General features: G+C 61.7%; 56 protein-coding genes, 4 tRNA genes and 1 pseudogene (1 of these 61 cut by a window edge). 34 read left to right on the top strand and 27 right to left on the bottom strand.

Annotated features, from left to right (window positions below; genetic code table 11):
* On the bottom strand, positions 1-217 hold the 5' portion of the coding sequence (locus tag ACODS1_RS20635) for an oxidoreductase (protein WP_489087132.1). The gene continues 1,817 nt to the left of window position 1, outside the view; the window shows 217 of its 2,034 coding nt (coding positions 1-217); the start codon lies at positions 215-217; its stop codon lies off the left edge, out of view.
* A gap of 201 nt (positions 218-418) precedes the next feature.
* On the opposite strand from ACODS1_RS20635, the gene ACODS1_RS20630 reads away from it, so the two are divergent.
* The gene (locus ACODS1_RS20630; RefSeq protein WP_489087131.1) at positions 419-1,447 is read left to right on the top strand and encodes a carbon-nitrogen hydrolase family protein; all 1,029 of its coding nucleotides are present in this window, start codon (positions 419-421) and stop codon (positions 1,445-1,447) included.
* Complete coding sequence (locus tag ACODS1_RS20625) at positions 1,444-2,526, top strand: AraC family transcriptional regulator (RefSeq protein ID WP_489087130.1); 1,083 nt, start codon at positions 1,444-1,446, stop codon at positions 2,524-2,526. The genes ACODS1_RS20630 and ACODS1_RS20625 overlap by 4 nt, the downstream gene beginning before the upstream one ends.
* Positions 2,527-2,693: 167 nt before the next feature.
* On the opposite strand, the gene ACODS1_RS20620 is transcribed toward ACODS1_RS20625, so the two are convergent.
* The 5 genes from ACODS1_RS20620 to ACODS1_RS20600 all read right to left on the bottom strand — a co-directional run bounded on the left by ACODS1_RS20620 (position 2,694) and on the right by ACODS1_RS20600 (position 3,943).
* Positions 2,694-2,770: transfer RNA gene (locus tag ACODS1_RS20620), tRNA-Asp, on the bottom strand.
* A 108-nt stretch (positions 2,771-2,878) separates the two neighbouring features.
* Positions 2,879-2,955 (bottom strand) — tRNA-Asp (locus ACODS1_RS20615).
* 108 nt (positions 2,956-3,063) lie between these two features.
* Positions 3,064-3,140 (bottom strand) — tRNA-Asp (locus ACODS1_RS20610).
* A 15-nt stretch (positions 3,141-3,155) separates the two neighbouring features.
* Positions 3,156-3,231: transfer RNA gene (locus ACODS1_RS20605), tRNA-Val, on the bottom strand.
* A gap of 238 nt (positions 3,232-3,469) precedes the next feature.
* A complete protein-coding gene (locus ACODS1_RS20600; protein WP_322979247.1) occupies positions 3,470-3,943 on the bottom strand; it encodes a MarR family winged helix-turn-helix transcriptional regulator in 474 nt (157 codons plus the stop codon).
* Between the two features lie 108 nt (positions 3,944-4,051).
* Here ACODS1_RS20600 and ACODS1_RS20595 point away from each other — a divergent pair, with 108 nt between their 5' ends.
* The 5 genes from ACODS1_RS20595 to ACODS1_RS20575 all read left to right on the top strand — a co-directional run bounded on the left by ACODS1_RS20595 (position 4,052) and on the right by ACODS1_RS20575 (position 12,166).
* Complete coding sequence (locus ACODS1_RS20595) at positions 4,052-5,821, top strand: N-acetylglutaminylglutamine amidotransferase (protein ID WP_489087129.1); 1,770 nt, start codon at positions 4,052-4,054, stop codon at positions 5,819-5,821.
* Between the two features lie 135 nt (positions 5,822-5,956).
* Positions 5,957-7,696: an N-acetylglutaminylglutamine synthetase gene (gene ngg, locus ACODS1_RS20590; protein ID WP_489087128.1), complete on the top strand. Its 1,740-nt coding sequence runs from the start codon at positions 5,957-5,959 to the stop codon at positions 7,694-7,696.
* Positions 7,697-7,765: 69 nt separating this feature from the next.
* On the top strand, positions 7,766-8,965 hold the full coding sequence (locus ACODS1_RS20585) for an osmoprotectant NAGGN system M42 family peptidase (RefSeq protein ID WP_322979250.1): 1,200 nt from the start codon (positions 7,766-7,768) through the stop codon (positions 8,963-8,965).
* Positions 8,966-9,130: 165 nt separating this feature from the next.
* Entirely contained in the window at positions 9,131-11,878 is a 2,748-nt protein-coding gene (locus tag ACODS1_RS20580) for a hybrid sensor histidine kinase/response regulator (protein WP_489087127.1), read from the top strand.
* Between the two features lie 42 nt (positions 11,879-11,920).
* A complete protein-coding gene (locus ACODS1_RS20575; protein WP_322979252.1) occupies positions 11,921-12,166 on the top strand; it encodes a YheU family protein in 246 nt (81 codons plus the stop codon).
* A 141-nt stretch (positions 12,167-12,307) separates the two neighbouring features.
* On the opposite strand, the gene ACODS1_RS20570 is transcribed toward ACODS1_RS20575, so the two are convergent.
* From ACODS1_RS20570 to ACODS1_RS20555, 4 genes are read right to left on the bottom strand one after another with little or no spacing between them, the layout of a single operon-like run.
* On the bottom strand, positions 12,308-12,904 hold the full coding sequence (locus ACODS1_RS20570; RefSeq protein ID WP_489087126.1) for an HvfX family Cu-binding RiPP maturation protein: 597 nt from the start codon (positions 12,902-12,904) through the stop codon (positions 12,308-12,310).
* 5 nt (positions 12,905-12,909) lie between these two features.
* Positions 12,910-13,620: an HvfC family RiPP maturation protein gene (locus tag ACODS1_RS20565; protein WP_489087125.1), complete on the bottom strand. Its 711-nt coding sequence runs from the start codon at positions 13,618-13,620 to the stop codon at positions 12,910-12,912.
* On the bottom strand, positions 13,617-14,459 hold the full coding sequence (locus ACODS1_RS20560; RefSeq protein ID WP_489087124.1) for an HvfB family MNIO-type RiPP peptide maturase: 843 nt from the start codon (positions 14,457-14,459) through the stop codon (positions 13,617-13,619). The genes ACODS1_RS20565 and ACODS1_RS20560 overlap by 4 nt, the downstream gene beginning before the upstream one ends.
* Before the next feature lie 21 nt (positions 14,460-14,480).
* Positions 14,481-14,756: an HvfA family oxazolone/thioamide-modified RiPP metallophore gene (locus ACODS1_RS20555; RefSeq protein ID WP_489087123.1), complete on the bottom strand. Its 276-nt coding sequence runs from the start codon at positions 14,754-14,756 to the stop codon at positions 14,481-14,483.
* A 543-nt stretch (positions 14,757-15,299) separates the two neighbouring features.
* Here ACODS1_RS20555 and ACODS1_RS20550 point away from each other — a divergent pair.
* From ACODS1_RS20550 to ACODS1_RS20535, 4 genes are all read left to right on the top strand, one after another.
* Positions 15,300-15,548 (top strand): hypothetical protein, encoded by a 249-nt coding sequence (locus ACODS1_RS20550; protein ID WP_489087122.1) that lies wholly within the window; start codon positions 15,300-15,302, stop codon positions 15,546-15,548.
* 106 nt (positions 15,549-15,654) lie between these two features.
* A complete protein-coding gene (locus ACODS1_RS20545) occupies positions 15,655-16,737 on the top strand; it encodes a hypothetical protein (RefSeq protein WP_489087121.1) in 1,083 nt (360 codons plus the stop codon).
* Between the two features lie 85 nt (positions 16,738-16,822).
* Positions 16,823-18,784, top strand: coding sequence for an AAA family ATPase (locus ACODS1_RS20540; protein WP_489087120.1), 1,962 nt, complete (start codon positions 16,823-16,825; stop codon positions 18,782-18,784).
* Between the two features lie 162 nt (positions 18,785-18,946).
* Positions 18,947-20,050, top strand: a complete 1,104-nt coding sequence (locus ACODS1_RS20535; protein ID WP_489087119.1) for a PIN domain-containing protein — start codon at positions 18,947-18,949, stop codon at positions 20,048-20,050.
* A 262-nt stretch (positions 20,051-20,312) separates the two neighbouring features.
* Here ACODS1_RS20535 and ACODS1_RS20530 read toward each other — a convergent pair whose 3' ends face one another.
* From ACODS1_RS20530 to ACODS1_RS20520, 3 genes are all read right to left on the bottom strand, one after another.
* Entirely contained in the window at positions 20,313-20,546 is a 234-nt protein-coding gene (locus ACODS1_RS20530; RefSeq protein ID WP_041977963.1) for an anti-sigma factor family protein, read from the bottom strand.
* On the bottom strand, positions 20,540-21,142 hold the full coding sequence (locus ACODS1_RS20525; protein ID WP_275859862.1) for an RNA polymerase sigma factor: 603 nt from the start codon (positions 21,140-21,142) through the stop codon (positions 20,540-20,542). The genes ACODS1_RS20530 and ACODS1_RS20525 overlap by 7 nt, the downstream gene beginning before the upstream one ends.
* 72 nt (positions 21,143-21,214) lie before the next feature.
* Entirely contained in the window at positions 21,215-22,336 is a 1,122-nt protein-coding gene (locus ACODS1_RS20520; RefSeq protein ID WP_489087118.1) for a beta-ketoacyl-ACP synthase III, read from the bottom strand.
* A 239-nt stretch (positions 22,337-22,575) separates the two neighbouring features.
* Between ACODS1_RS20520 and ACODS1_RS20515 the strand changes: the two genes are divergently transcribed.
* Together ACODS1_RS20515 and ACODS1_RS20510 are read left to right on the top strand one after the other, a co-directional pair.
* Positions 22,576-24,186 carry an FMN-binding glutamate synthase family protein gene (locus tag ACODS1_RS20515; RefSeq protein WP_489087117.1) on the top strand — a complete coding sequence of 537 codons (1,611 nt, stop codon included), beginning with the start codon at positions 22,576-22,578 and terminating at the stop codon, positions 24,184-24,186.
* 152 nt (positions 24,187-24,338) lie between these two features.
* Positions 24,339-25,076, top strand: coding sequence for a substrate-binding periplasmic protein (locus ACODS1_RS20510; protein ID WP_489087116.1), 738 nt, complete (start codon positions 24,339-24,341; stop codon positions 25,074-25,076).
* Here the strand turns inward: ACODS1_RS20510 and aguA are convergent.
* The 4 genes from aguA to pnuC all read right to left on the bottom strand — a co-directional run bounded on the left by aguA (position 25,073) and on the right by pnuC (position 28,843).
* On the bottom strand, positions 25,073-26,182 hold the full coding sequence (gene aguA, locus ACODS1_RS20505; protein ID WP_489087115.1) for an agmatine deiminase: 1,110 nt from the start codon (positions 26,180-26,182) through the stop codon (positions 25,073-25,075). The genes ACODS1_RS20510 and aguA overlap by 4 nt on opposite strands.
* A gap of 97 nt (positions 26,183-26,279) precedes the next feature.
* Entirely contained in the window at positions 26,280-27,167 is an 888-nt protein-coding gene (locus tag ACODS1_RS20500; protein WP_489087134.1) for a LysR substrate-binding domain-containing protein, read from the bottom strand.
* Positions 27,168-27,243: 76 nt separating this feature from the next.
* Positions 27,244-28,275, bottom strand: a complete 1,032-nt coding sequence (locus ACODS1_RS20495) for an AAA family ATPase (RefSeq protein WP_489087114.1) — start codon at positions 28,273-28,275, stop codon at positions 27,244-27,246.
* Between the two features lies 1 nt (position 28,276).
* Positions 28,277-28,843 carry a nicotinamide riboside transporter PnuC gene (gene pnuC, locus ACODS1_RS20490; protein WP_489087113.1) on the bottom strand — a complete coding sequence of 189 codons (567 nt, stop codon included), beginning with the start codon at positions 28,841-28,843 and terminating at the stop codon, positions 28,277-28,279.
* Between the two features lie 141 nt (positions 28,844-28,984).
* Between pnuC and ACODS1_RS20485 the strand changes: the two genes are divergently transcribed.
* The 5 genes from ACODS1_RS20485 to ACODS1_RS20465 all read left to right on the top strand — a co-directional run bounded on the left by ACODS1_RS20485 (position 28,985) and on the right by ACODS1_RS20465 (position 32,683).
* The gene (locus tag ACODS1_RS20485; RefSeq protein ID WP_489087112.1) at positions 28,985-29,737 is read left to right on the top strand and encodes a tetratricopeptide repeat protein; all 753 of its coding nucleotides are present in this window, start codon (positions 28,985-28,987) and stop codon (positions 29,735-29,737) included.
* Positions 29,738-29,882: 145 nt separating this feature from the next.
* Complete coding sequence (locus ACODS1_RS20480) at positions 29,883-31,277, top strand: hypothetical protein (protein ID WP_489087111.1); 1,395 nt, start codon at positions 29,883-29,885, stop codon at positions 31,275-31,277.
* A 2-nt stretch (positions 31,278-31,279) separates the two neighbouring features.
* Complete coding sequence (locus ACODS1_RS20475; RefSeq protein WP_489087110.1) at positions 31,280-31,756, top strand: DUF2247 family protein; 477 nt, start codon at positions 31,280-31,282, stop codon at positions 31,754-31,756.
* Between the two features lie 56 nt (positions 31,757-31,812).
* Positions 31,813-32,265, top strand: a complete 453-nt coding sequence (locus ACODS1_RS20470; protein WP_489087109.1) for a hypothetical protein — start codon at positions 31,813-31,815, stop codon at positions 32,263-32,265.
* 13 nt (positions 32,266-32,278) lie between these two features.
* The gene (locus ACODS1_RS20465; protein WP_489087108.1) at positions 32,279-32,683 is read left to right on the top strand and encodes a hypothetical protein; all 405 of its coding nucleotides are present in this window, start codon (positions 32,279-32,281) and stop codon (positions 32,681-32,683) included.
* Between the two features lie 7 nt (positions 32,684-32,690).
* Here ACODS1_RS20465 and ACODS1_RS20460 read toward each other — a convergent pair whose 3' ends face one another.
* Entirely contained in the window at positions 32,691-33,983 is a 1,293-nt protein-coding gene (locus tag ACODS1_RS20460) for an FAD-dependent oxidoreductase (RefSeq protein WP_489087107.1), read from the bottom strand.
* Between the two features lie 62 nt (positions 33,984-34,045).
* Entirely contained in the window at positions 34,046-34,480 is a 435-nt protein-coding gene (locus tag ACODS1_RS20455) for a 3-isopropylmalate dehydratase (RefSeq protein WP_489087106.1), read from the bottom strand.
* Between the two features lie 191 nt (positions 34,481-34,671).
* Here ACODS1_RS20455 and ACODS1_RS20450 point away from each other — a divergent pair, with 191 nt between their 5' ends.
* Complete coding sequence (locus ACODS1_RS20450; protein WP_322979297.1) at positions 34,672-34,938, top strand: DUF2790 domain-containing protein; 267 nt, start codon at positions 34,672-34,674, stop codon at positions 34,936-34,938.
* Positions 34,939-34,977: 39 nt separating this feature from the next.
* On the opposite strand, the gene ACODS1_RS20445 is transcribed toward ACODS1_RS20450, so the two are convergent.
* The gene (locus ACODS1_RS20445; protein WP_489087105.1) at positions 34,978-35,415 is read right to left on the bottom strand and encodes an HIT family protein; all 438 of its coding nucleotides are present in this window, start codon (positions 35,413-35,415) and stop codon (positions 34,978-34,980) included.
* Between the two features lie 116 nt (positions 35,416-35,531).
* On the opposite strand from ACODS1_RS20445, the gene ACODS1_RS20440 reads away from it, so the two are divergent.
* From ACODS1_RS20440 to ACODS1_RS20425, 4 genes are all read left to right on the top strand, one after another.
* Positions 35,532-36,233: a glutathione S-transferase N-terminal domain-containing protein gene (locus ACODS1_RS20440; protein ID WP_489087104.1), complete on the top strand. Its 702-nt coding sequence runs from the start codon at positions 35,532-35,534 to the stop codon at positions 36,231-36,233.
* Positions 36,234-36,380: 147 nt separating this feature from the next.
* Positions 36,381-37,580, top strand: a complete 1,200-nt coding sequence (locus tag ACODS1_RS20435) for an MFS transporter (RefSeq protein ID WP_322979300.1) — start codon at positions 36,381-36,383, stop codon at positions 37,578-37,580.
* Positions 37,581-37,645: 65 nt separating this feature from the next.
* Entirely contained in the window at positions 37,646-38,203 is a 558-nt protein-coding gene (locus ACODS1_RS20430; protein ID WP_489087103.1) for a COG3904 family protein, read from the top strand.
* Positions 38,204-38,426: 223 nt separating this feature from the next.
* A complete protein-coding gene (locus ACODS1_RS20425; RefSeq protein WP_322979302.1) occupies positions 38,427-38,885 on the top strand; it encodes a DUF2846 domain-containing protein in 459 nt (152 codons plus the stop codon).
* Positions 38,886-38,937: 52 nt separating this feature from the next.
* Here the strand turns inward: ACODS1_RS20425 and ACODS1_RS20420 are convergent, their stop codons facing one another.
* Both ACODS1_RS20420 and ACODS1_RS20415 read right to left on the bottom strand, forming a co-directional pair.
* On the bottom strand, positions 38,938-40,239 hold the full coding sequence (locus ACODS1_RS20420) for an SLC13 family permease (protein WP_489087102.1): 1,302 nt from the start codon (positions 40,237-40,239) through the stop codon (positions 38,938-38,940).
* Between the two features lie 46 nt (positions 40,240-40,285).
* Entirely contained in the window at positions 40,286-41,110 is an 825-nt protein-coding gene (locus ACODS1_RS20415; protein WP_489087101.1) for an amidohydrolase family protein, read from the bottom strand.
* A gap of 171 nt (positions 41,111-41,281) precedes the next feature.
* On the opposite strand from ACODS1_RS20415, the gene ACODS1_RS20410 reads away from it, so the two are divergent.
* On the top strand, positions 41,282-42,019 hold the full coding sequence (locus ACODS1_RS20410) for a GntR family transcriptional regulator (RefSeq protein ID WP_489087100.1): 738 nt from the start codon (positions 41,282-41,284) through the stop codon (positions 42,017-42,019).
* Between the two features lie 252 nt (positions 42,020-42,271).
* On the opposite strand, the gene ACODS1_RS20405 is transcribed toward ACODS1_RS20410, so the two are convergent.
* Positions 42,272-43,582, bottom strand: a complete 1,311-nt coding sequence (locus ACODS1_RS20405) for a CitMHS family transporter (protein ID WP_322979306.1) — start codon at positions 43,580-43,582, stop codon at positions 42,272-42,274.
* A gap of 257 nt (positions 43,583-43,839) precedes the next feature.
* On the opposite strand from ACODS1_RS20405, the gene ACODS1_RS20400 reads away from it, so the two are divergent.
* On the top strand, positions 43,840-44,601 hold the full coding sequence (locus ACODS1_RS20400; protein WP_489087099.1) for a carbon-nitrogen hydrolase family protein: 762 nt from the start codon (positions 43,840-43,842) through the stop codon (positions 44,599-44,601).
* Here ACODS1_RS20400 and ACODS1_RS20395 read toward each other — a convergent pair whose 3' ends face one another.
* Positions 44,602-45,132 (bottom strand): DUF3087 domain-containing protein, encoded by a 531-nt coding sequence (locus ACODS1_RS20395; protein ID WP_489087098.1) that lies wholly within the window; start codon positions 45,130-45,132, stop codon positions 44,602-44,604.
* Positions 45,133-45,241: 109 nt separating this feature from the next.
* On the bottom strand, positions 45,242-46,069 hold the full coding sequence (locus ACODS1_RS20390) for an AraC family transcriptional regulator (protein WP_489087097.1): 828 nt from the start codon (positions 46,067-46,069) through the stop codon (positions 45,242-45,244).
* A 122-nt stretch (positions 46,070-46,191) separates the two neighbouring features.
* Here ACODS1_RS20390 and ACODS1_RS20385 point away from each other — a divergent pair, with 122 nt between their 5' ends.
* The 4 genes and pseudogenes from ACODS1_RS20385 (at position 46,192) to ACODS1_RS20370 (ending at position 48,889) form a co-directional block, all read left to right on the top strand.
* On the top strand, positions 46,192-46,710 hold the full coding sequence (locus ACODS1_RS20385) for a carboxymuconolactone decarboxylase family protein (RefSeq protein ID WP_489087096.1): 519 nt from the start codon (positions 46,192-46,194) through the stop codon (positions 46,708-46,710).
* A gap of 18 nt (positions 46,711-46,728) precedes the next feature.
* Positions 46,729-46,983 (top strand): glutaredoxin 3, encoded by a 255-nt coding sequence (gene grxC, locus ACODS1_RS20380; RefSeq protein ID WP_322979319.1) that lies wholly within the window; start codon positions 46,729-46,731, stop codon positions 46,981-46,983.
* A 235-nt stretch (positions 46,984-47,218) separates the two neighbouring features.
* Positions 47,219-48,031, top strand: a pseudogene (locus ACODS1_RS20375) (MCP four helix bundle domain-containing protein); the annotation flags it as partial.
* A gap of 18 nt (positions 48,032-48,049) precedes the next feature.
* Positions 48,050-48,889, top strand: a complete 840-nt coding sequence (locus ACODS1_RS20370; protein ID WP_489087133.1) for a methyl-accepting chemotaxis protein — start codon at positions 48,050-48,052, stop codon at positions 48,887-48,889.
* Between the two features lie 3 nt (positions 48,890-48,892).
* Here the strand turns inward: ACODS1_RS20370 and ACODS1_RS20365 are convergent, their stop codons facing one another.
* A complete protein-coding gene (locus ACODS1_RS20365; protein WP_489087095.1) occupies positions 48,893-50,341 on the bottom strand; it encodes an alpha/beta hydrolase in 1,449 nt (482 codons plus the stop codon).
* 297 nt (positions 50,342-50,638) lie between these two features.
* Between ACODS1_RS20365 and ACODS1_RS20360 the strand changes: the two genes are divergently transcribed.
* The 4 genes from ACODS1_RS20360 to arsH are packed head-to-tail and all read left to right on the top strand — an operon-like array spanning position 50,639 to position 53,473.
* Positions 50,639-50,995 carry a metalloregulator ArsR/SmtB family transcription factor gene (locus ACODS1_RS20360; protein ID WP_489087094.1) on the top strand — a complete coding sequence of 119 codons (357 nt, stop codon included), beginning with the start codon at positions 50,639-50,641 and terminating at the stop codon, positions 50,993-50,995.
* Positions 50,996-51,004: 9 nt separating this feature from the next.
* The gene (locus ACODS1_RS20355) at positions 51,005-52,288 is read left to right on the top strand and encodes an arsenic transporter (RefSeq protein WP_489087093.1); all 1,284 of its coding nucleotides are present in this window, start codon (positions 51,005-51,007) and stop codon (positions 52,286-52,288) included.
* 14 nt (positions 52,289-52,302) lie between these two features.
* Positions 52,303-52,773, top strand: coding sequence for an arsenate reductase ArsC (locus ACODS1_RS20350; RefSeq protein ID WP_489087092.1), 471 nt, complete (start codon positions 52,303-52,305; stop codon positions 52,771-52,773).
* A 10-nt stretch (positions 52,774-52,783) separates the two neighbouring features.
* Entirely contained in the window at positions 52,784-53,473 is a 690-nt protein-coding gene (gene arsH / locus ACODS1_RS20345) for an arsenical resistance protein ArsH (RefSeq protein ID WP_489087091.1), read from the top strand.
* A 12-nt stretch (positions 53,474-53,485) separates the two neighbouring features.
* Here arsH and ACODS1_RS20340 read toward each other — a convergent pair whose 3' ends face one another.
* Positions 53,486-54,739, bottom strand: a complete 1,254-nt coding sequence (locus ACODS1_RS20340; protein WP_489087090.1) for an oxygenase MpaB family protein — start codon at positions 54,737-54,739, stop codon at positions 53,486-53,488.
* Between the two features lie 88 nt (positions 54,740-54,827).
* Here ACODS1_RS20340 and ACODS1_RS20335 point away from each other — a divergent pair, with 88 nt between their 5' ends.
* The gene (locus tag ACODS1_RS20335) at positions 54,828-55,469 is read left to right on the top strand and encodes a TetR/AcrR family transcriptional regulator (RefSeq protein WP_489087089.1); all 642 of its coding nucleotides are present in this window, start codon (positions 54,828-54,830) and stop codon (positions 55,467-55,469) included.
* Positions 55,470-55,519: the final 50 nt, after the last annotated feature.

Genomic DNA, 55,519 nt, shown 5'->3' with positions numbered 1-55,519 from the left:
CGGAATACACGCCACCCTCTTCGTTCGGGCCGATGCCGCCGGTGACCATCAGGCCAACGCCGCCACGGGCACGCTCGGCAAAATAGGCCGCCATGCGCTCGAAGCCGCCCGGCTTCTCTTCCAGACCGGTATGCATGGAGCCCATCAGGGTGCGGTTCTTCAGCGTGGTGAAGCCCAGATCGAGCGGGGCCAGCAGGTGCGGGTAACGAGCAGTCATGGAATTCTCCACATCGCGGTGCAGTTCACGGATTGCCGCGGTCTCATGGGCACGCGGTCGGTTATGAGGCCAGACGATAAAGAGGCCAAACGACAGGCTCAATGATCGAATCTGACAAGATAATGATCAAAAGCAACATCAAGGCTTGGCACGCGGCCCGACCCGACCTAACCTGAACCGCCTGTTTCAAGAACAACCCTCATGCAACGACTGATCATTTACCTCAGCATCGCCCTCCTGCTCGGCAGCCTGGGCGGCTACGCCTACTGGTGCGAGCAACGCGAACCGGTGCGCTACCTGTCCGATCTGCGCAGCCATGTCGCCCTGGATCAGGGGCGCCCCAGCGCACGCGGCAATCTGCTGGGCATCCAGCCCGAGCTGGTCACCAGCGACTACCAGAGCGTCGAGCGCCTGCGCCTGAAGCTGGCGGCCTACCTCGATCACGCTCGCGATCTGAACCTGCTCAATGCACGCACCCTGGTGGTGTTGCCCGAACATATCGGCACCTGGCTGCTGGCCGTCGGCGAAAAGGACGAGCTGTATCAGGCCCGCGACCAGCAGCAGGCGCTGCACTGGCTGGCCGCCAGCAATCCGCTGTCCTTCACCTGGGCGCTGCTGACCGCCAAGGGCGAGGCACAGTTGCAGGACGCCATGATCCGCACCAAGGCACAAGCCATGGCGCGCGACTACCAGCAACTGTTCGGAGGCCTGGCGCGCGACTACGGCGTGACCCTGGTGGCCGGCTCCATCGTGCTGCCGGAGCCCCGAGTCGAGCTGGGCCAACTGAAAGTGGCCAACGGGCCGCTGTACAACGTCAGCCTGGTCTTCGACAGCGCCGGTAATCCCATCGGCCAGCCACAACGCCAGACGCAAGGTGATCAGATCATCGCAGGCGCCCCGCCCTCGCAGCTGCATGTACTCGATACACCCGCCGGACGGTTGGGCATTCTGCTCGGAAAGGACGCCCAGGACAGCGAGCGCCATCGCCTGCTGGCCGCACAACAGGCCGAGCTGCTGGCCCTGCCAAGCAGCAGGCAAGCGAGCCCGGAACAGGCAACCCGCCTCGCGCAGCAGATGCAACAGCACGGCCTGCGCGCGGCCATCGCCGTGCAACTGCGCGGTCGTCTATGGGCTAAAGCGGCGCAGCCACGCAGCCTGGTGGTAGAACCTGGCCAGCCCCTGTTCGGCGACGCGCGCAGTGGCGCCCAACTGGTCAATCTGTGGTTATGAAAGCCTCACGCATTCGCCTCGGCGACCTCTCTGTCGGCTTCACCCAGGCACTGGCAGCCGCACTCGCCGAGTGCGGGCATGACCCCCAGCCGCTGCTGCAACAGTTTGGCCTGAATGCCGAACGCCTGGCCGAACCGCGTGCGCGCCTGTCGATTCCGCGCTATATGCGCCTGGGCCACAGCGCCATTGCCCTGAGCGGCGAGCCGGCGCTCGGCCTGAGCATGGGCAGGCTGAGCCGTCTGGCGCACATTGGCCTGGCCGGCATCTGCGCCGCACAGGCACCCGATCTGCGTGAGGCGGCGCGCACCCTGAGCCGTTTCGAGCCGCTCTACGCCGCCAACTACCGCGGCCATTCCAGCTTCAGCGAAGACAGCCGCGGTGCGTGGCTGCACTTCTACTCCATCAGCCCGTACAACGCCTACAACCGCTTCGTGGTGGATTCGGTGCTGGCTGGCTGGCAGAGCAACCTGAGCCAGGTGGTGGCCCGTCCGATCACCGCGGAGAAAGTCGAGATCGAATTTCCCGCACCCGAGTATGGCGAGCGCTATGCCAGCACCTTCGGCTGCCCGGTGGACTTTGCAGCCGGCGCCAATCGTCTGCGCCTGAGCAGCGAAACCCTAGCCCTGCGTAACCCGGAACATTGCCCGGGCACCTGGCGGCATCTGCTGGAATTGTGCGAGCGAGAGCTGGATCAGCTGACCCGCACACGCAGCCTGCGTGAACGGGTGATCCAGTTGCTCGGCCCGCTGCTGCATGGACACGAGCCGGACCTGCAGGAGGTCGCCCGCAGTCTGCAGTTGCCGAGCTGGACGCTCAGGCGCAAGCTCGCCGAGGAAGGCACGCAGTTTCGCACCATCCTCAACGACACCCGCCGCGACCTGGCCACGGCCTATATCCGCGACACTGAACTGGCCTTCGGCGAAATCGCCTACCTGCTCGGTTTCGCCTCAGCCGAAGCGTTCCAGCGCGCCTTCAAACGCTGGCTCGGGCAAACGCCCGGCGACTACCGCCGTGCCCAACGCCGGGGCGATAGCGCTGCTCAAAGTTCAGTAGCGTCATCCGCTTCAGTCACGTCCTGATCGAAGGCATCACGCTCGAGCAATTCTTCCTGGTAATCGTCCATCTGCTGCTCTCCTGTCATTTCAGCTGATCGATAGCAAGCTACGTTCGCGAAATGAAGACAAGATGACGAAAAGTCACAGGCAATAAAAAACCCGCTGATCTCGCGATCAGCGGGTTTCGTATATGGCGCAGCGGACGGGACTCGAACCCGCGACCCCCGGCGTGACAGGCCGGTATTCTAACCGACTGAACTACCGCTGCGTGTCGGTTGGACTTTCGTCCAGAGAACTCTTTAATACGTCTTGCATCGGATGGCGCCCTTGCGGGCTTTGCCATCTCAAACCGACTAACCGTCGATCTGGGAAATAATGGCGCAGCGGACGGGACTCGAACCCGCGACCCCCGGCGTGACAGGCCGGTATTCTAACCGACTGAACTACCGCTGCGTGTCGGTTGGACTTTCGTCCAGAGAACTCTTTAATACGTCTTGCATCGGATGGCGCCCTTGCGGGCTTTGCCATCTCAAACCGACTAACCGTCGATCTGGGAAATAATGGCGCAGCGGACGGGACTCGAACCCGCGACCCCCGGCGTGACAGGCCGGTATTCTAACCGACTGAACTACCGCTGCGCGTAACTGCGAGATTGGTGGGTGATGACGGGATCGAACCGCCGACCCTCTGCTTGTAAGGCAGATGCTCTCCCGGCTGAGCTAATCACCCATGTGCCTTAGCGAGGCGCGCACTTTATGCAGGCAGCGACGCTAAGTCAACACCCTGCTTGAATTTTTTCTGAAAAAGACGGGTCACCGCCTAATGCCATTCAGTTAAACGTCGCCACTGCGAATTGGGTAGGAGCGGCGCCCCGCCGCGAACCGGGGCAATGCGCAATTGAAAAGCTTCGCCCCGGGGCGGGGCTCCTACGAAGGGACGGCTTGGCAACCTAGGGTCACCACCCAGCTCAGTCCATCTCGCCACACAGCTCGGCGGCCCGCAGAAGAGCCGCAGCCAAGCTGTGGCGCTCCCACTCGGCCAGCGCGGCGAAACGCTGGTTGAATTCCGGCGGCATCAGTGAAGGCGCCTGCTGAATCAGCTCACGTCCGGCCTCGCTGATCAGCAGCCATTGGCGGCGGCGATCCTGATCATCGCGCTGGCGCTGCAACAGGCCACGCTCTTCGAGGCGGTCGAGCAGGCCGGACAGCGTCGCGGCGGTCAGGCTGACACGGCTGCTGAGTACGCTGGCGGTCAGGCGCGTCTCGCTGGCCAACACCTGCAGGATCATCAACTGCATCGGCGTCAGTCCACCGAAGCGGGCCAGGCGCTTGGCATGCACCTCCCCTGCCTGCTGCAGGCGGCGCAAGGCCTGGAACAGGGGCATTTCGAAGGCCATGACAGATGACAAATCTATTTCAACAGGAACTTTTTTATCACTCATAAGCACCAATTCATAACAACCAAAACTTTGACATGAAAGCATTATTTTGTTTTGGTGTAAAAGGCTCGACCTCGAGTCACTCCCCAACGGCAACACCGGTAAGGAACTATGTGCGGAATAGCTGGAGAACTTCGTTTTGATCGACGCCCCGCGGATCTGGCGGCAGTCGAACGCATCACCCACCACCTGGCCCCTCGCGGCCCCGACGCCCACGGCTTCCATAGCCAAGGCCCCATCGCCCTTGGCCATCGCCGCCTGAAGATCATGGATCTGGCCGAAGCCTCGGGCCAGCCGATGATCGACAGCGATCTCGGTCTGTCGATGGTGTTCAACGGCGCCATCTACAACTACCCCGAATTGCGCGCCGAGCTGGAAACGCTGGGTTATCGCTTCTTCTCCGGCGGCGACACCGAGGTGCTGCTCAAGGGCTACCACGCCTGGGGCGAAAAGCTGCTGCCCAAGCTCAACGGCATGTTCGCCTTTGCCGTCTGGGAGCGCGACACGCAAAGCCTGCTCATCGCCCGTGACCGCCTCGGCATCAAGCCGCTGTACCTGTCGCGCACTGGCGAGCGCCTGCGTTTCGCCTCCTCGCTGCCGGCCCTGCTGCAAGGTGGCGATATCGCCAAGACGCTGGATGCCGTCGCCCTCAACCACTATTTGAATTTCCACGCCGTGGTACCGGCGCCGCGCACCATCCTGGCGGGTGTCGAGAAGCTGCCGCCGGCGACCTGGATGCGCATCGACGCCGACGGCAAGGTCGAGCAACAGACCTGGTGGACGCTGCAGTTCGGCCCGCAAGGCGAGGAAGTGAATTACGGTTTCGAAGAATGGCGCGACCGCACGCTGCAAGCCATGCGTGAGGCGGTGGAGATTCGTCAGCGTGCCGCCGTGGACGTCGGCGTGCTGCTCTCCGGCGGCGTCGATTCGAGCCTGCTGGTCGGCCTGCTGCGTGAAGCCGGGGTGGAAAACCTGCTGACCTTCTCCATCGGTTTTCAGGATGCCGGCGGCGAGCGCGGTGATGAATTCCAGTATTCGGATCTGATCGCACAGCGCTTTGGCACCCAGCATCATCAGCTGCGCATCGGCGAGCACGAGATCCTCGAGCAACTGCCGCAGGCGTTCCGCGCCATGAGCGAGCCGATGGTCAGCCACGACTGCATCGCCTTCTACCTGCTCTCGCGTGAAGTGGCCAAGCACTGCAAGGTGGTGCAGAGCGGCCAGGGCGCCGACGAACTGTTCGCCGGCTACCACTGGTACCCGCAGGTCGATGGCGCCAAGGATGCCTTCGCTGCCTACCGCGCCGCCTTCTTCGACCGCGAGCACGACGAATATGCCGCTTGTGTGCAGCCGGCTTGGCTGACCGGCGACATGGCCGGCGAGTTCGTCCGCGAACACTTCGCCATGCCGGGTGCAGACGCCGCCGTGGACAAGGCGCTGCGCCTGGACAGCACGGTGATGCTGGTCGATGACCCGGTCAAGCGCGTGGACAACATGACCATGGCCTGGGGCCTGGAGGCGCGCACGCCGTTCCTCGACTACCGCGTGGCCGAACTGTCAGCGCGCATTCCCGCGCAGTTCAAGCTGCCCGAAGGCGGCAAGTACGTGCTCAAGGAAGCGGCGCGCAAGGTCATCCCCAGCGAGGTGATCGACCGACCCAAGGGTTACTTCCCGGTGCCGGGCCTCAAGCATCTGGAAGGCGCCACCCTGGGTTGGGTGCGCGATCTGCTGCTCGACCCCAGCCAGGATCGCGGCCTGTTCAACCCGAGCATGCTCGACCAGTTGCTGACCAACCCGCAGGGCCAGCTCACGCCGCTGCGCGGCTCCAAGCTGTGGCAATTGGCGGCGCTCAACCTGTGGCTGAGCGAGCAGGGTCTGTAACGACGCAGGAGCGGCTGCAGCGCAATACCGCTCAGCCGCTCCTGTGAACTGCCAAGGAACGCTCGTAGCCCGGATGCAATCCGGGATCGACACGACTCAACATTCGATCCGGCTCAGACCGGCGAAGGACATCTCATGCGCTCCCCTGCCTTCAAACAACGCCTGATCCGCGGCCAGACACCCTCCTACGAGCGTCTGCAGGCGCGTCTGGCCGAAGACCACACCAGCGAGCCCAGCCAACCGCAAGCCATCCACTGCGGCTGGGGGCGCCTGCTGATAGGCCACACCTACCCGGACGCCATGGCGCTGGCCGAATCCCTGCTCGATGAGCAACCCGGCGAGCGCGATATCGCCCTGTATGTCGCCGCGCCGCATCAGGTGCTGGCCCATGCGCCGCAGCAACTGTTCCTCGACCCCTCCGACACCCTGCGCCTGTGGTTCACCGACTACCGCCCGGCGCGCCGCAGCTTTCGTGGCTTTCGCATTCGCCGTGCGCAGAACGAGGCGGACTGGCAGGCCATCAACTGCCTGTACCAGACCCGCAACATGCTGCCCATCGACCCGGCCAAGCTCACGCCCTACAACGAAGGCGGCCCCACTTACTGGCTGGCCGAGGACGAAGACAGCGGCGCGGTGATCGGCAGCGTCATGGGCCTCAACCACCAGCGCGCCTTCCGCGACCCGGAAAACGGCAGCAGCCTCTGGTGCCTAGCGGTCGACCCGCAGTGCAGCCGCCCGGGCGTCGGCGAAGTGCTGGTGCGCCACCTGATCGAACACGGCATGAGCCGCGGCTTGAGCTACCTCGACCTGTCGGTGCTGCACGATAACCAACAGGCCAAGAAGCTCTACGCCAAGCTCGGTTTTCGCGAGTTGCAGACCTTCAGCCTCAAGCGCAAGAACGGCATCAACCAGCCGCTGTTCCTAGGCCCCGGCCCGCAGGCCGAACTCAACCCCTACGCTCGCATCATCGTCGACGAGGCGCTGCGTCGAGGTATCGAACTGACGGTGGACGATGCCGAAGCCGGACTGTTCACCCTCAGCCACGGCGGCCGGCGCATCCGCTGCCGCGAGTCGCTGTGCGACCTGACCAGCGCCGTGAGCATGACCCTGTGCCAGGATAAGCGCCTGACCCATCGCACCCTGTCGCGGGCCGACCTCAGTGTGCCGGCACAGCGTCTGGCCGGCAGCGCCGAGGAAAACGCCGCCTTCCTGGCCGAGCATGGCTCGCTGGTGGTCAAGCCGGTCGACGGCGAACAGGGCCAGGGCGTGGCAGTCGATCTGCGCACCCCCGGCGAAGTGCAGGAGGCCATCGAGCGCGCCAGCGTATTCGACCAGCGCGTGCTGCTGGAAAGCTTTCACGAAGGTCACGACCTGCGCGTGCTGGTGATCGGCTACGAAGTGGTGGCTGCAGCCATCCGCCGCCCTGCCGAGATCATCGGTGATGGCCGCCACAGCATCGGCCAGTTGATCGACGCACAGAGCCGCCGCCGCCAGGCTGCCACCGGTGGCGAGAGCCGCATCCCCAAGGACGCCGAAACCCTGCGCACGCTGCACGGTGCCGGCCTCGACTACGACAGCGTACTGCCGGCCGGCGAGCGCCTGGCCGTGCGCAAGACCGCCAACCTGCACACCGGCGGCACCCTGGAGGACGTCACCGCGATCCTCCATCCGACCCTGCGTGACGCCGCGATCAAGGCCGCGCGAGCGTTGGACATCCCCGTGGTCGGCCTCGACCTGCTGGTGCCCGCCGCCGATCAAGCCGAGTACGTATTCATCGAAGCCAATGAGCGTGCCGGCCTGGCCAACCATGAGCCGCAGCCGACCGCCGAGCGTTTTGTCGACCTGCTTTTCCCGCTGAGCCAGGTCACCACCTGAAACCTGAGCGGGCGCGAATGCCATCGCGCCCGCAACAGATGCGCTCCGCCAGATAGACAAGGAGACTCCATGCAGCAACTGCCCGAACCCGACCTCGACTACCTGCACAAGGTCTTGCTGGAAATGCTCGCCATTCCCAGCCCCACCGGTTTCACCGACACCATCGTGCGCTACGTCGCCGAGCGTCTGGAAGAACTGGAAATCCCCTTCGAGCTGACCCGTCGCGGCACCATCCGCGCCACCCTGCGCGGGCGCCAGAGCGAGTACGAACGCTTCGACCGCGCCGTGTCCGCGCACCTCGACACCATTGGCGCCATCGTCCGCGAGATCAAGGACAACGGCCGTCTCGGCCTGGCGCCAGTGGGCTGCTGGTCGAGCCGCTTCGCCGAAGGCAGCCGCGTCAGCCTGTTCACCGATAACGGCGTGATACGTGGCAGCGTGTTGCCGCTGCTGGCCTCCGGGCATGCCTTCAATACCGCTGTGGATACCTTGCCGGTAAGCTGGGATCACGTCGAACTGCGCCTGGATGCCTACTGCGCCACCCGCGCCGATTGCGATTCGCTGGGCATCTCGGTGGGCGATATCGTGGCCTTCGATCCGCTGCCGGAGTTCTCCGAAAGCGGCCATATCAGCGCCCGCCACCTCGATGACAAGGCCGGTGTCGCCGCCCTGCTGACCGCGCTCAAGGCAATTCGCGACCATGGCCTGCAGCCGATGATCGACTGCCATCCGCTGTTCACCATCACCGAAGAGGTTGGCTCCGGCGCCGCCGCTGCCCTGCCCTGGGACGTCAGCGAGTTCGTCGGCATCGACATCGCCCCGGTCGCGCCTGGCCAGCAGTCCAGTGAGCACGCGGTCAGCGTGGCCATGCAGGATTCCGGCGGCCCCTATGACTATCACCTGTCGCGGCAACTGCTGCGTCTGGCGGCGGAAAACGACATCCCGGTGCGCCGCGATCTGTTCCGCTACTACCACAGCGACGCCCAGTCGGCCGTAACCGCCGGCCATGATATCCGCACGGCATTGCTGGCCTTCGGTTGCGACGCCACTCACGGCTACGAGCGCACCCACACCGACAGCCTCAAGGCGCTGACCCAGATCCTCACTGCCTACGTGCTCAGCCCACCGGTTTTCGCCAGCGACGCGCAGCCGGCGCAGGGCTCGCTGGAGCGCTTCAGCCACCAGTTGGAACACGAGGCGCAAATGGAAAGCGATACCCGTGTGCCTTCGGTGGACAGCCTGTTGGGGCAACGTGATCAGGACGCTTGAAGGCCGCTCGGCATAAAGGCAAAGTGACGGCAACGGAAAGCGAGGGGAGCGACAGCTCCCCTTTTTGTGGCCGCGATTCGCGCGACTACTCTTCATACGGATCGTCGCACCGCGACGTTGGAATGACTGCCGGCCATGCCTGCATGGCCCCTCTGAGGTTCACGGATGCCTCGTTTCTGCCTGGCTTTGCTCCTGTTCTGGCTGGCCGGCCCGCTCTGGGCCGCGCAACCCGCGCCGCTGGATAGCGACGAGCTGCGCCTTTCCCTCGGCCCGTACACGACCTATTACGAAGACACCGGCGGGCAGATGGACAGCGACCAGGTTCTGGCGCTGGACGATGCGGCGTTTCAGCCGCTCAAAGGCGAGTACGCCAACCTGGGCAAGAACAACTCGGTCTGGTGGTTCAAGCTGCGCCTGGTCAATAGCCTCGAACACCCGCTGGGCGGCTATCTGGAGGTCAATTACCCGCTGCTCGATGACCTGCAGGTATACCTGATCGATCCGCTGGGGCAGACGCTGCGCCAGGAAAGCGGTGATCACTTCGCCTTCGCCCAGCGCCCGGTCAAGGTACGCAACTTCTGGTTCCCATTGCAGGTAGAACCCGGCGTCAGCACCCTGCTGGTGCGGGTCGAGACCACCAGCACGGTGTTCGTGCCCCTGTTCTTCGCCACTCATGGTGCCAGCGCGGCGGCGCAGGAAAACCTCATGGGTTTCAACGGTGCGTTCTACGGCGTGCTGTTCGCCATGTTCTGCTACAACCTGTTCCTCTACCTGTCGCTGCGCGAATCGGCCTACCTCTGGTACCTGGCCTACAACCTCAACGTCGGCCTGCTCGCGGCCTGTTTCGACGGCATGCTGTTCAAGCTGCTGCCCGAACACGTGGCGCTGCAATCGGTGGCCATCTACATCCTGATGTACCTGCATTGCCTGAGTGCCATCCAGTTCAGCCGCCACTTCCTGCATGCCGCGCAGTTCTTCCCGCGCCTGGATACCGGCCTGCGCCTGCTCATGCTGGCCTGCATCGGCTGCCTGGTTTCGGTGCCGCTGATCGGTTTCGCTGCGTGGAACATCCTCGCCAGTCTGACCGTTTCGCTGGTCTCGCTGATCCTCCTGCTGACCGGCCTGTACGCCTGGCGTCGCGGCGTGCGCTACGGCTCCTACTACACCCTGGCCTGGGCCGTGCTGCTGTTCGCCTTCATCCAGGCCACCACCGGCTCGCTCGGCCTGGAAGTGTTCGGGGTGTTCGGCGGCACCGTGGTGAAGATCGGTGTCACTCTCGAACTGATCACCCTGTCCATCGGCCTGGCCGACCGCATCAACCTGCTCAAGGAAGAAGGCTTCCAGTCGCGCCGCGCGGCCGAACAGGCGGAATTCGAGAGCCAGGCCAAGAGCCGCTTCCTGGCCAAGATGAGCCATGAGATCCGTACGCCGCTCAATGGCGTACTGGGCATGCTGCAACTGCTGCGCGAGACACCGCTCGACCGCAGCCAGCGCTTCTACGTGGACACCATCTCCAGCTCCGGCAGCTCGCTGATGGCGGTGATCAACGACATCCTCGACTACGCCCGTATCGAATCCGGCAAGCTCAGCCTGGAGCAGATCGACTTCGACCTCGAAGACATGATTTCCGAGACGCTCAGCCTGTTCACCGGCCAGGCGCTGGACAAACGCCTGCGCCTCTATGTCAGCCTGGAAGCCGGCGTGCCACGGCGCATCCAGGGCGACCCGACACGCCTCAAGCAGGTGCTGATGAACCTGCTCAGCAACGCCCTGAAGTTCACCCCCGAGGGCCACGTCGCGCTCAGCGTCAGCCTGCGCAACGACAGCCAGGGCAACCCGCATCTGGTCTTCGCGGTGGGCGACAGCGGTATCGGCATCAGTGAACAGGTGCTGGCCAAGCTGTTCGAGTCCTTCGCCCAGGGCGACTCCAGCACCACCCGCCGCTATGGCGGCAGCGGCCTCGGCCTGGCGATCAGCAAGGAACTGGTGGAAATGATGGGCGGCCGCATCGAGGTACAAAGCACCATCGGCCAGGGCACCCGCTTCGCTTTCGACGTACCACTGCTCGCCGAGATGACCGCCCCCGACGAGCTGACGTACCTGCTCAATGGGCGTACCGCCCTGCTCGCCTCGCTCGACGGCCTGGGCCTGGACGCCATGAGCCGCCTGCTCGGCCGCTGGGGCTTGCGCACCGAACGCTGCCAGACGCCCGAACGCCTGCAGGACTACCTGGAGGACTTCAAGGCGCCGCCCCTGCTGGTGCTGATGGCGCCCTGGCCCGGCAGCGTCATGCACTGGCTCGAATCGCTGAGTCACAAGCTGCAACCCGGACAACGCGTGTTGCTGGTATGCCCTCCCGAGAACTGCCAGACTCTGCCCCCCAGTCAGGGGCTGCGCCTGCAGCACCTGGCCCAACCGGTCGCGGTCAATGCTCTGCGCCTGGCATTGAACGAGCTATACGCAGAACCCCGTGCAAAGGTGCATCAGTTGATCCGAGAGATACGCAGCGACAAGGGCGAAGCCCCCTGCATCCTGGTCGCAGAAGACAACCCGGTGAATCAGTTGGTGGTACAAGGCTTCCTGAAGAAGCGTGGCTACAGCGTGAAACTGGTCACCAATGGCCAGGCCGCCGTGGACGAGTACCGCCGTGACCCCGGCGGCGTCCACCTGATCCTCATGGACTGCGAAATGCCGCAGATGGACGGCTTCGAGGCCACCCGGCAGATTCGCCGCCTGGAACGTGACACGCCGTTGCCCGCCGTACCGATCATCGCCCTGACCGCGCACATTCTCGAAGAGCACCGGCAGAACGGTCTCGATGCCGGCATGGACGACTTCCTCGGTAAACCGCTGGACAGCGGCCTGCTCTACAGCACCCTGGAGCGCTACCTGCAGGCTCGCAGCCCATCCTGAGAGCCTCTATCATGGGCGCCGTCCGACTGGAGCGCCCCCACCGTGCTGATCCCCGCCAACCTGCTGCAAGCCGAAACCCTTACCGCCCTGATCGAAGACTTCGTCACCCGTGACGGCACCGACAACGGCGACGACACCCCACTGGAAACCCGCGTACAGCGCGTGCGCCGCGCCCTGGACAAGGGCGAGGCGGTAATCGTCTTCGACCCCGACAGCCAGCAGTGCCAACTGGCGCTCAAGCGCGACGTGCCCAAGGAATGGATCGACGCCCTGCGCGACGACGCCTGAACCCATCCACACCGGACACTTCTAAAAACGTAGGCGAGGCAGCCAGCACAAGGCAAAAACAGGCGAAAAAGCGGAGTTTACGAGCTGTAAATGAGCATTTTGAGCTTGTTTTTAACGCAGTGATGGCAACGCAGTTAGTTTTTAGAAGTGTCCGCAGCGGCGTGCCAGCCAGTAATCTATGCTCAGCCATCGCCCTGCCCCGCTGAAGAACAACGCCACCAGCATCACCAGGTAGGTGGCGGCGAACTCGATGCCGTTGTTCAGCACCACGAACTTGCCGCTACCGATCAGCCACTCGTAATTGCCGTGCTCACGCAAGATGCTTCGCGCCCGTTCGAGCTTTTCCGCCGCAGCCAGCACGCGTTCGTTGGCGAAGGGGGCGGACGGGTCGGCAATCGCCTGCCAGCCATAGGGCCAGTGCACGGTGACGATCGCCACCAGCATGGTGACGATCAAGGGAATGCTGATCCAGCGCACGGTAAAACCAAACAGCAGCAGGATGGCGCCACCGGCCTCGGTCAGCGCCGCCGCCCAGGCCAGCAGCTCGGGAAATGGCAGGCCCAGGCCCCAATCCGGGTTGCCGAACCAGGCGGCAGTGGCGTCGATATCGGCCAGCTTGTGCGTGCCGGCCATCCAGAACACCGGCACCAGATACAGGCGCAGCAACAGCGGGCCGAGAAAATCCAGGCGCCGGGTGGCCTCCAGCGCGTTCTGGCAGCGATTGAGCAAAGCGATCATGGTGGTCAGTCCTCGGAATACGGAAACCAGATATCGCGCGCCTGCCAGTCATCCAGCAGCGCGCGGGCGTTGTCGAAATAGCCGCTATCGGCGGTCAGACCATGGGCGGCGGCCAAGTCCAGCTGCGCCTGCATGGGCGGCTCGGCAGCCTGCAGTCGCAGCGCCAATTGATAGGCGAACGGCGCCAACTGCATGAAGCGCACCTGATCCTGACGATCACGCCAAACCAGCAGGCAGGTCGGCTCGGCCGGGGGCTGCGTCGGGCAATGATCGGCACCGATCATCTGCACCGGCCAGCGATAAGCCAGCGGCCAGGCCAATGGTGACCAGCCTTGCGCGGGCAACTGCGCATCGCTGACATCCAGCGCCAGCTCGACCCACTCGTAATGAGCCAGCTCCAGCATGAACGCAGGGTCGTCAGGCTCGGCGCGATAGCCCTGCTGCAGCCAGGCGATGAACTCCTGGCTGATCTCGAGAAAGTACGGCGTGCCCGCACGATGCTCGGCGAAGAACGCGCGCAGTAGCCGTTGCCAGCGCTCGCCCCCGAGAACCCCGCGCAGCACCGGAAAGGCGCCGCTTACCAGGCTGGCGACGTTGTTGAAGAACAGCTCCTCGTAGATCGCCATGCGCTCGCCACTGATGCCCGGCAACGGCGGCTGCGCCTCGGGCTGGCGAATACGCGCAGCGAAGTCGCGCTGCAATTGCACGCCGCTCATGTGCCGTACCTGCTCAGCGGTTGCACAGCCTGTTGCAGGCTGCGGATATGCGCCAGCTCGGCATACAGCTCAGCCAGCGGCGGGAAGTTGAAGTCACGCTCCAGCAGCGTCGGCCTTACGCCATGCTGCGCATAAGCGCTGCTCAGCAATGCCCACACCGGGTCGATCACCGGCGCACCGTGGGTATCGATCTTCAGGTCTGCCGCCTGATCGTAATGCCCGGCGACATGCAAATAGGCGATGCGCTCACTGGGCATCGCGGCGATATAAGCCTCGGCATCGAAGCCGAAGTTCAGGCTGTTGACGTAGACGTTGTTGACGTCCAGCAGCAGTTGGCAGTCAGCACGTTCCAGCACCGCACGAACGAACCCCGCCTCGTCCAATTCGCCGGGCAGGCGCGCGTAGGCCGAGACGTTCTCGATGATCAGCGGCCTTTCCAGCACGTCCTGCACGATGCGCACGCGCTCGGCGATACGCACCACCGACTCGTCGGAAAACGGCAACGGCATCAGGTCATACAGCTGGCCGTCGTCGGCACAGGCCGACAGGTGCTCGCTGTAGGCCAGCACACCATGCTCGTCGAGAAAGCCCTTGATGGCGTGCAGCAGTTCCAGGTTCAGCGGCGCGAAGCCGCCGAGGTTGAGGGACAGACCATGGCACAGCAACGGCCGACGCTCGCTCAGGGCGCGCAATTGCTTGCCCTGGCGGCCACCGACACCGATCCAGTTCTCCGGCGCCACTTCGAGAAAGTCGGCGCCGCTGGCGTTATCACCGATCAGCTCGGCGAGCAGCCCGCGACGCAGACCGAGACCGGCGCCTGTGAGGTGTGCGAGGTGCATGATCCGTCCTCCCCTGCGCCCTTACTCGCTCTTCTCGCCGCCGCACTTGCCTTCGGCATCGGTCTTCTTGTCGGCGCCGCAGGAGCCTTCCTTGTCCGCCTTCATATCGCCTTTCATTTCACCGCCACATTTACCTTCACCGCAGGAACCTTCCTGCGCCTTCTCACCAGCAGCCAGGCTATAGCCGCTGCTCAGTTCCTGCGCAGCGAACGGGTTGCTCGCGGCCTGCGCGGTAAAGGCAACGGTGGTCAGCAGCGCGGCGCCCAGGGTAGCGGTCAGGGTATTGAGTTGTTTCATGGCATCTCTCCATCGGCTTCGAATACGGCGCCAGGTTGGCGCCCTCGCAGCAATGGACGAGGCAGGGATGCGGGCGTTACAGCGAGGCTAAAATTTTTTCGTAGCCCGGATGAAAGCCGGGGAGCGTTGCCCGCCAGCAGTCGAGGCTACGACTGCATGGATGCAGGAGGTAGAACGAAGCAGGATGCCAAAGCCGAAAGCCCCTCCACAGGCAAAGGAACATCCACCGCACTGTGGGAGGCGCTTCAGCGGCGAGGTTTTCGATGGCCGGTAGCGCGAACAGCCACAGCAAACGGTGGATGAAAAAAGCGTCATCCACCCTACGCGCGGTGTACCAGATGTAATCCTGGAGCAAAAAGAGGAGGTCAAGCGAATACACCGAACTGCCGAGGCGTAGAGGTAAGGCTATGACTGGGAAGGCTTTTTAGTGCAAAGCAAAACGGGATGGTGCGGAGCTAGATGGAAGGTTCTACTATCGGATTAGTACCGCCGCCTATCTAATCACTGTTATGTTTCTTTCCTAAGTATCAAGGAAACCCATGTATGAAATTTGATCTACTTCGCCACGAAGAAGAAACCATCGAGTTCTATAAGAAACTAATAGTTGAGACGGATGATATAGAGCTAAAGAAGCAGATTCTAAAGCATCACTTTGATTTTTTGGTCAGTCTCCATACACTAGAAAAAGAGTTCAGGACTGCGGTAATGAGTCACGAGCAGGCTTTGGATAAAAATGACCTTGAACACGAAAAACTACGGAGAGAATCCCGGCGAGTGAGTCGTGAAACATAACAACACGCTCAACATCGTTCGCTTCGCTCACTGGACTCGCAAAAGCTACGCTTTTGCTCGCCTGTTAGCTTATCGTTAAAGCTTAAAAGCATCAGGAGTTCGAAATTTGAGTACTTATGGACGAGCAATGGTTTCTGAAATAGACGAGGCATTGCGGTTACTTAATCAATATATCATCGAGGGCTATGATGGATCAGACATTAAAAATCTACTATCAAAGACCGCTTCAGCAACAGAGCTGTTTCTCAAACGTGATGTACTCCCTACGAAAAACAACAGAGATAATTTCCACTCATTCATTGAAGAGTTAAAAACGCACTCTATAAGCCAATCTAAAGTCGATTTCATTCACAATATCAGGCTTGCATATAATGATGCCAAACATGATCCAAACAGTGCCCTAAGCATACTCCAGCTTAAGAAGCTGCTAGAAAATCTGAAATTGGCCATTGACGATATTGTAACTGGTTCTATTGGCCGAGTTGGTTCTTCTGTTCGAGCAGCTACTACTAGAGTGTTTTGGATTTGCGCATGGGATCATTATACCGGAGGCGAAACTGAGGTTACTGTCTTCCTGCCAAGTGAATACGATGGTTTTCTTGGTGCCCATTCTGTAGATCATGTAAGCATTCATGGATTGAAATGGGATGATTTCAAAGCTGATCTCCCCAATTTTGGAACTGTACATCCTCATGATGGACTTATACCGGAGGGGCAAGTCAAATTTTGGCTGTCGGAAGGTGATTGTTTAACTCCATTTGTGTTCGAAGGTGAATACAGTTCTTTAATTATTTGCCTATCAAAGTATCTCAAAGATGTAGATCTGATTTCAGGTCTGGCGAGGGAAGATGACCCTGTGAATTTACTGCAAACAGCAGTAATGGCCGTGAGCGATGCTTATGCAAATGTTCCTAATGCATCAAAAGAACTTCAATGTGCTAGCGCACTTACTCTAGCAAGCAGTCAATATGCAGTGCTGCCAAAATTTAATGAACGTATAGAGCATTACATCAGTAAAGTAGTTGATGTAATTGATCAAGCGCCGATGCTAGTAAAATCCGCTTTAACAGGGCCGATATGGTCCACGAAGGATTCCTATGATTCAAATGAATCAATCTATCGAGATGATTCTATTAGAATGCTCATCGATTCCAAAAATAGAATTGTACTGGGCGTAAGACAGCTTTAACAAGGCACTGCTGTCGGACAAATTTTCCGCTGCGCTCCAAATTTGCCGCAGAGCGCAACGTTGGCTTCGATATCAAGGATTGAGAATGAAAATAGAGTCAGTACGAATTCAGAACTTCCGAACGTTCAAGGACGAAACAATATTCTTTGATAATTACAGTTGTTTTGTTGGGCCAAATGGTTCCGGTAAATCCACCGTGATGAACGCACTAAACGTGTTCTTTCGCCAGTACAAGGACAGTAAAACTGACTTAAGTAAGCTTTCGATTGACGATTTCCATCATAAGAATGTGAAAGAGCCAATCTCAATAACGGTCACATTTAAAGATCTATCTGATCAGGCTAAAGAGGATCTTTCCGATTATGTCCGGCAAGAACGTTTAATTGTCACAGCGAAAGCAGAATTTGACGAGGGAACTGAAAGAGCAGAGGTGAAGCAATTCGGTAATCGTCTTGGAATGACTGAATTCAAGGTATGGTTCGAAGCTGAAAAGGCTAAAAAATCCGCCTCCGAATTAAAGCAAATTTTCGCAGAGTTACAATCAAAATGGCCGGAGATCACAAAAGCTACCGCTAAAGCCGATATGGCTAATTCACTTAATGAGTTTGAATCATCGCACCCAGAGCAATGTAGTTTGATTCCAAGTGAAGATCAGTTCTATGGCGTATCTAAAGGAGCTAACCGACTTGCGCCTCACTTACAATGGGTTTTTGTGTCAGCATCCAAGGATTTTTCTGAGGAAGCAGAGGAAAGTAAGAACTCAGCTCTTGGACAACTGCTTTCAAGAGCGATTCGAGCAAAAGTCAACTTTTCAGAAAAAGTATCAGGACTTAGAGATGGTTTAAGGAAAAGCTATCAAACAATGTTGGAGGAGGAGCAGGCTGTTCTTTCGACCATTTCTGAATCTCTGGAAAGTAAGTTAAAGCTTTGGTCGAACCCTAGTGCAACGGCGAAGGTTCTTTGGAAAAATGATGCAGAAAAATCAATCAAGATAGAAGAGCCGCTTGCACATATCCAAATAGGTGAAAAGGGTTTTGAAAGTGAGTTAGCTCGTTTCGGTCATGGCATGCAAAGATCATATCTTCTGACCCTTTTACAAGAGCTAGCTGATATAGATGATGAAAATGCGCCGACCCTTGTGATGGCAATTGAAGAACCTGAACTATATCAACACCCTCCTCAAGCACGCTATTTGTCTGAGGTTTTGCAAGATCTAGCCAATGAAAATTCACAAATAATTGTTTGTTCACATAGCCCATACTTTATCCCCGGAGATGACTTTCACAACGTTCGCTTAGTGAGGGAGTTAGGTTCTCCATCCTGCTCTAATGTCACTTCGCTGACTTATGCTGAACTAGCAAAAGAACTTACCAATGCCGGTGAAAAAGCAGTTAAAGAAACGGGAATGATTGCAAAGCTGTACCCTACCTTACGACCAGAAATCAGCGAAATGTTTTTTAGTCGAAAGCTAATATTAGTTGAAGGCATAGAGGATGTTGCCTATTTAACGTCCTACATTCAGCTTATGGGTAAGCTTCCAGATTTTAGACGTTCTGGTTATCACATTATTCCTGTGGGCGGAAAAAATGAACTGCTAAAGCCTCTGGCCATCGCAAAGCTATTGAAAATTGAAGTATTTGTCGTCTGCGACGCTGATACAGACAAAACGAGAGAAGATGAAGTCAATAAGCATAAAAAAGATAATGCTGCAATCTTATACTTGCTAGGCCACGATATATCCGAAAACTGGCCCAAAGCAGATATTAGAAAGTCCAATTTAAGAATGTGGAAGACAAATATCACGAACACTGTGGGCCCAGAGTTTGGTGAGGACTGGAAGACACATGAAGATCTGGCTGCTTCATATTATGGGAATGCAGGTGGATTAAAGAAAAACCCTCTGGCTGTTTCTCGCGCACTGGAATCTGCATGGAAAGCAGGCTTAAAGTCCGCAACGTTACAGGAGTTAATTGATAGTCTCCTTGCTCCAAAACCAACAGAAGCCAACAAGTCAATGCAGCCGACTGCTGACGCAACGACTGATTGAAGCACTAGGCAAAGGAAATGTCATTCAGAAAAAGGGGATAGATTTATTTACGGAACAGCCCCACCAGTCTAAAAATAAATCTGTCCCCTTTTCGCCACACTGGGACGGGCTAAAGTCTGCCCTTAACCGTACGTTGCAACATTAAAAATTAAGCCCGGAACAATGATAAAATACTTAATACTAGACACAAACATATTATATAAAGATTATGACTTTAGGAGCAACGACCTCAGGAAGTTAATAAAGCTTTGTAGTTTATATCAAGTGAAAGTTTGTATACCCCAAATAGTTATCGATGAATGCCTAGGACAGTATCGCAAGGAGTTTAAAAAAGCTTTAGATAGTTTCAACATTAGCTGCAACAATATATCTAGAATTCTTGGAGACAAATATATAAATAAATTCCCAGTGGAAGATTTTAAAAAATTCGTCACTCAGAGAGAGAATTTATATCCAGCAACTTTTAAAAAATTCATCAAAGACAAATCGATTGAGGTAATGCCATATTGCGATATTTCTCATCAAGATATAGTGAACAGAATGTACAATTCCAAACATCCTTTCCCTGACAAGGATATGGAAGTGGGATATAAAGACTATCTCATAGTAAAGTCTATTTTAGAACACATCAAAGACAACGATGCAATTATATATACAAAAAATATCAAGGATTTCTCAAAAGACCTTAACGACAAGGAGATCAATAAACTTCACCCTGATTATGATGCAGCCAATTGTCTTGTTTCTAGTAGCCTGCCATCAATAATACAAAAATTATACGATGGAAATACATCATTTAGAACATATAAATTAGACAATGAAGAATTAGAAGATTTCATTGACAAAATCACAGCCAGCATGATTGATGACATCTTATTTAAACACGATTTATATGGAGAGTTGAGCTTTGAGCCCGAGATTTATCGAGACACAATATACAGCCAATTAGTTAATGACCCAACAATAGAACACGATGATGACCTTAATACATTTACTATATCAGGCAAGATAAAGATTCAATTTTATTGCAAATTTCAAATGAACAATTACGAATTTGATTTATATGATGATGAATTTTATTTCCACAAGCTTGTTAGCGATTTAATTAACAAGAAAGACCGTAAGCCAGATAGTGAGTGGCAGTACATATTTCACGACGTGTTTTATAGTGAAATATTTGAATTTAACTATGACTTATTCGACGCACCTAAAAAGCCACTTTCCACATATGATGAACATGCATTATCTATATATCGCGCCGAATAAATGACATAAAAATGCCTATATGGACTCCCCCCACAAGTAGTGAGCAAAGCGTTGCTTTTTCACCTGACGTCAGCGCGTTTGCATTCGTATATCCGACCTATTTGAGAAAAAGGGGACTGAGAAAAAGGGGACAGATTTATTTATGGCACAACAAGCAGCCCAAACAACCACCGCAAACGGTGGATGAAAAAAGCGTCGGCTACGCGCCCCGATCCACCCTACGCGTGAGGACGCAACCAAGCCCTCCAATCATGGACGCCGTTCACCCCTGATTACGCCGATCCTGCGCCAAGCGCTCGGCCAGGGCATCGAGTTCGGGCAACTCCTCATCTGGCATCTGTCGGATCACTGCCTGGGTCAGTTTCATCTGGCGGATAAAACGTCGGCAGTTGCCGCACATGGCCAGGTGCGCGCGTACGGCCAAGCGCTGGCGTAGCGTCAGTTGGCCATCGAGATAATCGCTGGAGTGAGCGACCAGTTCCTTGCAGGTCAGCATTGGCCTGTCTCCTCGAAATGTTCCAGGGTGGCGAAGACTTTCAGGCGTGCCCGGTGCAGCAGCACACGGGCATTGGAGAGGGAGATGTCGAGAAGATTACAGATCGCCTCCAGCTCCAGGCCCTGGCGTTCGCGCAGCACCAGCACGCTGGCCTGCAGTTCGGACAGGCTGGCCAGGGTGTGCTCCAGGCATTGGCGCAGTTCGTCTTCGGTGAGCAGCGCTTCGGGGCTGTCCTGGTGCCAGGCATGCGGCGCCAGCAGCCAGTGGCCGTCATCGGCGAAACGCTCGTCACCCACCGTGCCGTGGGGCGCGGCCAGGTCGTCGAGCAGTACTTCGCGGCGGTTGTGCTTGAGACGGGTCTTGGCGGTGTTGGCGGTGATGGTCAGCAGCCAGGTCTTGAGGCTGGCACGCTCCTGAAAGCCCGCCAGGCTGCGCACCACGGCGAGCCAGGCATCCTGCACCACTTCATCGGCGTGGCGGCTGCCGACGATGGCATAGGCCACTGCGCGCATCGCGCCCTGATAACGCGCGACCAGCTCGCGGTAGGCCTTCTGCTCACCGGCGAGCAGGCGGCCCAAGAGATCGGAATCGGACATAGCACTCCCATAGGTGATGCCTGCGCACAGGTGTGAACACTCCCGTGCGCCTCAGGCATACCTACAGAGAGTTCAACGCTTGCGCAAAATTACACTGCCGATCGAATAACCGGCACCAAAGGAGCTTAGAACACCCAGGCTGCCCGCCGGCAGGTCGTCCTGGTTCTTGTGCAGGGCGATCACCGAGCCGGCCGAGCTGGTGTTGGCGTAGGTGTCGAGGATCACCGGCGCCTCGTGCGGCTCGGCGTCACGACCCAACAGCTTACGCGTGATCAGCAGGTTCATGTTGAGGTTGGCCTGGTGCAGCCAGAAGCGCTTGACGTCGCTGACGTTGAGCTGGTTTTCCGCCAGGTGCGCGGCGATCACCTCGGCGACCATCGGGCAAACCTCTTTGAACACCTTGCGACCTTCCTGCATGAACAGTTTGTCGCGCGCGCCCACGCCCTCTTCCGCCGCGCGGTTGAGGAAGCCGAAGTTGTTGCGGATGTTGTTGGAGAACTGGGTCAGCAGCTTGGTGCCGACCACGTCGAACTGGTGCTGGGAGGTGGCCAGGTCAGCACGTTCGATGATCACCGCCGTGGCGGCGTCGCCGAAGATGAAGTGGCTGTCGCGGTCACGGAAGTTGAGGTGGCCGGTGCAGATTTCCGGGTTGACCATGAGGATGGCGCGGGCCTGGCCGGTCTGGATCGCGGTGGTCGCGGCCTGGATGCCGAAGGTGGCCGAGGAGCAGGCCACGTTCATGTCGTAACCCCAGCCCTGGATGCCCAGCGCGGCCTGCACTTCGATGGCCACCGCCGGATAGGCGCGCTGCAGGTTCGAGCAGGCGACGATCACCCCGTCGATATCGGCGACGGTCTTGCCGGCACGCTCCAGCGCCTGCTTGGCGGCGCCAACGGCCATCTCGCAGAGGATGCCCCACTGCTCGTTATCGCGTTCTGGAATGCGCGGCACCATGCGCTGCGGATCAAGGATGCCGGCCTTGTCGATGACGAAGCGGCTCTTGATGCCCGACGCTTTCTCGATGAAGGCCGTGCTGGATTCGCTCAGCGCCTCGATCTCGCCACGGGCTATGGCCTCGGCATTGTCGGCGTTGAACTGCTGTACGTAGGCATTGAAGGATGCCACCAGCTCGTCGTTGGAAATGCTGTTGGCCGGGGTATACAGGCCGGTACCACTGATCACGACGTTATGCACGGTCATTCCTCTTCTCGGCCGCTGGCGGCCTCAGGCAGTAGGCCGGCGACAGGCGCGCAGGCCGGAAATCGGGGGAGATGCGGGCGAAGCTCTGACGACGGTTTCGCTCCGAGTCACGGAGTGTGCCACAGGGCAAAGCCATTCGTCCTCAGCCCGTGAGAGTGTCTGAACGGCCACAACATGACCGTTTATAGCCAACTGGTCTAACATGCACGTTGACCCGTGATCCAGGAGCCTGCATGAACCTCTCTTTACTGAGCCGCTACGCCTTCTTCGCCCTCTGCGTACTGTTCACGCTGGCTAGCCTGCCCTTTCTGCATCACGAATGGTTGTGGCCGTTCACGCTGCTCACCGGCGTGCTCAGCCTGATCGGTATCGGTGATCTGCTGCAAACCCGCCATGCCGTACGGCGCAACTACCCGATCCTCGGCAATATCCGTTATCTGGTCGAGGGCATCCGCCCGGAGATCCGCCAGTACCTGCTCGAAGGCGATGCCGAACAGCTGCCCTTCTCCCGCGCGCAGCGCTCGCTGGTCTATGCTCGCGCCAAGAATGAAGGCGCCGACAAACCCTTCGGTACCCTGAGCGACGTTTACCAGAACGGCTTCGAGTTCATCAGCCACTCGATGCGCCCGGCGCCGCTCACCGATCCGTGCAGCTTTCGCGTGGAGATCGGCGGGCCACAGTGCAGCCAGCCGTACTCGGCCTCGCTGTTCAATATCTCGGCGATGAGCTTCGGCTCGCTCAGCGCCAATGCCATTCGTGCGCTGAACGAGGGCGCCAAGCTCGGCGAGTTCTACCACGACACCGGCGAAGGCAGCATCAGCCCCTACCACCGCGAGCACGGTGGCGATCTGGTCTGGGAGCTGGGCAGCGGCTACTTCGGCTGCCGTACCTCGGACGGTCGCTTCGACCCCGAGCGTTTCACCGCGCAGGCCACCAGCCCGCAAGTGAAGATGATCGAAATCAAGCTCAGCCAGGGCGCCAAGCCGGGTCACGGCGGCATCCTGCCCAAGCACAAGATCACCGAGGAAATCGCCAGCACCCGTGGCGTGCCGATGGGCGAGGATTGCGTCTCGCCGTCACGCCACAGCGCCTTCTCAACGCCGACCGAGCTGCTGCAGTTCATCGCTCAACTGCGCGAGCTGTCCGGTGGCAAGCCGGTCGGCTTCAAGTTCTGCCTGGGTCATCCGTGGGAGTTCATGGGCATCGTCAAGGCCATGCTGCAGACCGGCATCCTCCCGGACTTCATCGTCGTCGACGGTAAGGAAGGCGGCACCGGCGCGGCGCCGCTGGAGTTCACCGATCACCTCGGCGTACCGCTGCGCGAGGGTCTGCTGTTCGTGCACAACACCCTGGTCGGCAGCAATCTGCGCGACAAGATCAAGCTCGGCGCCAGCGGCAAGATCGTCAGTGCCTTCGACATCGCCCGCGTACTGGCCATCGGCGCCGACTGGGCCAACTCGGCGCGCGGCTTCATGTTCGCCATCGGCTGCATCCAGTCGCAGTCGTGCCACACCAACAAGTGCCCGACCGGCGTGGCGACGCAAGACCCGCTGCGCCAGCGCGCCCTGGTGGTCGAGGACAAGGCGCAGCGCGTCTACAACTTCCACCGCAACACGCTCAAGGCGCTGGCCGAAATGCTCGCCGCCGCCGGCCTCGACCATCCTTCGCAGATCGACGCCAAGCACCTGGTGCAGCGCCTGTCGGCGACCGAGATCAAGCTGTTCGCCCAGCAGCACGTCTTCCTCCAGCCGGGTGAATTGCTCAGTGGCCAGATCGGCGGCGAGTTCTATCAACGCATGTGGCAGATGGCGCGCGCCGACAGCTTCGAGCCGGCTTCGGCCTGAACCTGGGCAGCGCCGGCTCACCGACCTTCGCCTGGCATCTTGAGCGGCGCACGAAAGCGTGACACCTTCGCCCGTGCGCCTGGCAGTAGAGGAGTCGCCATGCTTACCCCACGCTGCACGACATCATCGCTCGGCCGGTCATCGCACCCCGCATGAGTACATCGTCCCTTTGTCGCCTGGGCGCTCTGCTGGCCTGTCTGTTCAGTTCGCTGACCCAGGCCGAGCAGCCGGCGCTGCGTTTCGCCGTCACCGAAAGCACCGCCATGCCGATGATGCAGATCGAGCATGGCGAAGCGGTGGGCGGCATTCTCTACGACCTGCAAGCGCGCCTGGCGCAGAAAGTCGGGCGCGAAGCCAGGATGCTGGTGCGGCCCCGCCTGCGTGTGCAGAGCATGATGATGCACGGCGAGATCGACGTGCGTTGCAACGTCAGCCCAGCCTGGCTGATCAGCGGGCATCACCAGTACATCTGGAGCCTGCCGTTCATGTTCCAGCGCGACGTGCTGGTGACCCGTGCCGACGTACAGCATCGCGAGCCCAAGGCCGGCGAGCGGATCGGTACCGTGCTCGGCTTCGGCTACGCCGCGCTGGAGGGGCGCTTTCTCAGCGGCGACCTGCTGCGCGAAGACGTGCGCACCCAGGCTCAGGTGCTGGAGAAGCTCGCCGCCCGGCGCTATGACTTCGCCGTCGCCAACCAGCTGACCCTGGACTGGTTCAACCGCCACCTCGCCCCGGACAAGCGCCTGGTGCGAGTCGCCGAGATTGGTAGAGACCCATTGGCCTGCATCGTCCGCGACGAAGCGGACGTACCGACCCAAGCCCTGCTCCGGGCCATGGTGCAGATGAAAGAGGATGGCGAGCTCGACGCCATCCTCGCACGCTATCGCTAAACCCTGGGCGCCGCGTACTGCGGCAGCGTAATACAGCCGACATTGCCACCGCCGAGCAGCAGCTCACGCGAGCGCTCGATGCCGATGATGCGATGCTGTGGGAACAGCTCGGCCAGCACCGCCTGGGCCGCGCGGTCGTTGGGGTCGTCGAACAGCGGCATGACGATTGCCGAGTTGCCGGTGTAGAAGTTGATATAGGACGCGCAGATCAGCGTGCCCGCCTGGCGCGCCATACTGCCATCCACCGCATCGAGCCCCTCGGCCTCCTCCGCAGTCCACTCCAGCACACGTGGTTGCGGCAGCTTGTGTACTTCCAGCGCGCGGCCACGGGCATCGCGGGCACTGCGCAGCACGTCGTAGGCCTCCTGGTAAATTTCCCACTGCGGGTCGCTGCGGTCGTCCGTCCACTGCATCACCACCACGCCCGGCCGTACGAAACAGGCCAGGTCGTCGATGTGCCCGTCGGTTTCGTCGAACTTGCAGCCACGTGGCAGCCAGATGATTTGCTCGGCGCCCAGGTAATCGGTCAGGCGCCGGGTGACCTCGGCCTTGCCCAGGTGGCCATTGCGATTGCGGTTGAGCACGCACTGCTCGGTACTCAGCAAGGTGCCCTGGCCATCGCTGCGGATGCTGCCCATCTCGGCGATCAGCGAGGCGCGGTAGCGGTCGCACTCTTCCAGTTCGAGAATCTTCTGCGCGATCTGGTCGTCCTTGTCCCAGGGAAAATACAGCCCGCCATCGAAGCCGCCATAGGCGTTGAACTGAAAATCCACGCCGCGCACTTCACCGGTGGCGTCGTTGACCAGGAAGGCCGGGCCGCTGTCGCGGAACCAGGTGTCGTTGCAGCTCATCTCCACCACCCGTACCTGCGCTGGCAGGCGGCTGCGGGCATTGGCGTACTGCGCAGCCGACGCGCAGACGGTAACCGGCTCGCTGCTGGCGATGGCGCTGACCACGTCCACCCAGACCTGCTGCGCCGGCTTGCCGCCGTTGCGCCACACGTCCGGGCGCTCCGGCCAGCCCAGCCAGCAGCGGCGCTTGGGCTCGAACTCGCCGGGCAGGCGAAAGCCATCGGCCTTGGGGGATGAAGTCAGGGTACGGGCCATCTCGCGGCTCCTCGTCGGTGGCTGGAATCGGCCCAGACACTACCCGCGCGGCACGCTCGCGACCAATGAGGTTTATCGCGGAACCCTTGAATTCAATTCACAGGTCGACCAGCTGATCGGTGAACCACTCGATGAAACCGGCCACCGCCGGCTTGTCCAGGCGCAGCCGTTCGCAGACCAACGCGTACTGCCCCAGCGCCGGCACCTGGGCAGCGAAAGGCCGCACTAGGCGACCGCTGGCCAGATCCTCGCCACTGGTGAGGTTGTCGCCGATGGCCACGCCCTGGCCACGCGCAGCGGCTTCCATGGTCAGGCCGGCATGCCCCAGATAGAGATGCCGCGTGGGGCGGATGTCGCCGGCATGGGTGGTCAGCCAGGCCGTCCAGGTCTTGCCGTCCTGATCGTCGTGCAGCAGGCAGTGGCGCGCGAGGTCACGCGGGTGCTTGAGCGGCGACTGGTTGAACAGGCCAGGGCTGCACACCGGGAAGAATTGCAGGGTCGGCAACGGCCGCACGAAGTAGGCACTGGCATCGTCCGGGCCGGTGCCGTAGGTGATGGCGATGTCGATATCCGCCGCCGGCAGCGAGGCATCGAGCGGCTGCTCGTGCAGGTGCAGGGTGACCTGCGGATGGCGCTCGGCGAAATCGGCCAGGCGCGCCACCAACCACTTCTGCGCCAGCTCGGCGGTCACCGCGATACGCAACTGGGCTTGCGAGCCGGGGTCACGCAGCTCATCGCAGGCCTCGCCGATCAGTTCGAAGGCCTGCTGCAGACGACTTAGCAGCCGCCGCGCCTGGGGCGTTGGGCGCACCTGGCGGCCATCGCGTTCGAACAGGGCGCTGCCCAGCTGCTCTTCCAACTGGCGAATCTGGTGGCTGACGGCGCTGTCGGTAACGCACAGCTCGGCGGCGGCACGGCCGAAATGGGCATGCCGCGCGGCGGCTTCGAAGGTGCGCAGGGCGGTAAGCGAGGGCAGGCGGCGCATGGCGATCCCGGTTCGGTCTAAAACGCGCATGCTCGCCCAGCCTTGGGCGGCCAGCAAGCCTCGACTAACGTCCTGCCTATGGCCGGCTCAGAGTGCTCAGCACTTGCTGCACCCGCTGTTGCAGCGAACCGGTCAGCCAGGTGAATGGCAAGCCGCGTCGCGTCAGTTGCTGCTCGTACCACTGGTTCTGCCGACGACGAAAGGTCTCGTCCTGGCGGGTGCCGTCCTGCACGAAGGGGAAGTCGTCGGCGCACAGGAACAGGTGGTGATAGTGCCGCTCGGCCAACTGCTCCAGCTCGGCCTCGGCGCGACCGAACAGCTCGCGGCAATAGAACAGCGTGGTCAGGGGCGTGGTGTCGCAAACCAGATAGCGCCGGCACTGCCCGGCCAGCTCGCCTTCGCGCGCGACCTGAGTGCGACCGATGCGCAGCAGGTCGTCGTAACCGAGTACGCCGCCCTGCTCTTCCCACAGCTCGCGGCCGTACTCGGCGGCATGCCGCGTGCCCAGCGCCTCGGCGAGTGCCACGGCGAGGCTGCTTTTGCCGGTGGACTCGCCGCCGAGCAAGCCGATGCGCTCGACGAAGTCGGCATACACCGGCGGTGCCAGATACTCGCGCAGGCCATGGATATCGGCACGTAGACGCGTGCCGGACACCGGCACCTGCGTGCGCGCCCGGTCGATCTCGACGTGTTGCACAGGCCGCCCGAAGCACCGGCTCAGGTGCGCCGCGAAGCCCTCGCCATAGGCCTCGCTGGTGAATACCGCATCGACAGGCTGCCCCAATACCGCCAGGCAAAAATCGGCCACGAACTGGCGCTGCACGGCATCGGGCTCGGATTCATCGGGCAGATCAGGCAAGCGCATGCCTCGTTCGCGCTGCAGGGCAATCCACTCGGGCGTCACCACCCAACTGCGCAGCTCGGGAAAACGCATCCGTAGCCAGTTCGCCCGTCGCTCGGGCTCGCAGTCGGCACGCTCCGGGCATGACCAACTGAGCAGCACGAGCTGCTCGCACTGGGCCTGTGCCTGGCGGATCAGCCATTCATGCCCCAGATGCAGCGGGGCGAACTTGCCCACCACCAGGCCAATCGCAAAGCGTTTGCTCATTTCAGGCCGTCTGCAGATTCAGTTCTCGGCGCCAGCGGTACAGCCCGTACCAGGCATTGCACCAGAACAGCAGGTAGATGAAGGCCGTCAGGTACAGCTCGCGTGAGGCGAACAGTGGCACCGAGAGCGTATTCACCAGCAGCCAGCCGTGCCAGGTTTCCAGCTTGCGGCGCATCAGCAGCAGTTGCGCCAGCACACTGAAGGTCAGCACCAGGGAGTCGATGAAGGGCGCGTAGGCGTCGGTGAAATGATGCAACAAGGCGCCATAGGCCAACGCCACCAGCACGGCCAGAGCGCTCGCAGAGAGCCACTCCACGCCGGACAAACGGCTGATCGGCATGGGCTCGCCACCGCGTCCGCGTGCCCAGCTCCACCAGCCGATCAGGCTGGTGACCACGAAGAACCCTTGCAAGGTGACATCGGCATACAGCTGCACGCTGAAGAACAACCCGCCAAACAACACGCACCCGACCAGCCCGACCGCCCAGGTATGCACCGAATTACGCGCTGCCAGCAGCACCGAAGCCAGGTAGAAGAGGTTGGCGAGAATCTCCAGCGACGACGGCATGCACGCATCCTTATGGACATGGAATCAGCCGCGCAGCCTAGCACGTGACGCAGGCCACAACCGTGCATGCATCACCTGAACACAATAGGTGTTCCATGGTCTGATAAGCGCCCCTGACATTCCAAAGGACTGGATAGCCCCATGCCCCTGCTCGCCCTTCTCGTCATCGCTTGCCAAGTCACCTGTGGCCTTCACGTGGTTCGCTCCGGCCAGGAGCGCTACTGGCTCTACCTGATCATCGCCCTGCCCGGTCTGGGCTGCCTGATCTACTTCCTCGGCATCATGCTCCCCGATCTGCTCGGCAGCCGACGCGGGCGCCAGACCATCAACCGCCTGCACGACAGCCTCGACCCGCAGCGCCATTTGCGCGCCCTGCGCGACGAACTGGAGATTCGCGACACGCGCGAAACGCGCGTCAACCTGGCCGACGAGTTGCTGCGCCTGGGTCAGGCCGAAGAAGCCGCGACGCACTACCAGCTCGCTCTACGCGGACTCGACAGCGATGCGCCGGACATCCTCCTCGGCCTGGCCAAGGCGCGCTTCGCGACGGAGGACTACGCCGGCTGCCAGCAAACGCTCGACCGTTTGATCGCCAGGAATCCGGACTTTCGCTCGGCCGAAGGTCACCTGCTCTATGCCCGCGCCCTCGAAGCCCAGGGCAATGACCTCAAGGCCGAAGAGGAATACCAGGCGCTCAGCCGCTACTACGCTGGGCCAGAAGCGAACTACCGCTACGCCCTGCTGCTCAAGCGACTGGGCCGCCAGCGCGAAGCCGTCGAACTGCTGCAACAGATCCAGACCTATGCCCGCCGCTCGGCGCGCCACTACCGCACCCTGCACAAGGAGTGGCTGGATCTGAGCCAGAAAGCACTGCTCGAATTGCAGCGCGGCTGAATGGGCGCCCTTTTTTTGGCATCGTTCACAAAACGGCAAAGCCATGCCTCGGTGCGCAAGACTTTGCACATAGGTCATTGGTTAGCATCGGACGCTATCGGAGAACCATGCTGGCATTCGCCGGCTGCAGCAGGGATGCAACAAAATGAGCGGCTACGTTCCCAATAACCGCAACGAACGCCCGGCTCCCAAGCCCGAACCCTACAACAGCGAGTTCCACCGCCAGGCCCCGCGCCCGCTCGAAGGTGTGAGCGTGCAAAGATCCAATTGCCTGGTCGGGCTGCGTTTCGTCTGGGACAACGGTGAATGTCTCGGTGCCAACCTGCCCTACAGCCTTATGCCTGCCAGCGGCAATGCCTTGCGCGGTAGCCTGGATACCCGCGGCAGCCTGACCCAGACCATCCCCAGTGGTGAATACGAGGCGCAGTTGCTCCTCGACACGAATGTCGACGCCGATGTGTCCCGTGCTCGCACTGAACTCCAGGGCGTGCTGGATGAAATCCTTGCCGCAGAACGCGCTGAAGCGGCGAGGCTGCAAGCCATTCAGGATCAACGCAGCGCCGCCTCCAACTACCTGCATCGCAAGCTGGCCATGGGCAAGGGCTTCTTTCTCGGCGCCTGGGGGCTGCTGAAAACGGCCAAGGAATACAGCGATCTGGTCAACCCCTTCACCGTGTTCAGCAATACCCTGCGTAGTGCCTGGAAGGCTCAAGTCAGCAATGGGGAAAGCTGGCTGCTCACCTTCAGCCGCCAGTTCAACGCCGAACAACACCGCGAACTGGTCGAGGCACTGGGCTTCGACCCTAGCAGCATCACCCGCGAACAGTTGGCCGAAGCCTACGAGCTGGCCTGCTTCATCTACGAAGACGGCCCCAGCAAGGCCATGCTAGGCCGTTTCGCCGTCGACTACGCCAAGGCGCAGAACGTCGAGGAGGTCGCCGAGTTCAGCGGTGGTGCTCTATTCGAAATCGTACTTGCAGCTCTGCTGATCGCCTTCACCGGCGGTATCGGCCTGGCCGCACGCGGTGCTGCGTCGGTAAGCTACACCAGCAAGCTGGCCCGCCTGGGCAACGCACTGAAGCGCCTGAGCGCAGCGTTGAAGCGCGCAAGAATCAGACTTGGCGGCAGAGCGAAAGGGAGCGGGACTGGGGCACGGACGGTAGAAGTGGAACGACCGAAGGACGCCCCTATCTCGACCTTGACTCCACCTGCTGTAGCTTCACGAAAGCCCATTGTGATAGAGAACGACATACTGGGTAAGCAACGAACGGGAAGTGCTAAAAAAACGGATCCCATGCATAGCTTCAACGATTTAATCGATAACTATGCTGGCGACGCCCAAACATTTGAGATACCAACCAAAGGCCCTGGCGGCATCACTATCAGAACTTCTAGGCTTTACCAAATTGAAGGCAGCCTGAATGGCAAAGATGGCATATTCGAATGGATAGTTGATCAAAATCGCGTTACTCATAGACGCTTCATTCCCGGAGGGAAAATAACAGGTTTTCCCAACCAACCTCCAAGACCTAATAGCTAGTTATGAACAATCTATTTTCCGAACTCATTAAGCGCGACCTGCTTGACTGGCCAACATTGATAATTGGCTTGGATAAGGGCTGGGTAACCAAGAGCGAAATATCCGATTATGCGTTCAAGCTTCTATCCGAAGGCCAAGAAGATACGGATATATCCTTGTTGGCTGGCAGCGAATCGCTGACTGACGATGAGGTAAACGTTCTATTGATAACCCTCTGCAAGAAAGAGGGTGCCGACATCGCAATGGAGCAGACGGATACTCTTGAAAAATGGCGCTTAGCAAGCCTTGCAGCACTACAGCACTCATCGCTACCTGTGCAAGACAAGCTTGAACGCTTGCAAGAACTCTATGCAGAGTTCGGTTATCCAAACGACATGGCTTCGTGCAGTATTTATGCGCAAGACAATATTGACCCTCTTGAAGCATTGCAGGGTGTCGTTAGCAGTCTGGAGCAGCGCTTCGCTAAAGGGAGCCATTGATTCTTCCTCCCGAAAGCCGGAAAGTATCAAGACAACCCAAGGTAAGAACAAAACACGTGAGTAGTTACCAGCCGTTCAGCTTTATTGATTTCAAAAAAGACAATAAAGATCCAGCTATTTCTGGCATCGATTACGTGCACGCGGTATACGCCACCACACCACTACACTTCGACTTTCTTGTTCATTACGCACAACTCTTTTCACCCGAGATGACGGTGGTGGACGGGCGGGTATTCATCCGTGAGCTGTACGACGAGAACCGCCATCACGAACTCTTAGAAAGTACAGAGGATGCGGATCATGCCCAATATTGGATGAACCTGCTGGAAATCACAGGTCTGTTTGATGACTTGACGACAGAGCAGGCTATCGCCCTGGCTCGGATAATGTCGCAATCCTGGAACAATAAGCTACTCACGGAATATGGCAGCTCATACGGAGAAGCCCACTACACCTACGACGCCGATAGCGATGAGGTCTTCGTCACCATTGCCAGACAACCCTTGTAGAAGCGGAAGTGCGATGAATGGATCGATCATCTTTTTCATCGAGAAACGAATCCCAGAAGCGGATCTTCTCGCTCTGTTCAACGAGAAGCTATTGGCAGGGGTAGAGTCTCTGGAATATCCCAATGAAGTGGCTGCCGTTTTCCTTCAGCATCTCGATTACAACGTCGACTTCCAACAGAGCGCAATGCTTAGCTGGGCAGCCCAAGGGGTGGCCATCGATGACATTGGTCTTGCCCAGAGCCTTGCTGCCAGATTCTCCACGAAGATTATTCTTGAGTCCCAGAATATGAGTCTGCCCGATGGTTATGACTGGTGCCTGGTGACGGAAGAATGCCAGCTTTATGCCGTTGCTGTGGCGGAGTTGGATGATGGACTCGCTCTGCGCCCAGACATACCAAGCGTTCCGCTCAACAGCTAACGGTGCACTAGACCCGCGACACCTCTTCCCACGCCACCCGCTCCCCGGTCCACACATGGAGTTCGCGCCTCTGCGCTCCCGACCATAGCCAACCGTTACGCGCACCGACCAAGGTGCTGACCGCGTGTTGGCGGCCGAAACGGTTGTGCCGGGCGAGCAGCAGAGCAATATCGCGCATGACCGCCAATAGGTTGCTGTTGGACTGGAACAATGGCGTCAGCAAGCGGCTGGCCTGACGGTAGTAACGCAGGTGATCACGGCGCATATCGCCGTAATGAGCGAAGCGCGCATCCCAATCGAGAGACTGCGGCTCGGCGGCATCGCCGAGGGCATCGGCCAGCGCTGCCGCATCGACCAGGGCCATATTGGCGCCCTGCCCCAGTTGCGGGCTCATGGCGTGGGCGCAGTCGCCGATGGCCAGGACGCGGCCCTCGTGCCAGCGCTGCATGCGTACGTCGGCATAGGCAGCCAGCGTCAGTTGCGCCGGGTCGCGCAGTTGCTGCAGATAAGGCTCGGCAGCCTCGCCGGCGAGCGCTCTTACGCGCGCCTTCCAGGCCTCGAGTCCCGCTTCGCGGCAAGCGTCATGCTCACTCAGCGGCAGACTCCAGAACAGGCTGGTCAGGGCAGTATCACGGGCCTGGTGGGTGCTGCCGGTGGGCATCAGGCCGAACATTTCACGGCAGCCGCGATACCACTGGCGCAAATCGCGAGACTCACCGCCAGGCGGGGTCGGCAACATGCTCCACAGCGCACCCCAGGGGTAAGGCCGCGCCCATTGCCTGACCTGCATCTGCGCGCGCAGGGTCGAACGTGTGCCGTCGGCCAGAATCAGCGCGGCGAAGTCACCAATAGGCTGTTCATCGCCACTAGGGTCTTCGCGCCACAGGCAGATATGCGTGGGCGCCTGCTGAAAACGCGTCACCGCAACGCCGGTTTCTACCCGCACCCCAGCGCGTTGCGCCGCCTGCAACAGGGCGGTCATGAGTACGCCACGGTGAATGCCCAGACCAAAGCTGCCTGGCTGCCAGTGGTGATAACGGGTGTCGAGGATGACGCGGCCCTGGCAACTGGTGCCGTACAGACGGCTGACCGGTGCCCCCAAGGCCGTGCATTCGGCCAGCAGGCCAAGACGCTGCAGCACCGCCAGGCCGGATGGCTGCAGAAGAATCCCGGCGCCGACGGGCTGCAACTGCTCGACGCGTTCCAGCACACGAACGTTGTAGCCCTGGCGGGAGAGGAAAATGGCGCCGGCCAGCCCTGCAGTCCCTGCGCCCACGATTGCTATCGGTAATCCCTGCATCGTCCTACTCCTTTTCGATGCCGGGGATTCTATGCGAGGCGCGGGGCAGCATGCAGCAGGTATCAACGCTTGCCGGATTCATCCAGCAGGATATCGAAGCCGCCCTTGTTCTGGCTGACGATGCGCAGTTGCTGGGTCTCCCCGGCCTTGATCGGCACGACGACCTCGCGCAGCAGGCGCCCCATGCCACAGAGGGTGTCATCCATGCGATCCGGGGTGATGCCGACGATGCGCGTCCCCGGCGGCACCTCAAAGCGCGCCTCCTCGCCCACGCCAATGCGCGCAGCGACCTTGCGATCCACCTCGATAGCCACATAGCAGCCGCCGCCCATCAAGCCGAAATCACGGGTGACCACGATATGCGCGCCCCCTGTCTCGGCTGTCTGGAAGGCCAGCAAGCGATCCTCCGGCACCGGACGCACGTGCTCGGGATCGGCGCGAAACGAGGAACAACCCGCCAGCAACAACAGCGGTACAGCGAGAAGGAACGAACGCATGCAGCCCTCCGTGGGCATATCGGGTGTGCCCTGAGTATTAGCGCGAGTAATGCGTTGAGCAAGCGTCATCGATAGCAATGATGCCAACTAGCAGGCGCTTCGATTTCTGCCAGGCGCCAGGCGGTGGTTTCATCACTCCTGTCCCCCGCCGCACCACCTCAACCGCGGCTCAACCGATTGGAGCAACACAGATGAAAATCGCAACCCTGGTTTCCGCCGTCATTTCCAGCCTGGCACCCATGGCCTTCGCCGATGACACCGGCAAGGTCGGCCACGGCATCCCCGTGGAGAACTACCACTACGGCATGCAGCTGGATGTCGCCAGCGTGCTCGAACGCACCGACAACTCCGGCAAGAGTGGCGTGGTACCGAGCATCATGGTGTACCGCGACAGCCAGGGTGAGCTGCACAAAGTGCGTTTCCTCGAATGGGGCGGCAAGGCCAGCCAGAACGGCTGAGCCGAATGCAGCGGGCGCCCTGATGGGCGCCCGCTACGTTCAACCTTGCAGTCGTTTGCTCAGGCGCGCCTGAAGCTTCTCCAGCTCGGCGGGATCGGCCTTGTTGGCGGCGTGGATGCCGAGCCCCTCACCCTCGAAACGCGGAATCACATGCATATGGATATGGAACACCGTCTGCCCGGCTGGCGCCCCGTTGAACTGCGCCACCTGCACACCCGCTGGTTGCAGTTCGTCGACCAACGCCTGGGCGACCTTCTGCACCGTGGCCATGACCTTGGCCAGATTGTCCGTATCGATCTCGAGAATATTGCGTGCTGCTGCGCGCTTGGGGATCACCAGGCTATGGCCGTAGGACTGCGGAAACAGGTCGAGGAACGCCAGCACGTCCTCGTCCTCATAGATCTTGAAGCAGGGCAGTTCGCCACGAATGATCTTGGCGAAGATGTTGTCGGAATCGTATTGGCCGTTCAGGCTCATGAAGGCGCTCCCTCTGCGTGGTTCGAGGCAGGCAACATACCCCGGCCCAGCCCTTCATGGAAACCGGCACGACAGCTCGTTTCGTTCGCTCACCGAAAGACCACCGAGGAAATTCAATGACCGATCTCACCCGCTACCCCATCACCCACAAATGGCCGGCAACCGATCCCGAGCGCCTGCAGCTCTATTCACTGCCGACACCCAATGGGGTCAAGGTTTCGATCATGCTCGAGGAAACCGGCCTGGCCTACGAGCCGCATCTGGTCAGCTTCGAGCGCAACGAGCAGTTCAGCCCGGAATTTCTCTCGCTGACGCCGAACAACAAGATTCCCGCCATCCTTGACCCGAATGGGCCGGGCGGCCAGCCGCTGGCACTGTTCGAGTCCGGCGCCATCCTCGTTTACCTGGCGGAGAAGACCGGCCAGTTGCTCGCCGAAGATCCGGCGCAGCGCTACGAAACCCTGCAGTGGCTGATGTGGCAGATGGGCGGGGTCGGGCCGATGTTCGGCCAACTCGGCTTCTTCCATAAATTCGCCGGCGCCGAATACGAGGACAAGCGCCCGCGTGACCGCTACGTCGCCGAATCGGCGCGCCTGCTCGGCGTGCTCGACCAACGCCTACAGGGCCGCGACTGGATCATGGGCGACTACAGCATCGCCGACATCGCCGTGCTGCCCTGGGTGCGTTGCCTGGTGGACTTCTACAAGGCGGACGAATTGGTGCAGTTCGAGCGTTTCGGTAACGTGCGCCGTGTACTTGATGCCTTCCTCGCTCGCCCGGCGGTACAGCGTGGTCTGAACATTCCAGCGCGCGACTGAGCCTGCGCCCCCGTGCAGCCCTACGCATGACCTCGGCCTCGCCCGGCATGCCGATGAAAGGCCCGAGATAGAGCTGCTGCCAATACCCCAGTGAGGCGCTAGGAGAATATAATCCGGCGCCCCGCTCGCCCCAACCCAAGGTTATTCATGAGTCATCCCGCTTCCAGCGCCGCGCCGAGTCTGTCGCCTGGCGCGATCCTGCTCATTCAACTCGCCCTCGCCCTCGGCGGCTTCGCCATCGGCACCGGCGAGTTCGCCATCATGGGCCTGATGCCCAACGTCGCCGCCGACCTTGGCGTCAGCGAGCCGCAGGTCGGCCATGTGATCAGCGCCTACGCCCTCGGCGTGGTGGTCGGTGCACCGGTGCTGGCCCTGCTTGGCGCGCGCCTGCCACGGCGCATCCTGCTTCTGCTGCTGATGGGCTGCTTCGCCCTCGGTAACTTCGCCAGCGCCCTGGCGCCCAGCTACGAGCCGCTGCTGATCTTCCGCTTCATCGCCGGTTTGCCGCACGGCGCTTATTTCGGCATTGCCATGCTGGTGGCGGCGTCCATGGCGCCGCCGCACAAGCGTGCCAAGGCGGTCAGCCGGGTGCTGGCCGGCCTCACCGTGGCCATCCTGATCGGCAACCCGCTGGCCACCTGGCTCGGCCAGTTCATGAGTTGGCGCTACGCCTTCGCCCTGGTCGGTGTCATCGCCATCACCACCATCGCCATGGTGGCGATCTTCCTGCCGGCCGACCCCAACGAGGAGCGCAGCAGCCCCTCGGGCGAGCTGCGCGCCTTCAACCGCGCACCGATCTGGCTGGCCCTGGGCATCGGCTCGATTGGTTTTGCCGGGATGTTCTGCGTGTTCAGCTATATGGCGCCGACCCTGCTGCACGTCACCCAGGTCGGCCCCGGCTGGATCCCGCTGGCCATGGGCGTGTTCGGCGCCGGCTGCATCGTCGGCAACAGCGCCGGCGGCTGGCTGTTCGACCGCCTGCGCCTGCGTGCGGTGGCCTGGATCTTGGCCTGGAGCACACTGGTGCTGCTGGTCTTCCCCTTCGCCGCGCACAGCCTGTGGACGATCCTCCCGGCGATCTTCGCCCTCGGCACCATGATCGCCCTCGGCCCGGCGCTGCAGACCCATCTGATGGACGTCGCCACTGGCGCGCAAACCCTGGCGGCCGCCTCCAACCACGCTGCGTTCAACGTCGCCAACGCGCTTGGCCCCTGGCTCGGCGGCCTGGCGATCAGCGCTGGCATGGGCTGGACGGTGACCGGCTTTATCGGCGCGGCCACTGCAATCTGCGGCCTGGCGCTGTTCGCCTGGGCCTGGAGCGTACAGAAGAAAAACGGGCACATTTGAGGGATGCGAGACGGTGCGCGTGCAGGTATCTTCTGCCTCCCGAACCACCGTCATGAATCCCATCGATGATCGCCCGACTGCTGCGCTGCGCCCTGCTCGCTACTGCCCTGCTCACCTCCATCGACGCCCTGGCCAAGGTGGAGGTCGAAGCTCACGATGGCCTGCTGGCAGCCAAGGTGTCCGAGGAGATCGTGCCGGGCGATTACGAGGCACTGCTCAAGGCGCTGCGAGCCCACCCAGGCAAGTTCACGCGCAAGATCATGCTGCTCGACAGCATCGGCGGCAGTGTTCCCGAAGCCATGCGCATGGGGCGTCTGCTGCGTGAAACCGGCTTCGAGGCACTGGTGCCGTCCAACGGCCTGTGCCAAGGCAGCTGCATCTATCTGCTGGCAGCCGGCAGCACGCGCACGGTGAAAGGCGCCGTGGCGCTGCGTCGCCCGCCCTTCGCCAATGGCGACTCGGCATTGGCTCAGGCAGCCAGCACCCGCCTCGCGCTCAGCCCGGCCAACTACTTTCGCGAGATGGGCGTCGACGTCAGCTTGGCCGAGGCCATCTACCGCGTGCCGGAAGGCCGCCTGCAGTTGCTGAGCCGGGACGACCTGGCGCGTTATCGCTTGAAGTGAGGCGGCACTCTTGCCCGGCACCAGACAACGCGATATTGTCCGCCCCAGCATGGCAATGAGCCATCAGTGAAACGGAATTCGAGCATGCGCAGCGACGCGTAAAGGCAACCGCCTGACCTTCATGCAACGTCTCCTCCGTGACCTGATCACTCGCTACGGCTGGCAATCCAGACCAGTCTTTGCGCCGTGCCTGTTCACCACCCCCTCGACACTCGGAGTCATCATGCTGAAGAAACTGGCCCTGGCCGCCTTTGCCTCGTCGCTGCTCGTCGGCTGCGCCTCGGTTCCCATGGAAGACAAGGAAGCCTCGACCGAAGCCAAGCGCTTTGCATCCCCCGCAGCGGGCAATGCAGGCCTGTACATCTACCGCAACATGGGCGCCGGCAGTGCCCTGAAGAAAGACATCTGGGTCGACGATAAATGCATCGGCGAATCCGCACCGAAGATCTTCTTCTACGAGCAGGTCAAAGGCGACATGGAGCACAAGATCTCCACCGAATCCGAGTTCTCGCCCAACGATCTGCTGGTCAAGACCGAAAGCGGCAAGAACTACTTCATCAAGCAGTACATCAAGATGGGCGTATTCGTCGGAGGCGCCAACCTGGAACTGGTCGACGAGAAGGAAGGCAAAGAAGACATTGCGAAGCTGGAACTGGCGCGCAAAGGCACTTGCTCCAAATAAGCCGGAGCGCCAAGGCTGAGCCCCGACATCGAAAGATGCCGGGGCTTTTTCATTAGAAGAGGAAAGTCAGCGCCAGGTTGAACAGCATGGCGGCGACGAAGCCGATAGGCGCGGCGCGCAGCAGCAGTTGCGAGAACAGCGAGGCACGGGCCTTATCTTCCGTGCAGGAGCCCAGCAGCAGGCTGCCACCGGAGGAGAACGGCGAAATCGAGGTGGCTTGAGCACCCACCACGATGGCGACGAAGATGATCATCGGGTCGATCGACATCGAACTCGCCAGCGGCAACACCATCGGGAACAGCGCCGGCGTCACCACACCCAGGGTACTGGCGAAGATCGACATCAGTGCCGCGACCACACCGAAGGCCACCGGGATCATCACGGGCGGGATGTTGCCGCTGATCCAGGACGCCAGGGCATCGATGGTGCCGGCTTTGATCGCGACGGTAATCAGCATGCCGACCCCGCAGATCATGATCAACGTGGCCCAGGGCACGGAGGCAATGGCCTTGCGCTCGTCACCCAGCTTGAGCAGCAGCGCGATCACAGAGAACACACTGGCGATCAGGCCGATATCCACCTTGGCGTTGATGAATTTGACCGTGGCGTTATCCGGGAAGGCCAGCAGCGCCAGCGGTGCGGCCAGCACCAGCAGCATCATCAGCACGGTCAGCAGCAGAGTGAGTTTCTGCTCGCGGTTGAAGGCTTCCGGCAGGTCAGCGTTGAGTACCGCATTCTTCAGATTGCGGCCATGGCCACCTAGGAAGACGAACGCGGAAATCACCAGCACCGGAATGATCGCCGTGCTGGCGAAGATCGCCAGGGCATTGACGAAGGCTTCGCTCTCGGGCATCCCGGCGCTGGTCATCAGGCCACGGAAAATGATGCCGCTCTGGCTGGAGACGAAGTTGGCCCCGGCCAGTGCGCCGTAGTTCACTGCCATGCCGCCGAGGATCAGGCTCATGCCGGTACGCTGGCACAGCAGCAGGGTCAGCGGCGCCATGAAGGCCAGCACGGTGTAGTAACCGGCGCCCATGCCGGCGATCACACTGGCGGTGAAAAAGATCGCGTAGGGCAGCAGATGCGGCACACCCCGGCAGCGATACAGCAGATGGCCGGCGAGTTTCTCCAGGGTGCCGTTGACGGTGGCGAAGCTGTAGAACAGGCAGACCGAGAAGATCACGAAGAAGATCTTCAACGGCCACATGCCGATGATGTCACCCGGGCTCAGACCCATGCCGAAACAGCCCAGCAGGTAGGCGAAGGCGATGGCGAACAGACCGATGTTGATCTTGGTGGTGTAGCCCAAGGCAACCGCAAGAACGATCGCGCTGACGACGAGCAAGCTCATCATGATGGTTTGACTCCTTTTGTTGTTCTGATGTGAGCGACGGCCTCGCTTACGCGAAACCGAACAGGGTTGCGGGGTTGTCCACCAGAACGCGGCGGCGCTCCTCGGGGTTGGGCAGCAGGGCCTCGAGCAGCGCGAACTGCTGATCGTAGCCGGTCTGCGACTCGAACTGGGTATTGGGCCAATCGCTGCCCCAAACGAACCGCCCTACCCCGCCACAGGCCTCGCGCAGGCGCGCTTCGATGGCTTGGGCGCGGGCCAGATCGGACTGGCTGCGGTAGGCGGCGGACAGCTTGATCCACACCGGCGCCTGGCCGAGCAGATCGAAGAAGGCCGCATGCTGCGGGTCGTCCAGTTGCATGCTGGCAGCCGGCAGACCGAAGTGATCGATCACCACCGTCACTCCGGATTCGAGAATCGTCGGCACGATCAGCGCCAGGTCGTCGAAGCCGCGCTGGATCTCCACCTGCCAACCGCGCCGGGCCAGGCGCCGAAACAGGCCGTTCCAGGCGGGGCTGGCGTAATCCTCCAACGCCTTGCCGATCAGGTTCAGGCGCACGCCCACCACACCGGCAGCCGCCAACTCGTCCAGTTCGCCGTCGCTCACCTGCGCATCGACCACCGCCACGCCGCGCAGGCGCTGCGGGAAGCGACGCAGCGCCTCGATCATGTAGTGGTTGTCGGTGCCGAGAAAGCTCGGCTGGATCAGCACGCCGTGAGATAGGCCGCAACCGTCCAGATGAGCCAGGTACTGCTCCACCGTGGCGTCGTAGTCAGGGCTGTAGCGGCGGCCAGGCACCATCGGCAAGTCCTGCCGGAAGATGTGCGCATGGGTGTCGATGCCGGTGATAGCGGCATAAGGCAGGGACGTCACGAAGCGGTACCTCTGTCGAGTATTGTTCGAACCAGCCTGGAAAGCTGATCGACTCGCCAGGACATATAGTCATATATATGAATAGATGATATCTAACGACAGACACCGACTGCTGTCAACGCACGGCTCGGTGGTAAAGTGACGGCCGGTCGAAATCGGGATTGATGCGCTATGAGCCCCACCCCTCTGGGACAGGACGAGCGCCTGCCGCTGTATCAGCGGCTGCGCGATGAAATGCTGGCGAAAATTGCGGCAGGCGAATGGCTGCCAGGTGAGGCCATTCCCACCGAAGCGGAGCTGACGCGCCAGTACGGCGTTGCCGTCGGCACCGTACGCAAGGCGGTGGAGACCCTGGTCGCGGAAGGCCTGCTGCTACGTGCACAGGGCCGTGGTACCTTCGTGCGCCGGCCCAATTTCGATGGCTCGCTGTTTCGCTTCTTTCGTCAGGTCAGCGCCAGCGGCCAGCCACAGATTCCGCAGAGCCGCATTCTGGTCAGCCGTCTCGAACCTGCCACGGAAACCGCACGCGTAGCCCTGCAACTGCAGCCCGGCGAGCACTGCCTGTATCTGGAGCGGCTGCGGCTGATCGAAGGACGACCGATGTTTCACGAGCGCATCTGGCTACCGGCCTCGCGCTTCAGCGCCCTGCAGAGCATTGCGCCCGGTGACTTCCCGCCGCTGCTCTATCCCTTCTACGAACAGCAATGCGGCCAGCGCATCGCCTCGGCGCAGGAAACCCTGACTGTCGCCAGCGCCGATGAAACGCTGGCTGCGACCCTTGGCGTGGCCCTCGGCAGCCCGGTGGTGGTGATCGCCCGTACCGCGCTGGGCTACGACCGCACGCCACTGGAGTACCGGATGTCGCGCGCCGCTGCGGAGAACTTCCGTTATCAGGTGGAAATCAGCTAGCCAACGCATCGCCCAGACGCAAAACGCCCGGGCAAGCCCGGGCGTTCTGTGCTGCGAGATGTGGCTAGGGTTTGTACGAAAAGTCGTCGAGCGAAGGTCAGGCGATACCGATGGCGGCCCCGCAAAAACGGATGAGGAACGGACTGGGCTCGCACTCGAGTTTACGAGCTGTAAATGAGCATTCGACCGGGCTGGCGTTCCAGCCCGTTTTTAACGAAGCATCACCGAGCGCAGGCACTTTTCTTACAGAGCCTAGAACAGCCCCAGCCCCCAGGCCGCACCAAACAACACCAGCGAGAAGCCCCACATCCACCACAGCGAGTAGCGGATATGGCGGCCCAGATCCAGCCCGGCCAGGCCCAACGCCAGCCACAATGCAGGCGAGAACGGGCTGATGAAGGTGCCGATGATGTTGCCGATGGTCAGCGCATAGACCACGCTGGCCGGCTCCACGCCCTGGCCACTGACCACTTCCAGCGTCACCGGCAGCAGGCCGAAGTAATAGGCATCGGTGCTCAGCATCAGCTCCATCGGCAGGCCGAACAGGCCGAGCACGATATGCATCTGCCCCACCAGCGATGCCGGCAGCACGCCGGCCAGATCCTTGGCGATGGAGGTGAGCATGCCAGTGCCGGTAAAGATGCCGAGCATCGAGCCAGCCGCCAGGATGATCATGCCCATGCTCAGCGCCGCCGGCGCATGCGCCGAAATACGCTGCATCTGCACCTTGCCGCCCGGATAGTTGAGCAGCAGCACCAGGCACAGGCCGATCATGAAGATGTAGCCCGCCGGCAATACGCCCGAGAACAACGACACCAGCACCGCCAGGAACAGCGCAGCGTTGGCCCACAACAGGCGCGGACGCGCCAGCTCACGTTCCTCTGCGCTCAGCTCGTGCAGGTCGCTGCTGGTTTCCACCAGCACACCCTCATCACCCGTCCTGCCCGCAGCGATGCGACGCTGCTCCCGCCAGCCGAGCAGCGCGGCCAAGGCGATCAGCAGCACCACACCGATGCCTTGAATGGTGATCAGCGGTCGCCACAGTTCGGTGACCTCGATACCGGTCACCGCCGACGCCCGGCCCAGCGGCCCGGCCCAAGGCAGCATGTTGAAGATACCGGCGCCGAGGGCCAGCAACAGCAGCATCAGATAGGGGCTCATGCGCAGCTGCTTGTACAGCGGCAACAGCGCGGGAACGGTGAGCAGGAAGGTGGTGGCGCCGGCACCGTCGAGGTGCGCAAGCATGCCAATTATGGCGGTCGCCACGGTCACCGCGATCACGTTGCCGCGCGTCAGCCGTACCATGCCGCCGATCAGCGGGCGGAACAGCCCGGTGTCCTGCAGCACGCCGAAAAAGGTGATGGCAAACACGAACATGGTGGCAATCGCCGTCACCCGGCCAATGCCATCGGTGAAGAAACCGGAAATCGCCTCCGGGCCAAAGCCCGCGGCCAAAGCGCCCAAGAGCGGCACCACGATCAACGGCAGAACAGGCGACATGCGCCCGACGAGCAACAGCACAACCAGGCAGCAGATGGTCAACAGACCGATCAGGGTCAACAAACCGCTTTCTCCTCTTTTTCTTGTGGGGCGCAACGAGCGCGTCCGGAAGCTAAGAGGCGAACCTTTCAAAAACCTTTAAGCGGCGGATATGAGCCATGGCAAATGTCAGGGGATATGTCGACGGCAGATGTGGCCCATGTTCGGCGCAAGACGCAGCGCGAGAAAGCCACGTCAACCCAAGCGATAGCGAGAGTGCTCGAACCTCTGCCAGTGCAATTCATGCTCTACTGTCGCGCCCCCTCGTGACAATCGATGCCATGACCGACCTCGATCTCTGCGCAGCCCAATACTGCTCCGTCGCCGGAGACCTCAATGCCAACATCGATCACCACCTACAGGTCATGCGACTCGCCGCTGAACAGGGCATCACGTTTATGCTGTTCCCCGAGCTGTCGCTGACCGGCTACGAGCCGTCACTGGCACAGGCACTGGTGCAAACGCCGGACGCAGCCAGGCTGCAGCCACTGCGCAAGCTGGCCAAGCAGTTGCGCATGACCACTCAGGTCGGCTTGCCACTACGGGGGGATGCGCGCGATAGCATTCTGATCGGCGCCCTGATTTTCGGCGCCGATGGCACGCAGACGATCTACACCAAGCAGCACCTGCATGCGGGGGAAGAACGCGTATTCAGCCCGGGCGCTGGCGGTGCACCGCTGCTTATCGGTGACGAACGCATCGCCCTGTCGATCTGCGCGGACTTCACCCACGCCAGCCATGCCAGGGCTGCTGCCAAGAGCGGCGCGGGCATTTACGCGACCAGCGTGCTGATCAGCGAAAACGGCTACCCACACGACAGCGAATTGCTGCAAGGCTATGCCGCTGAACTGTCTCTCGGGGTGTTGATGGCCAACCACGGAGGCCCTTCCGGTGGCTGGGCCTGTGCGGGCCGCAGTGCATTCTGGGCGCCCGGCGGACAACTGGTTGTGAGCGCAGCCGGCACGGGCGATTGTCTGGTCATCGCGCGCCGCCGCCAGGGTATCTGGCAAGGTCAGACCATGGTGTTGTCGCTAGGCGACTGATCAAGCCGCTTTGAACGTCTTCACCCGCTCCAACCAATCCGGATCCAGGCGAGCCAGCTCAACGTCCAGCTCCCGCTGCTCCATCGCCTCACGGTGGGCATTGATTTCGCCCACCATCTGGCTCAGCTCGCTGGAGTTGCCGTCGAGCTGGTGCATCTGGGTCACCCCCAGGTGATAGAAGCGCAGCAGCTTCATCGCGCTTTCATCGCCCTGCTCCACGCCCGCCTTGACGTGATGCATGACGTTGGTGATGCGCATCAGGCTGCGCTTGAGGCGCCAGCCATAGACGGCAGGCGCCATGAACGGTCGCGACCAGAGTTGCTGGCGTACCAGGGCGATGCTCAACCCGAGGCCCGCAGCCACACCCAGCAGATTCCACTTGAAGTTGTCGCCACCAGGCGTGCCGAACAGCTGCGTGCTCAGCGTGGCGCAGAGCATGGCCAGCGCCAGGAAGATGACCGCGATCAGTACCGTGCTGCGACGGGTCTGCTGGCGGTAATAGGCCGGATCGATGGCTTGAATCTCGAACATGGAGGCTACTCTCGGAACGGACAGCGGGGGCGCCACCATGCACCATCACGGCACGGCGGTCGAGCCCGAGCACCAGTCCGATTGCCGCAGATCAAGCCTTCCGCCGGGCTCAACCACTCTGCTTCAGCCACTCACTGGGGCTCGCCCCCACCTTGCGGCGAAACGCGCGCGCCAGGGCCGACGGGCTTTCGTAGCCGACCTCATCGGCGATCAACGCCATGGGCCGACCTTCACGCAGGCGCTTCTGCGCCAGGCTGACACGCCAACCCACCAGATAATCGGCCGGCGTAGCGCCCACCACCTGGTGAAAATGCGCAGCAAAACTGGCCCGTGACATGCCCGCCAACGCCGCCAGCTCGGCCACCGACCAGCCATGCTGCGGTTTCTCGTGCAGTTGATTGAGGGCGCGCGCCAGACGCGGTTCGGCCAGACCGGCCATCATCCCCGAGGCCAGCTCGCGGCTGTTCATCAGATGGCGCAACAGCTGGATCACCATCAGCTCGAACAGGCGGTTGAGCACCAGCTCACGCCCGCAATCCTCCCCTGCCGCCTCGGCGAACAGCCAGTCCAGGCAGCCGCTCAGGCTCGGCAACTCGCGCAAGGGTTTGACGATGGCACCCGGCAGTGACCGCGACAGCGGATTGTCGATGCCTCCGTCGAAAGCCAGGGTGGCGCAGACCAGCTCGGCACCATCGGCCTCGCTGGCGGTCATCTCATGCAGACGCGGTCTGGCCACCAGCATCAGGCTCGGTTCTTCCAGGCGCAGCTCGCAGCCATTGCCCTCGCGAAAGCGCATGCGCCCGGCACGCAGCAGGTGAATGTAGCCGTGCGGCTCATGCTCGCCATGGCTGCTGGTGCCGCAAAAACCACCGCGGTGGAAGGTGCTGGCGTGCAGGTTGAAGTGGTGCAGCAGGCTGGACAGGCGATCCATGGTCATTTCGCACTCTTGGACGATCTGTCGCATAACATCGACGATCTGAATCCGAAAAGCCAGATGGATTCCCTAATCTGGCTCCAGGCTTGAACGACAAGCTCCCCACCCAAGACTGGAGAATCACCATGACCCGCATCGCCGCACTGCCCTTCGAACAAACCGCTGCCAGCGCCCAGGCGCAACTGGAAGGCATCCGCAAGGGCCTCGGTTTCATCCCTAACACCTTCGCTACCCTGGCCAATGCCCCGGCCGCGCTGAGCGGCTACCTGGCACTGTCCCAGGCGCTCGGCAAGGGCACGCTGAATGCCAAGGCGCGCGAAGTGATCGCATTGGCCAGCTCGCAGGTCAACGGCTGCGAATACTGCCTGGCCGCACACACCCTGTTCGCCGGCAAGGCCGGTTTGAGCGAGGCGGACATTCGCAGCGCCCGCGATGGCGAGTTCAATGCCGTGGCGCGTCTGACCCGGCAGATCATCGACAGCAGCGGCCGCATCAGCGATGCGCAGTTGCAGGCTGCACGCGAGGCCGGGCTGAGTGACGCCGCCATCGTCGAAGTGGTAGCCAACGTCGCTCTGATGACGCTGACCAACTACCTCAACAACCTGGCTGAAACCGTTGTCGACTTTCCGCCCGTAGCCGTCTGACGAGACAGGAGGTGCACCATGCAAGCCGTCACTCTTTACACAACCGGCCACTGCCCCTACTGCGTAAACGCCAAGGCGCTGCTGTCCCGCAAGGGCGTGGCCTACGAGGAAATCGACGTGGGCAGTTCGCCACAGCGTCTGGCGGAAATGCTACAGCGCAGCAACCGCCGTAGCGTGCCGCAGATCTTCATCGGCGCGCAGCATGTCGGTGGCTTCGATGATCTCGCCGCGCTGGAGCGTGGCGGCAAGCTGGATGCGCTGCTGCAAGCCTGAGCCCGAATGCGCCGCACGCCTTCGCTTGCGGCGTATGGCTTATCGATCATCGCGCCACGCGCCTGGATCATTTGCGCGTTCATGACCGATCCGCTGCACGGGTCACCTGCTCGAGCACCGAACTCGACAAGCCCCAGCCCATGCACCAGATTTAAGCGAAGTCGCCCCTCATGCTCTGGGCCGGTGCTGCCGATATAGCAAAGGCGGCGCCAAACCGGCATGCTGCGCGCCGCTTATGCCCTCGAACCGGAGCCTTTCCATGAGCCTCGATGCCCTGTCCCTGAAGTCCCGCCTGATCATCGCGGTGGCCATCCCCTGCATTGCCCTGTTGCTGGTAGCGCTGACCAGCCTGAGCAGCATGTCCAGCATGCACCGGGATACGGAGGTGCTCTACCTCAATACCGCCGCGCCGATGCGCGCCATGGCTGAAGCCGCCTCGCGCATCCCGCGCATGCGCGTGGGCATCGACATGATGCTGCTGCAGGACACCCCGTTGCGCGACGAGCGCGGCGTCAAATCCCGTGTGCAGGACGCCCGCAACGAAGATATCCCCGGCATGCGCGAAGCGATGCGCCAGGCCGTGGCCGCCCAGGTCAATCCGGAGCGCAAGGCGCAGGCGCAGCAACTGCTCGATCAGTTCGAGACCATGGTCAGCAACGAGCTGAATCCGATGCTCGCCGCCTTCGACGCGGGCGACATGGCCAAGGCGCAACAGATCTATCGCGACCAGTACGCCAAGACCTACGGCGTGATGCGTCAGGGCGCCAACGACCTGCTCGATGCACTGCTCAAGCAAGCCGAGCAACAGAACGAACACAGCAGCAAAAGCTATGAAGAAGGCCTGACCCGCCAGATCGGTATCATCGCCACCGGCCTGCTGGTGTCGATCATCATTTCCTGGCTGATCGTCATCCAGTTGCGCCGCCGCGTCGCCGTGCTGCAGAACAGCCTCGGCCAGGCGGCCGACAACCTGGCACTGGACACCCGCATCGACCTGCCCGGCCAGGACGAACTGGCTGAAATCGCCCGCAGCTTCAACCAGTTCATCGACAAGGTGCACGGCGCCATGCGCCAGCTCGCCGACAACTCGCGCCAGCTATCCGGTATGGCCCGCGACGTGGCCGAGCGCGCGCGTCTGACCCAGAGCAACTGCACGGCGCAGAGCGACCGCACGGTGCAGGTGGCCACTGCGATCAACGAACTGGGCTCGACCGTCAACGAGATCGCCCGTAATGCCGAGAATGCCGCCGATGTGGCACGCGAAGCGACCCAGCATGCCCGTGACGGCGGCGCGGTGGTCAGCCAGGCGCAGCAGCAGGTCGATGCGCTCAACGGTGAGCTGGAGCAGGCCGCCAGGGTCATCGGCGCGCTGGCGGCACAGACCGACGCCATCAGCACCACGCTCAACACCATTCGCAGCATTTCCGAACAGACCAACCTGCTCGCCCTCAACGCCGCCATCGAGGCCGCGCGTGCCGGTGAACAGGGCCGTGGCTTTGCCGTGGTAGCCGATGAGGTGCGCACCCTGGCGAGCCGTTCCGGCGCGTCCACCGAGGAAATCCAGCAGGTCATCGACCGCCTGCAGAACGAATCACGCTCGGCCGTCGAAGCCATGGCCAAGGGGCAGCGGCAGAGCGCGCTGGTGGTGGAGTATGCGAGCAAGGCATCGGTGGCCCTGGAGCAGATCAACAGCCATATCGGCCAGATCAGCGATCAGAACATCCAGGTCGCCACTGCCACCGAGGAACAGTCCAGCGTGGTCGAGGACATCAACCGCAATATCGTCGACATCAACGAGCTGACCGTCGGCACCACCCATATCGCCGATCAGCTCAACCAGGCCAGCAGCGACCTGCAGGCGCTGTCGACCCAACTGGACGGGCTGGTAGGCCGTTTCCGCCTGTAAGGCTCAGCGCAGATCGTCGTCGATACGCTGCAGCAGGTAGTCGTAGAAGGGGTTGGACGTCGCCCGCTGCAGGCTGTCCAGCCCCACCACCAGCACGCCGTGCTCACCGCGCGGCGCCAGCGTACCCAGCGCCACGCCATAGTCCTCGCCCGGTGCAGGATCACTGCCATAGAGCGGATCGCTGGGCGGGAACGGCAAGGCCACGTGCGACAGCGAAAACAGCTGACTCGGGTAGTCCACCCCCAGCGATACGCGCTGCATCTGCTGGCTGCCTGCGGCGATGCGCCTGGCCTCCACCGCACGCCCCTGCTCCGGCGCCACGCCAACCACGGTCAGATCAAAGTCACGTGCGGCCGGTGGCAGCAATTGCTCCAGCAACCCGCTCATATCCGTGCGCAGCAGCGAACTGGCCGCCTGCGAGCGATTGATATCGAACACCACCAACTCGCTGCCGTTGGCCGGCAAGCGTTCGAACAGCTGGTGCACCACCGCTGGCGTGCTCACGGTGTTGTCGGCCAGTGATTGCAGGGCCAGCACCGGCGGCAGTCGTGACAGACGGCCATCGGCCTCGGCGGCGTCGAAGGCACTCTGCACCTCGCGGGTCAGCTCATAGGTCTGCCGCGCCGCGTGCACTGGGAAGGAGTTGTACTTGAACGGGTTGAATTCCGGCAGGATGCTTTTCCAGGCCGACTTGGCGAAGGCTGGCAGCAACGCCGGCATGGCCGCCAGTCCGGCATAGCGGGCAAACCCCGTGACCCCGACCATCGGCGAAATCAGTACCAGCCGTTGTGGCATGGCCAGGCGCTCGTCCTCCAGCGCCGCCAGGCTGTAGCGCAGCGCCAACGCCCCGCCATTGGAATAACCGACCAGATACAAAGGCCCGTCCGGCACCTGGCGCCGCGCTTCGCGTACAGCCAGGCGCGTGGTGGCCAGCCATTGCTCCCAGTGCGCAGCCGTCAGTGCCGCCGGCACCGTGCCATGGCCGGGCATGCGCGGCACCACGGCGAGCAGACCCTGCTCGCTGAGGTGCTGGGCGATATGGCGCAGGCTGTAGGGTGAGTCGGTCAGGCCGTGCAGCAACACCACCACCCCGCGTGCCGGGCCCTGCGGCGGCAGGATGAAGGAGCGGTTCCAGTCACGCGACAGATTGCCGGGGTAGACCGGGCTATCACTGGCGTAACGGCTGTAGCGCGCCGAACCGGAAGCCGTGACCGGCTCGATCAGCTCACGCTGCAGGCGCTCGAACAGGGCCGCCTCGGCAGCCACGTAGGTCTGCCAGTCGCTCGCGTCCAGCTCGTCTGCTTCCAGCTCCTGCGGCACCAGGCGGTGCCAGGGTTCCAGTTCGGGCAACGACGATAGCCCGGCGATACGAATGCCGAGCAAGGCCACCACGATCAACAACAGCACCACCAGCGTCCAGGCCATCACGTTGCGCATGCGCGGTAAACGCATCCAGCGCCTCCCTTGAAAATCTCTGGCCGGGAAAAATCCGTCCCGGCGACCGGCGGGCGCCTCTAAAAACGTAGGCGAGGCAGCCAGCGCAAGGCAAAAACAGGCGAAAAAGCGCAGTTTACGAGTTGTAAATGAGCATTTTGAGCCTGTTTTTAACGCAGCGATGGCAACGCAGGTAGTTTTTAGAGGTGCCCTGACTCGGGGACTGTAGTGCAAAGCCGCCCACAACCACCACCGGGTTGCTCAATACATATGGATTTTCGTATATTCGCAAACCCGCATATAGGGACTTACCCAATGTCCGAGCACCTCTCCCCGCCCGCGCTGTTCAAATCCCTCGCCGACGAAACCCGCGCCCGCGCCGTACTGCTGATCGCCGATCAGGGCGAGCTGTGCGTCTGCGAGCTGGTCTGCGCACTGGGCGACAGCCAGCCGAAGATCTCCCGCCACCTGGCACAACTGCGCAACAGCGGCCTGCTACAGGATCGCCGCCAGGGCCAATGGGTGTATTACCGCCTGGCGTCCGATCTGCCGCAGTGGGTGCGCGACGTGCTGGCCGCCACCCTGGCCGCCAACCGCACCTGGCTGGAACAGGACGCCAGCCGCCTCGCCAATATGGGCGACCGCCCTGCCCGCCTCGCCACCTGCTGCTGAGAACATCGCATGCTGATCGCCGTCGCCATCTTTCTGTTCACCCTGATTCTGGTCATCTGGCAGCCGCGAGGCCTGGGCGTCGGCTGGAGCGCCTCGCTCGGCGCCGTGCTGGCCCTGGCCGCCGGCGTGGTCAGCTTCGCCGACATCCCCACTGTGTGGGACATCGTGTGGAACGCCACGGCGACCTTTATCGCGGTGATCATCATCAGCCTGCTGCTCGATGAAGCCGGCTTCTTCGAGTGGGCGGCGCTGCACGTGGCGCGCTGGGCGAATGGCAGCGGCGCGCGTCTGTTCGCCTTCAGCATCCTGCTTGGCGCGGCGGTGTCGGCGCTGTTCGCCAATGACGGCGCGGCGCTGATCCTCACCCCCATCGTGATTTCCATGCTGCTGGCGCTGCGTTTCTCGCCGGCCTCGACCCTGGCCTTCGTCATGGCTGCCGGCTTCATCGCCGATACCGCCAGCCTGCCGCTGGTGGTGTCGAACCTGGTCAACATCGTCTCGGCCGACTACTTCGGCATCGGCTTCGGCGCCTACGCCGCGGTGATGGTGCCGGTGAACCTGGTCAGCGTCGCCGCCACCCTCCTGGTGCTGTGGCTGTTCTTCCGCCGCGACATTCCGGCGCGCTACGAGGTGGCGGCGCTGCAGGCGCCGAGCCAGGCGATCCGCGACCTCAGCACCTTCAAGGTCGGCTGGGCGGTGCTGCTGGCGCTGCTGGTCGGGCTGTTCGCCCTGGAGCCGCTGGGCATCCCGATCAGCGCGGTGGCGGCGGCCTGCGCCGCGTTGCTGTTCGCGGTCGCCGCGCGTGGCAAGCGCATCGCCACCGGCAAGGTGCTGCGCGAGGCGCCCTGGCAGGTAGTGATCTTCTCCCTCGGCATGTATCTGGTGGTCTACGGCCTGAGCAATGCCGGCCTGACCGCCGAACTGACGCGCCTGCTCGACACCTTCGCCGGCTATGGCATCTGGGGCGCGGCGCTGGGCACCGGCCTGCTCAGCGCGCTGCTGTCGTCCTTGATGAACAACATGCCCAGCGTGCTGATCGGCGCGCTGGCCATCGACGCCAGCCAGGCCAGCGGCGCGGTGCGCGAGGCGATGATCTACGCCAACGTGATCGGCTGCGACCTGGGGCCGAAGATCACCCCCATCGGCAGCCTGGCCACCCTGCTCTGGCTGCATGTACTGGCGCGCAAGGGCATCCGCGTGACCTGGGGTTACTACTTCAAGGTCGGCATCGTGCTCACCCTGCCGGTGCTGCTGCTCACCCTTTCGGCACTGGCCCTGCGCCTGAGCCTCTGACCTGGAGCCATCCGATGAAAGTCCTGTTCATGTGCACGGCCAACAGCTGCCGCAGCATCCTTTCCGAAGCCCTGTTCAACAACCTGGCGCCCAGCGAGCACCAGGCGGTGAGCTCCGGCAGCTTCCCGCGCGGCGAGGTACTGCCGCGTACGCTGGTAACGCTGCGCGACGCCGGCATCGCCACCGAGGGCCTGAGCAGCAAGGGTAACGATGCCTTCGAGGGTTGCCCGCCGGATATCGTCATCACCGTCTGCGACAAGGCGGCTGGCGAAGCCTGCCCGGTGTACTTCGGCCCGGCGCTGAAAGCCCACTGGGGCCTGGAAGATCCGTCCCACGTGGAAGGTGACGAGGCCAGCATCAACGCTGCCTTTCACGCCACCCTGGCGCATATCGAACGGCGCTGCCGCGCCTTCCTCGCCCTGCCGCTGGCGGACATGAGCCGCGACGAGCTGCAGCAGGCGCTCAACCGTATCGGCCAGGAGTGAGGACACCCGCATGAACGACAACCTGCCCAATCTCGATCTCGACCTGCTGCCGGCCCAATCCAGCGACTCGGCCCCGGCACCGCGCATCCTGCTGCTGTACGGCTCCACCCGGCCGCGCTCGTTCAGCCGCCTGCTGGTACAGGAAGCGGCGCGCCTGCTGCAGCACCTGGGCTGCGAGACGCGCATCTTCGATCCGTCCGGCCTGCCCCTGCCGGACGACGCTCCGGTCGAGCATCCCAAGGTGCAGGAGCTGCTGGAACTGATGCAGTGGTCGGAAGGCCAGGTGTGGTGCTCGCCGGAACGCCATGGTGCTCTGTCGGCAGTGTTCAAGGCGCAGATCGACTGGGTGCCGCTGGCCATGGGCGCGGTGCGCCCGACCCAGGGCAAGACCCTGGCGGTGATGCAGGTCTGCGGCGGTTCGCAGTCATTCAACGTGGTCAATCAGTTGCGTGTACTCGGCCGCTGGATGCGCATGTTCACCATCCCCAACCAGTCGTCGGTGCCCAAGGCCTTTCTCGAATTCGGCGATGACGACCGCATGAAGCCGTCGCCCTACTACGACCGTCTGGTCGACGTGATGGAAGAGCTGGTGCGCTTCACCTGGCTGCTGCGCGACCACCCCGAGCTGGTGGATCGCTACTCCGAGCGCAAGGAGTCGGCCGAGGCGCTGTCGCAGCGGGTCAATCAGCGCAGTATCTGAGCAGCGGCTCGCTCAGGTACGTGTTCCAGCGGCGGGCGAGTCGGCCTCACTGACCTGCCCAGCTGAGACCAACCGGGGATGGCTGTCCCCGAACAGCGTCAGCAGGTAGGCCTGCTGCTGCCGGTCGCCACGCTCGCTCAACCACTGCCGACCACCTGGCAGGCAACGCACCAGGCGGTGCAGCAGGTAACGCGGCGGCGCCGTCAGCAGTGGATACCAGGGCAGCACGCCTCTGGGCAGACCCAGCGCGCGGCGCCCCTCGGCGTCGATGAAGGTGCGCGCGATGCTCAGGTGAATTGCCCGATTGAGCCGTCCGCGTAGCCACTGCAGATTCGGATAATGGCGCTGCAGCGGCTCGTCGATCAGCGCCGTGCCAAGCTGATGGCTGCTGGCATCGGCCGGCGCCTGCGCCAGCAGGTTGTGATAGAGCGCTCGGGTGGCGTCGTTCTCATCGATGTGCAGACAGCGCTGATCCACACCCATCAGCCAGGCGATATAACGCCAGAGGTGCAGCACCGCTCCGCGCTCGTCCTTGCTCAACGGCACGCCCAGCAGACGCTGGCCGATCAGGAAGACCACCGAGAACGCCAGGTAGGTGGCATGCATGTCACCCTGGTTGACCGGCAGGCCAAAGTAGCTCGCATCCCACTCCGCCATGCGTGACACCCGCCGGCGCACCAGCGCATGCACCAGCCGCACGTGCAACGTGCCCCGGTAGCCGGCGGCGCCACGCGCCATGCCGCCAGGTCGGGTGCAGTCGACCCACCACTTGCTGGTTTCGGCGATCCGCCGCTGAGTGCCGCTCTCCAGTGCGCCGGTCAGCACCAGCGTGCGGTTGATCGCCGAAGCCTGATAGCCCGCCAGCAACCCCAGGTCACGCAATACGCGCATGCCGGTGAGCCCCGACAGGCAGCAGACCCGCGCGCCCTCGTCGAGCAGCTCGGTATCGAGCCAGGCCGGTGTGGCCTCGACCAGGGCGAAGAAGCGCTGCAGCGGCTGCGGGGCCGCATCGATGGCGGCGATGCCCTGCTCCAGCGCCCGCTGGTAGAGCGGCATGCTCTGCGCCAAACCAGCCTCGCTCATCCAGCCCAGCAGTGCATCCATGGCGACGTCGCCCTGCATCAGTGACTCACCGATGGCCTGCCACTGCGCCGGGCTGGGTTCTGCCGGCCCCTGGATGAAACGCCGAATCGGCGCGGCCACCTTACGGGCGCGCAACAGGTCGGCGCCATGCCGAGCGGGAAGAACCTTGGGCTCTGGGGGCATTTTCATACCTTGGTTGGCTGTGTGCTGAAGAGGTCGCTCTACGCTATTGCGACTAATTGCTCGCAAACAACTCGCGGATGCCCAGCGCATGAGAAAGCAGCCCAAGCAACAACGCGCCAACCAGATGATCGCCCTGCTGCTGGAGGCTACGGCCCAGGAGATTGCCAACCGCGGCCTGGATCGGCTCACCACCAACCACGTGGCGCAACGTGCCGGCGTCAGCATCGGCTCGCTTTATCAGTACTTCGCCAACAAGGAAATGCTCGTCGATGCCCTGCTGATGCAGAAGGCCGAGCTCATGCTCGCCGGCGTGCAACAGCGTCTGGCACCGCTGCTCGGCCAGGACATCGCCACCGTCAGCCGCGCCATCCTGCTCGGCATCTTCGAGCAAGTCGCCGAGGACAAGGCGCAGCGCGAACTGCTGCGCCACTGGCACACCCTCAACGCAGCCCCGGTGTTCCAGACGCTGGAGCGGCAGATGAGCGAATTGTGCAGGCAGTACCTGATGCGCCACATCAACGAATACCGCCTCGATAACCTGCCGACGCTGCTGTTCGTGCTGATCAATGCGGTGCAATACACCACGGCGCGTTACCTGAGCGAGGAACACTCACTGCTTGGTCGGGACGCGGTGATCGAGACGCTGGTGCGGATGGTTGAAGCGCTATGCCAGCAAGGCGCCAGAACGGCGGTAATCGCGGCTGAAGCCGCTCCTACAAGGTTGACGTAGATACTGTTATTTGACGCAAGCGACATGGAGTTCGGGGTCGAACTTTCGCC

The organism is Pseudomonas sp. FG29 (assembly GCF_057809355.1).
Note: the sequence above shows the minus strand (reverse complement) of the source record. Positions and strands in the feature narration are given on the sequence as shown.

Excerpts from the sequence above, each read along its gene's own strand:
- ACODS1_RS20395 (WP_489087098.1), bottom strand. The coding sequence starts at position 45,132 with ATGTTCGAGATTCAAGCCATCGATCCGGCCTATTACCGCCAGCAGACC.
- ACODS1_RS20500 (WP_489087134.1), bottom strand. The coding sequence starts at position 27,167 with ATGCGCCGCCTGCCCTCGCTTACCGCCCTGCGCACCTTCGAAGCCGCC.
- ACODS1_RS20595 (WP_489087129.1), top strand. The coding sequence starts at position 4,052 with ATGTGCGGAATAGCTGGAGAACTTCGTTTTGATCGACGCCCCGCGGAT.
- ACODS1_RS20425 (WP_322979302.1), top strand. The coding sequence starts at position 38,427 with ATGCTGAAGAAACTGGCCCTGGCCGCCTTTGCCTCGTCGCTGCTCGTC.
- ACODS1_RS20550 (WP_489087122.1), top strand. The coding sequence starts at position 15,300 with ATGAAATTTGATCTACTTCGCCACGAAGAAGAAACCATCGAGTTCTAT.
- ACODS1_RS20435 (WP_322979300.1), top strand. The coding sequence starts at position 36,381 with ATGAGTCATCCCGCTTCCAGCGCCGCGCCGAGTCTGTCGCCTGGCGCG.
- ACODS1_RS20335 (WP_489087089.1), top strand. The coding sequence starts at position 54,828 with ATGAGAAAGCAGCCCAAGCAACAACGCGCCAACCAGATGATCGCCCTG.
- arsH (WP_489087091.1), top strand. The coding sequence starts at position 52,784 with ATGAACGACAACCTGCCCAATCTCGATCTCGACCTGCTGCCGGCCCAA.
- ACODS1_RS20450 (WP_322979297.1), top strand. The coding sequence starts at position 34,672 with ATGAAAATCGCAACCCTGGTTTCCGCCGTCATTTCCAGCCTGGCACCC.
- ACODS1_RS20480 (WP_489087111.1), top strand. The coding sequence starts at position 29,883 with ATGAGCGGCTACGTTCCCAATAACCGCAACGAACGCCCGGCTCCCAAG.
- ACODS1_RS20365 (WP_489087095.1), bottom strand. The coding sequence starts at position 50,341 with ATGCGTTTACCGCGCATGCGCAACGTGATGGCCTGGACGCTGGTGGTG.
- ACODS1_RS20585 (WP_322979250.1), top strand. The coding sequence starts at position 7,766 with ATGCAGCAACTGCCCGAACCCGACCTCGACTACCTGCACAAGGTCTTG.
- ACODS1_RS20465 (WP_489087108.1), top strand. The coding sequence starts at position 32,279 with ATGAATGGATCGATCATCTTTTTCATCGAGAAACGAATCCCAGAAGCG.
- ACODS1_RS20510 (WP_489087116.1), top strand. The coding sequence starts at position 24,339 with ATGAGTACATCGTCCCTTTGTCGCCTGGGCGCTCTGCTGGCCTGTCTG.
- ACODS1_RS20410 (WP_489087100.1), top strand. The coding sequence starts at position 41,282 with ATGAGCCCCACCCCTCTGGGACAGGACGAGCGCCTGCCGCTGTATCAG.
- ACODS1_RS20390 (WP_489087097.1), bottom strand. The coding sequence starts at position 46,069 with ATGACCATGGATCGCCTGTCCAGCCTGCTGCACCACTTCAACCTGCAC.
- ACODS1_RS20530 (WP_041977963.1), bottom strand. The coding sequence starts at position 20,546 with ATGCTGACCTGCAAGGAACTGGTCGCTCACTCCAGCGATTATCTCGAT.
- ACODS1_RS20565 (WP_489087125.1), bottom strand. The coding sequence starts at position 13,620 with ATGAGCGGCGTGCAATTGCAGCGCGACTTCGCTGCGCGTATTCGCCAG.
- ACODS1_RS20385 (WP_489087096.1), top strand. The coding sequence starts at position 46,192 with ATGACCCGCATCGCCGCACTGCCCTTCGAACAAACCGCTGCCAGCGCC.
- grxC (WP_322979319.1), top strand. The coding sequence starts at position 46,729 with ATGCAAGCCGTCACTCTTTACACAACCGGCCACTGCCCCTACTGCGTA.
- ACODS1_RS20535 (WP_489087119.1), top strand. The coding sequence starts at position 18,947 with ATGATAAAATACTTAATACTAGACACAAACATATTATATAAAGATTAT.
- ACODS1_RS20440 (WP_489087104.1), top strand. The coding sequence starts at position 35,532 with ATGACCGATCTCACCCGCTACCCCATCACCCACAAATGGCCGGCAACC.
- ACODS1_RS20340 (WP_489087090.1), bottom strand. The coding sequence starts at position 54,739 with ATGCCCCCAGAGCCCAAGGTTCTTCCCGCTCGGCATGGCGCCGACCTG.
- ACODS1_RS20445 (WP_489087105.1), bottom strand. The coding sequence starts at position 35,415 with ATGAGCCTGAACGGCCAATACGATTCCGACAACATCTTCGCCAAGATC.
- ACODS1_RS20515 (WP_489087117.1), top strand. The coding sequence starts at position 22,576 with ATGAACCTCTCTTTACTGAGCCGCTACGCCTTCTTCGCCCTCTGCGTA.
- ACODS1_RS20600 (WP_322979247.1), bottom strand. The coding sequence starts at position 3,943 with ATGAGTGATAAAAAAGTTCCTGTTGAAATAGATTTGTCATCTGTCATG.
- ACODS1_RS20355 (WP_489087093.1), top strand. The coding sequence starts at position 51,005 with ATGCTGATCGCCGTCGCCATCTTTCTGTTCACCCTGATTCTGGTCATC.
- ACODS1_RS20625 (WP_489087130.1), top strand. The coding sequence starts at position 1,444 with ATGAAAGCCTCACGCATTCGCCTCGGCGACCTCTCTGTCGGCTTCACC.
- ACODS1_RS20540 (WP_489087120.1), top strand. The coding sequence starts at position 16,823 with ATGAAAATAGAGTCAGTACGAATTCAGAACTTCCGAACGTTCAAGGAC.
- ngg (WP_489087128.1), top strand. The coding sequence starts at position 5,957 with ATGCGCTCCCCTGCCTTCAAACAACGCCTGATCCGCGGCCAGACACCC.
- ACODS1_RS20460 (WP_489087107.1), bottom strand. The coding sequence starts at position 33,983 with ATGCAGGGATTACCGATAGCAATCGTGGGCGCAGGGACTGCAGGGCTG.
- ACODS1_RS20560 (WP_489087124.1), bottom strand. The coding sequence starts at position 14,459 with ATGCACCTCGCACACCTCACAGGCGCCGGTCTCGGTCTGCGTCGCGGG.
- ACODS1_RS20580 (WP_489087127.1), top strand. The coding sequence starts at position 9,131 with ATGCCTCGTTTCTGCCTGGCTTTGCTCCTGTTCTGGCTGGCCGGCCCG.
- ACODS1_RS20475 (WP_489087110.1), top strand. The coding sequence starts at position 31,280 with ATGAACAATCTATTTTCCGAACTCATTAAGCGCGACCTGCTTGACTGG.
- ACODS1_RS20630 (WP_489087131.1), top strand. The coding sequence starts at position 419 with ATGCAACGACTGATCATTTACCTCAGCATCGCCCTCCTGCTCGGCAGC.
- ACODS1_RS20570 (WP_489087126.1), bottom strand. The coding sequence starts at position 12,904 with ATGATCGCTTTGCTCAATCGCTGCCAGAACGCGCTGGAGGCCACCCGG.
- ACODS1_RS20400 (WP_489087099.1), top strand. The coding sequence starts at position 43,840 with ATGACCGACCTCGATCTCTGCGCAGCCCAATACTGCTCCGTCGCCGGA.
- ACODS1_RS20455 (WP_489087106.1), bottom strand. The coding sequence starts at position 34,480 with ATGCGTTCGTTCCTTCTCGCTGTACCGCTGTTGTTGCTGGCGGGTTGT.
- ACODS1_RS20555 (WP_489087123.1), bottom strand. The coding sequence starts at position 14,756 with ATGAAACAACTCAATACCCTGACCGCTACCCTGGGCGCCGCGCTGCTG.
- ACODS1_RS20495 (WP_489087114.1), bottom strand. The coding sequence starts at position 28,275 with ATGAGCAAACGCTTTGCGATTGGCCTGGTGGTGGGCAAGTTCGCCCCG.
- pnuC (WP_489087113.1), bottom strand. The coding sequence starts at position 28,843 with ATGCCGTCGTCGCTGGAGATTCTCGCCAACCTCTTCTACCTGGCTTCG.
- ACODS1_RS20350 (WP_489087092.1), top strand. The coding sequence starts at position 52,303 with ATGAAAGTCCTGTTCATGTGCACGGCCAACAGCTGCCGCAGCATCCTT.
- ACODS1_RS20430 (WP_489087103.1), top strand. The coding sequence starts at position 37,646 with ATGATCGCCCGACTGCTGCGCTGCGCCCTGCTCGCTACTGCCCTGCTC.
- ACODS1_RS20485 (WP_489087112.1), top strand. The coding sequence starts at position 28,985 with ATGCCCCTGCTCGCCCTTCTCGTCATCGCTTGCCAAGTCACCTGTGGC.
- ACODS1_RS20370 (WP_489087133.1), top strand. The coding sequence starts at position 48,050 with ATGCGCCAGCTCGCCGACAACTCGCGCCAGCTATCCGGTATGGCCCGC.
- aguA (WP_489087115.1), bottom strand. The coding sequence starts at position 26,182 with ATGGCCCGTACCCTGACTTCATCCCCCAAGGCCGATGGCTTTCGCCTG.
- ACODS1_RS20525 (WP_275859862.1), bottom strand. The coding sequence starts at position 21,142 with ATGTCCGATTCCGATCTCTTGGGCCGCCTGCTCGCCGGTGAGCAGAAG.
- ACODS1_RS20360 (WP_489087094.1), top strand. The coding sequence starts at position 50,639 with ATGTCCGAGCACCTCTCCCCGCCCGCGCTGTTCAAATCCCTCGCCGAC.
- ACODS1_RS20420 (WP_489087102.1), bottom strand. The coding sequence starts at position 40,239 with ATGATGAGCTTGCTCGTCGTCAGCGCGATCGTTCTTGCGGTTGCCTTG.